52 protein-coding genes, 1 tRNA gene and 1 pseudogene (1 of these 54 cut by a window edge) are annotated in these 56,137 nt (G+C 67.1%); 26 read left to right on the top strand and 28 right to left on the bottom strand.

Annotated features, from left to right (window positions below; all coding sequences use genetic code 11):
* Together FHW97_RS15850 and FHW97_RS15845 are read left to right on the top strand one after the other, a co-directional pair.
* A protein-coding gene (locus FHW97_RS15850) for an MgtC/SapB family protein (protein ID WP_168352385.1) crosses the window boundary here: on the top strand, positions 1 to 695 show its 3' portion. It extends 61 nt beyond the left edge of the window; 695 of the gene's 756 nt are visible here — the last part of the coding sequence; its start codon lies beyond the left edge, outside the window; its stop codon occupies positions 693 to 695.
* A gap of 105 nt (positions 696 to 800) precedes the next feature.
* The gene (locus FHW97_RS15845) at positions 801 to 1,448 is read left to right on the top strand and encodes a GntR family transcriptional regulator (RefSeq protein WP_168352384.1); all 648 of its coding nucleotides are present in this window, start codon (positions 801 to 803) and stop codon (positions 1,446 to 1,448) included.
* A 27-nt stretch (positions 1,449 to 1,475) separates the two neighbouring features.
* Here FHW97_RS15845 and FHW97_RS15840 read toward each other — a convergent pair whose 3' ends face one another.
* Complete coding sequence (locus FHW97_RS15840; protein WP_168352383.1) at positions 1,476 to 2,261, bottom strand: enoyl-CoA hydratase/isomerase family protein; 786 nt, start codon at positions 2,259 to 2,261, stop codon at positions 1,476 to 1,478.
* Positions 2,262 to 2,354: 93 nt separating this feature from the next.
* Between FHW97_RS15840 and serS the strand changes: the two genes are divergently transcribed.
* Entirely contained in the window at positions 2,355 to 3,635 is a 1,281-nt protein-coding gene (gene serS, locus FHW97_RS15835) for a serine--tRNA ligase (protein WP_168352382.1), read from the top strand.
* Between the two features lie 5 nt (positions 3,636 to 3,640).
* Positions 3,641 to 4,447 carry a M23 family metallopeptidase gene (locus FHW97_RS15830; protein ID WP_168352381.1) on the top strand — a complete coding sequence of 269 codons (807 nt, stop codon included), beginning with the start codon at positions 3,641 to 3,643 and terminating at the stop codon, positions 4,445 to 4,447.
* Positions 4,448 to 4,585: 138 nt separating this feature from the next.
* On the opposite strand, the gene FHW97_RS15825 is transcribed toward FHW97_RS15830, so the two are convergent.
* Positions 4,586 to 4,978, bottom strand: coding sequence for a DUF1761 domain-containing protein (locus tag FHW97_RS15825; RefSeq protein WP_054132076.1), 393 nt, complete (start codon positions 4,976 to 4,978; stop codon positions 4,586 to 4,588).
* Positions 4,979 to 5,199: 221 nt separating this feature from the next.
* Here FHW97_RS15825 and rimO point away from each other — a divergent pair, with 221 nt between their 5' ends.
* Positions 5,200 to 6,606, top strand: a complete 1,407-nt coding sequence (rimO, locus tag FHW97_RS15820) for a 30S ribosomal protein S12 methylthiotransferase RimO (RefSeq protein ID WP_168352380.1) — start codon at positions 5,200 to 5,202, stop codon at positions 6,604 to 6,606.
* 20 nt (positions 6,607 to 6,626) lie between these two features.
* On the opposite strand, the gene FHW97_RS15815 is transcribed toward rimO, so the two are convergent.
* From FHW97_RS15815 to FHW97_RS15805, 3 genes are all read right to left on the bottom strand, one after another.
* A complete protein-coding gene (locus tag FHW97_RS15815) occupies positions 6,627 to 7,547 on the bottom strand; it encodes a cation diffusion facilitator family transporter (RefSeq protein WP_022675036.1) in 921 nt (306 codons plus the stop codon).
* 87 nt (positions 7,548 to 7,634) lie between these two features.
* A complete protein-coding gene (locus FHW97_RS15810) occupies positions 7,635 to 9,413 on the bottom strand; it encodes a methyl-accepting chemotaxis protein (protein WP_168352379.1) in 1,779 nt (592 codons plus the stop codon).
* A gap of 152 nt (positions 9,414 to 9,565) precedes the next feature.
* Positions 9,566 to 10,555 (bottom strand): magnesium and cobalt transport protein CorA, encoded by a 990-nt coding sequence (locus tag FHW97_RS15805; RefSeq protein WP_168352378.1) that lies wholly within the window; start codon positions 10,553 to 10,555, stop codon positions 9,566 to 9,568.
* 77 nt (positions 10,556 to 10,632) lie between these two features.
* Here FHW97_RS15805 and FHW97_RS15800 point away from each other — a divergent pair, with 77 nt between their 5' ends.
* The 4 genes from FHW97_RS15800 to FHW97_RS15785 all read left to right on the top strand — a co-directional run bounded on the left by FHW97_RS15800 (position 10,633) and on the right by FHW97_RS15785 (position 15,657).
* Positions 10,633 to 12,141, top strand: a complete 1,509-nt coding sequence (locus tag FHW97_RS15800; protein ID WP_168352377.1) for an NAD(P)/FAD-dependent oxidoreductase — start codon at positions 10,633 to 10,635, stop codon at positions 12,139 to 12,141.
* The gene (locus tag FHW97_RS15795) at positions 12,138 to 12,914 is read left to right on the top strand and encodes a molybdopterin-binding protein (protein ID WP_168352376.1); all 777 of its coding nucleotides are present in this window, start codon (positions 12,138 to 12,140) and stop codon (positions 12,912 to 12,914) included. Before FHW97_RS15800 ends, FHW97_RS15795 begins: the two co-directional genes overlap by 4 nt.
* Before the next feature lie 149 nt (positions 12,915 to 13,063).
* On the top strand, positions 13,064 to 15,091 hold the full coding sequence (locus FHW97_RS15790; protein WP_168352375.1) for a DUF3857 domain-containing protein: 2,028 nt from the start codon (positions 13,064 to 13,066) through the stop codon (positions 15,089 to 15,091).
* Positions 15,076 to 15,657 (top strand): hypothetical protein, encoded by a 582-nt coding sequence (locus tag FHW97_RS15785; RefSeq protein ID WP_168352374.1) that lies wholly within the window; start codon positions 15,076 to 15,078, stop codon positions 15,655 to 15,657. Before FHW97_RS15790 ends, FHW97_RS15785 begins: the two co-directional genes overlap by 16 nt.
* Here the strand turns inward: FHW97_RS15785 and FHW97_RS15780 are convergent.
* From FHW97_RS15780 to secE, 5 genes are all read right to left on the bottom strand, one after another.
* Positions 15,630 to 16,754 (bottom strand): FUSC family protein, encoded by a 1,125-nt coding sequence (locus tag FHW97_RS15780; protein WP_107718086.1) that lies wholly within the window; start codon positions 16,752 to 16,754, stop codon positions 15,630 to 15,632. The two genes, FHW97_RS15785 and FHW97_RS15780, sit on opposite strands and share 28 nt — an antisense overlap.
* Before the next feature lie 218 nt (positions 16,755 to 16,972).
* Entirely contained in the window at positions 16,973 to 17,674 is a 702-nt protein-coding gene (gene rplA, locus FHW97_RS15775; RefSeq protein ID WP_022675307.1) for a 50S ribosomal protein L1, read from the bottom strand.
* Positions 17,675 to 17,678: 4 nt separating this feature from the next.
* The gene (gene rplK, locus FHW97_RS15770) at positions 17,679 to 18,110 is read right to left on the bottom strand and encodes a 50S ribosomal protein L11 (RefSeq protein ID WP_022675306.1); all 432 of its coding nucleotides are present in this window, start codon (positions 18,108 to 18,110) and stop codon (positions 17,679 to 17,681) included.
* Between the two features lie 181 nt (positions 18,111 to 18,291).
* Complete coding sequence (nusG, locus tag FHW97_RS15765) at positions 18,292 to 18,828, bottom strand: transcription termination/antitermination protein NusG (RefSeq protein WP_022675305.1); 537 nt, start codon at positions 18,826 to 18,828, stop codon at positions 18,292 to 18,294.
* A gap of 30 nt (positions 18,829 to 18,858) precedes the next feature.
* Positions 18,859 to 19,053, bottom strand: a complete 195-nt coding sequence (gene secE, locus FHW97_RS15760) for a preprotein translocase subunit SecE (protein ID WP_022675304.1) — start codon at positions 19,051 to 19,053, stop codon at positions 18,859 to 18,861.
* A gap of 227 nt (positions 19,054 to 19,280) precedes the next feature.
* Between secE and FHW97_RS15755 the strand changes: the two genes are divergently transcribed.
* Complete coding sequence (locus FHW97_RS15755; RefSeq protein WP_168352373.1) at positions 19,281 to 19,835, top strand: hypothetical protein; 555 nt, start codon at positions 19,281 to 19,283, stop codon at positions 19,833 to 19,835.
* 81 nt (positions 19,836 to 19,916) lie between these two features.
* On the opposite strand, the gene FHW97_RS15750 is transcribed toward FHW97_RS15755, so the two are convergent.
* A tRNA-Trp gene (locus FHW97_RS15750) sits at positions 19,917 to 19,992 on the bottom strand.
* A gap of 69 nt (positions 19,993 to 20,061) precedes the next feature.
* Here FHW97_RS15750 and aat point away from each other — a divergent pair.
* Entirely contained in the window at positions 20,062 to 20,868 is an 807-nt protein-coding gene (gene aat, locus FHW97_RS15745) for a leucyl/phenylalanyl-tRNA--protein transferase (RefSeq protein ID WP_171794976.1), read from the top strand.
* Between the two features lie 35 nt (positions 20,869 to 20,903).
* Here the strand turns inward: aat and FHW97_RS22115 are convergent.
* From FHW97_RS22115 to FHW97_RS15725, 4 genes and pseudogenes are all read right to left on the bottom strand, one after another.
* Positions 20,904 to 21,197: pseudogene (locus tag FHW97_RS22115) on the bottom strand (DUF2155 domain-containing protein); the annotation flags it as partial.
* 125 nt (positions 21,198 to 21,322) lie between these two features.
* On the bottom strand, positions 21,323 to 21,736 hold the full coding sequence (locus FHW97_RS15735; RefSeq protein ID WP_168352372.1) for an NADH:ubiquinone oxidoreductase subunit NDUFA12: 414 nt from the start codon (positions 21,734 to 21,736) through the stop codon (positions 21,323 to 21,325).
* A 116-nt stretch (positions 21,737 to 21,852) separates the two neighbouring features.
* On the bottom strand, positions 21,853 to 22,374 hold the full coding sequence (locus FHW97_RS15730) for a DUF192 domain-containing protein (protein WP_028657556.1): 522 nt from the start codon (positions 22,372 to 22,374) through the stop codon (positions 21,853 to 21,855).
* Positions 22,358 to 22,936, bottom strand: a complete 579-nt coding sequence (locus FHW97_RS15725) for a RecX family transcriptional regulator (protein ID WP_168352371.1) — start codon at positions 22,934 to 22,936, stop codon at positions 22,358 to 22,360. Before FHW97_RS15725 ends, FHW97_RS15730 begins: the two co-directional genes overlap by 17 nt.
* 193 nt (positions 22,937 to 23,129) lie before the next feature.
* On the opposite strand from FHW97_RS15725, the gene FHW97_RS15720 reads away from it, so the two are divergent.
* Positions 23,130 to 24,887: a fatty acyl-AMP ligase gene (locus tag FHW97_RS15720; protein WP_168352370.1), complete on the top strand. Its 1,758-nt coding sequence runs from the start codon at positions 23,130 to 23,132 to the stop codon at positions 24,885 to 24,887.
* A gap of 115 nt (positions 24,888 to 25,002) precedes the next feature.
* On the opposite strand, the gene FHW97_RS15715 is transcribed toward FHW97_RS15720, so the two are convergent.
* A complete protein-coding gene (locus tag FHW97_RS15715; RefSeq protein WP_168352369.1) occupies positions 25,003 to 25,746 on the bottom strand; it encodes an SDR family NAD(P)-dependent oxidoreductase in 744 nt (247 codons plus the stop codon).
* Between the two features lie 182 nt (positions 25,747 to 25,928).
* Here FHW97_RS15715 and FHW97_RS15710 point away from each other — a divergent pair, with 182 nt between their 5' ends.
* The 3 genes from FHW97_RS15710 (at position 25,929) to FHW97_RS15700 (ending at position 28,412) form a co-directional block, all read left to right on the top strand.
* Entirely contained in the window at positions 25,929 to 27,143 is a 1,215-nt protein-coding gene (locus tag FHW97_RS15710; protein ID WP_168352368.1) for a toxic anion resistance protein, read from the top strand.
* Positions 27,144 to 27,327: 184 nt separating this feature from the next.
* The gene (locus FHW97_RS15705) at positions 27,328 to 28,107 is read left to right on the top strand and encodes a hypothetical protein (protein WP_245652735.1); all 780 of its coding nucleotides are present in this window, start codon (positions 27,328 to 27,330) and stop codon (positions 28,105 to 28,107) included.
* Entirely contained in the window at positions 28,104 to 28,412 is a 309-nt protein-coding gene (locus tag FHW97_RS15700) for a polyhydroxyalkanoic acid system family protein (RefSeq protein WP_022677478.1), read from the top strand. The genes FHW97_RS15705 and FHW97_RS15700 overlap by 4 nt, the downstream gene beginning before the upstream one ends.
* Positions 28,413 to 28,459: 47 nt before the next feature.
* Here FHW97_RS15700 and FHW97_RS15695 read toward each other — a convergent pair whose 3' ends face one another.
* From FHW97_RS15695 to FHW97_RS15680, 4 genes are all read right to left on the bottom strand, one after another.
* Positions 28,460 to 28,906, bottom strand: a complete 447-nt coding sequence (locus FHW97_RS15695) for a DUF2721 domain-containing protein (protein WP_022677479.1) — start codon at positions 28,904 to 28,906, stop codon at positions 28,460 to 28,462.
* 43 nt (positions 28,907 to 28,949) lie between these two features.
* Positions 28,950 to 30,260 carry a glycoside hydrolase family 130 protein gene (locus FHW97_RS15690; RefSeq protein WP_370525434.1) on the bottom strand — a complete coding sequence of 437 codons (1,311 nt, stop codon included), beginning with the start codon at positions 30,258 to 30,260 and terminating at the stop codon, positions 28,950 to 28,952.
* A gap of 19 nt (positions 30,261 to 30,279) precedes the next feature.
* Positions 30,280 to 32,613: a glycosyltransferase family 4 protein gene (locus FHW97_RS15685; protein ID WP_370525433.1), complete on the bottom strand. Its 2,334-nt coding sequence runs from the start codon at positions 32,611 to 32,613 to the stop codon at positions 30,280 to 30,282.
* Positions 32,614 to 32,894: 281 nt separating this feature from the next.
* On the bottom strand, positions 32,895 to 33,653 hold the full coding sequence (locus FHW97_RS15680; RefSeq protein ID WP_253941840.1) for a TonB family protein: 759 nt from the start codon (positions 33,651 to 33,653) through the stop codon (positions 32,895 to 32,897).
* A 223-nt stretch (positions 33,654 to 33,876) separates the two neighbouring features.
* Here FHW97_RS15680 and FHW97_RS15675 point away from each other — a divergent pair, with 223 nt between their 5' ends.
* Complete coding sequence (locus FHW97_RS15675; protein ID WP_158271983.1) at positions 33,877 to 34,227, top strand: response regulator; 351 nt, start codon at positions 33,877 to 33,879, stop codon at positions 34,225 to 34,227.
* 46 nt (positions 34,228 to 34,273) lie between these two features.
* Here the strand turns inward: FHW97_RS15675 and fdhD are convergent, their stop codons facing one another.
* From fdhD to FHW97_RS15640, 7 genes are all read right to left on the bottom strand, one after another.
* A complete protein-coding gene (gene fdhD, locus FHW97_RS15670; RefSeq protein WP_253941827.1) occupies positions 34,274 to 35,077 on the bottom strand; it encodes a formate dehydrogenase accessory sulfurtransferase FdhD in 804 nt (267 codons plus the stop codon).
* The gene (locus tag FHW97_RS15665) at positions 35,058 to 35,336 is read right to left on the bottom strand and encodes a formate dehydrogenase subunit delta (RefSeq protein WP_084391101.1); all 279 of its coding nucleotides are present in this window, start codon (positions 35,334 to 35,336) and stop codon (positions 35,058 to 35,060) included. The genes fdhD and FHW97_RS15665 overlap by 20 nt, the downstream gene beginning before the upstream one ends.
* The gene (gene fdhF / locus FHW97_RS15660) at positions 35,333 to 38,185 is read right to left on the bottom strand and encodes a formate dehydrogenase subunit alpha (protein WP_168352365.1); all 2,853 of its coding nucleotides are present in this window, start codon (positions 38,183 to 38,185) and stop codon (positions 35,333 to 35,335) included. The genes FHW97_RS15665 and fdhF overlap by 4 nt, the downstream gene beginning before the upstream one ends.
* Entirely contained in the window at positions 38,175 to 38,708 is a 534-nt protein-coding gene (locus FHW97_RS15655; RefSeq protein WP_168352364.1) for a molybdenum cofactor guanylyltransferase, read from the bottom strand. The genes fdhF and FHW97_RS15655 overlap by 11 nt, the downstream gene beginning before the upstream one ends.
* Before the next feature lie 124 nt (positions 38,709 to 38,832).
* A complete protein-coding gene (locus tag FHW97_RS15650) occupies positions 38,833 to 40,377 on the bottom strand; it encodes an NADH-ubiquinone oxidoreductase-F iron-sulfur binding region domain-containing protein (RefSeq protein ID WP_168352363.1) in 1,545 nt (514 codons plus the stop codon).
* Positions 40,378 to 40,388: 11 nt separating this feature from the next.
* Positions 40,389 to 40,811 (bottom strand): NAD(P)H-dependent oxidoreductase subunit E, encoded by a 423-nt coding sequence (locus FHW97_RS15645; protein ID WP_022677489.1) that lies wholly within the window; start codon positions 40,809 to 40,811, stop codon positions 40,389 to 40,391.
* A 70-nt stretch (positions 40,812 to 40,881) separates the two neighbouring features.
* Entirely contained in the window at positions 40,882 to 41,766 is an 885-nt protein-coding gene (locus FHW97_RS15640) for a LysR family transcriptional regulator (RefSeq protein ID WP_168352362.1), read from the bottom strand.
* A gap of 248 nt (positions 41,767 to 42,014) precedes the next feature.
* Between FHW97_RS15640 and FHW97_RS15635 the strand changes: the two genes are divergently transcribed.
* Genes FHW97_RS15635 through FHW97_RS15610 form a run of 6 tightly spaced genes read left to right on the top strand, consistent with a single transcriptional unit; the run spans position 42,015 to position 49,915 of the window.
* On the top strand, positions 42,015 to 43,118 hold the full coding sequence (locus FHW97_RS15635) for an SIS domain-containing protein (protein ID WP_253941826.1): 1,104 nt from the start codon (positions 42,015 to 42,017) through the stop codon (positions 43,116 to 43,118).
* A gap of 5 nt (positions 43,119 to 43,123) precedes the next feature.
* Positions 43,124 to 43,954, top strand: a complete 831-nt coding sequence (locus FHW97_RS15630; RefSeq protein WP_168352361.1) for an ABC transporter permease — start codon at positions 43,124 to 43,126, stop codon at positions 43,952 to 43,954.
* Entirely contained in the window at positions 43,951 to 44,616 is a 666-nt protein-coding gene (locus FHW97_RS15625; RefSeq protein WP_062787802.1) for an ABC transporter ATP-binding protein, read from the top strand. The genes FHW97_RS15630 and FHW97_RS15625 overlap by 4 nt, the downstream gene beginning before the upstream one ends.
* The gene (locus tag FHW97_RS15620) at positions 44,613 to 45,914 is read left to right on the top strand and encodes a chain-length determining protein (RefSeq protein ID WP_168352360.1); all 1,302 of its coding nucleotides are present in this window, start codon (positions 44,613 to 44,615) and stop codon (positions 45,912 to 45,914) included. The genes FHW97_RS15625 and FHW97_RS15620 overlap by 4 nt, the downstream gene beginning before the upstream one ends.
* Positions 45,915 to 45,955: 41 nt before the next feature.
* A complete protein-coding gene (locus FHW97_RS15615) occupies positions 45,956 to 47,782 on the top strand; it encodes a polysaccharide biosynthesis/export family protein (RefSeq protein ID WP_210426921.1) in 1,827 nt (608 codons plus the stop codon).
* A 51-nt stretch (positions 47,783 to 47,833) separates the two neighbouring features.
* Positions 47,834 to 49,915 carry a TonB-dependent receptor domain-containing protein gene (locus FHW97_RS15610; RefSeq protein WP_168352359.1) on the top strand — a complete coding sequence of 694 codons (2,082 nt, stop codon included), beginning with the start codon at positions 47,834 to 47,836 and terminating at the stop codon, positions 49,913 to 49,915.
* 12 nt (positions 49,916 to 49,927) lie between these two features.
* Here the strand turns inward: FHW97_RS15610 and FHW97_RS15605 are convergent, their stop codons facing one another.
* Positions 49,928 to 51,592 carry a family 43 glycosylhydrolase gene (locus FHW97_RS15605; protein WP_168352358.1) on the bottom strand — a complete coding sequence of 555 codons (1,665 nt, stop codon included), beginning with the start codon at positions 51,590 to 51,592 and terminating at the stop codon, positions 49,928 to 49,930.
* Positions 51,593 to 51,754: 162 nt separating this feature from the next.
* Here FHW97_RS15605 and FHW97_RS15600 point away from each other — a divergent pair, with 162 nt between their 5' ends.
* The 4 genes from FHW97_RS15600 to FHW97_RS15585 all read left to right on the top strand — a co-directional run.
* The gene (locus tag FHW97_RS15600; protein WP_028657447.1) at positions 51,755 to 51,991 is read left to right on the top strand and encodes a hypothetical protein; all 237 of its coding nucleotides are present in this window, start codon (positions 51,755 to 51,757) and stop codon (positions 51,989 to 51,991) included.
* Positions 51,988 to 53,166, top strand: coding sequence for a DUF2252 family protein (locus FHW97_RS15595; protein WP_255476519.1), 1,179 nt, complete (start codon positions 51,988 to 51,990; stop codon positions 53,164 to 53,166). The genes FHW97_RS15600 and FHW97_RS15595 overlap by 4 nt, the downstream gene beginning before the upstream one ends.
* Positions 53,167 to 53,664: 498 nt before the next feature.
* A complete protein-coding gene (gene wecC / locus FHW97_RS15590) occupies positions 53,665 to 54,948 on the top strand; it encodes a UDP-N-acetyl-D-mannosamine dehydrogenase (RefSeq protein ID WP_210426920.1) in 1,284 nt (427 codons plus the stop codon).
* A gap of 151 nt (positions 54,949 to 55,099) precedes the next feature.
* The coding region (locus FHW97_RS15585) for a hypothetical protein (RefSeq protein WP_168352357.1) at positions 55,100 to 56,137 on the top strand (1,038 nt) is incomplete at its 3' end.

The following is a 56,137-nucleotide window of genomic DNA, read 5'->3' as shown; positions in this document are numbered from 1 at the left end:
ATCTGGTCGGGCTGATCACCAGCCTGATCTGCCTGTCGACCGCGTTCGTGCTGGGCACGCTGATCGGGCTGGAGAGGCAATGGCGCCAGCGCACCGCCGGGCTGCGCACCAATGTGCTGGTGGCGGTGGGCGCGGCCGCGTTCACCGATCTCGGCCTGCGGGTTGCCGGGGTGGATGGCGGGGTGCGGGTTATTTCCTATGTCGTATCGGGCATCGGCTTTCTCGGCGCCGGTGTGATCATGAAGGAAGGCACGCAGGTGCGCGGGCTGAACACGGCGGCCACGCTCTGGGCCAGTGCGGCGGTGGGCAGCTTTGCCGGCGCGCGCAAACCAGCGGAAGCCGTGCTGGTTGCGATCTTCGTGCTGGCCGGCAACACGCTGCTGCGCCCGCTGGTCGATGCCGTCAACCGCCGCCCGCTGACGCCGGGCGAGACGGAGGCGCTCTATCGCGTGCACGTGGTCTGCGCGGCGGAAAACGTCGCCACCGCGCGCGATCTGCTGTTCGAGGAACTCGACATGCACCACTATCCGATCCGCGAGATCGAGACGCTGACCGATGGCGACACGCAGGTCGAACTTGGCGCGATCCTGGTGCCGACCACCGCCAACCCGGCGGATCTCGATGCGATCACCGCCCACATCGGCCGCCACGCTGCCATTACCAGCGCCACCTGGACGGTCAGCACCACGCATTGATCGGGCGCCGGCAGGCATTGCGGTTACCGGCGCGTGGCATATATGGTCGCGCCCGGCCGGAACAGGAATTGCCCCCCGTCGCTGCGGCTGCTGGAGTAAGCGGGAATGAGCCTTGTTGTGCGCACGCTGGCCGATCGGATTTTCGATCTCGTGCGCGAGAAAGTCGTCTCTGGCGAGTTGGCGCAAGATCAGCCGATCCGGCAGGATGCGCTGGCCGCCGAATTTGGCGTGAGCAAGATCCCGCTGCGCGAGGCGCTGGCCCGGCTGGAGCAGGAGAACCTGCTGGTTTCCCATGCCAACCGTGGCTACTTCGTCCGCGCGATGAGCGCTGACGAGGCCGAGGAAATCTATGCCCTGCGCCTGGCGATCGAACCGGCGGCGGTTGGCCTGGCGGCACTGGCCGCCACCGACGCCGAACGCGCCGCCGCCACCGCCGCGATGGACGCGCTGGACAAGGCCGCTGCCGGCCAGGCCGAGCAGGTGGCCATGCGCAACCGCGAGTTCCACGTTGCGCTGGCCCGGCCCTGCCGCCGCGTGCTGACCGTGCAACTGATCGAGCGGCTGCAGTTCCTGTCGGAACGCTATACCGTGGCCCATCTCGCCCCGGCCGGACGCGGCGACCGCGCCCATGACGAACACAACGGCCTGCTGCAGGCCTGGCTGGCGCGCGATGCCGCCCGTGCCGAGGCACTGGCCGCCGCGCACATCACCGGCACGCTGCAGGACCTGCGCCAGCAATTGCACCAGGCCTGATCCCGCTTGGGCAGCGCAGCCGCAGCATCAGGCCCCGGTAAAGCGCGCCGGCCGCCGCTCGAACACGGCTGCCACGCCTTCGGCATAATCGGCGGTTTCGCGCAAGAGTGCCTGCCGCGCCAGTTCGTGGTCGAGCGTGGCCGCCACCTCCTGCGCCAGGCCGCGCGCCAGAGTGGCCCGCACCTCGACCAGGGCCAGTGGCCCGTTGGCGGCCACGGCGCCGGCCATGGCCAGCGCCGCTGCGTCAAGTTCCTCTGCCGGCACGAGGCGATCGACCAGGCCCCATTGCAGCGCCTGCTCTCCCTTTACTCGTTCGGCCGAGAGCATCATCCACGCCGCGCGCTGTTCCCCCACCACGCGCGGCAGGGTGTGGCTGATGGCAAAGCCGGGGTGAAAGCCCAGCGCCACGAAATTGGCGCAAAACCGCGCTGCCGGGCTGGCAATGCGGAAATCGGCGGCCAGGGCCAGGCCCAGCCCTGCCCCCACCGCCGCGCCGCCCACTGCCGCGATCATCGGCTTGCGCCGGCCAAACAGGCGCAGCGCCTGGTCATAGAGCCGGCGGATCGCGGCCAGCCCATCGGGCCCGCTTTCCCCGGCCGCGCCGCCAACCAGGTCTGCTCCGGCGCAAAAGGTCTTGCCTTGCGCGCGCAGCACGATCGCGCGCACCTGCGGATCGGCATCGCAGGCCTCCACCGCATCGGCGATCTCGCCCAGCAATTCCACCGACAGGAAATTGAGCGGCGGATGCGCGAGGGTGATGATGCCAAGATGATCGGCAACCTGAAGGGCGAGGCGGTGCGGGGTCTGCGTCATGCGCGCCTTGTTCCTGATCTGCCCTTTTCCGGCAAGTCTCATCGCATCGGGCCGATTGCATCCGCGCAGCCTTGCGGGCATAGCCCGGCAACCATGCATGATATCCGCCTGATCCGCGAAAACCCGCAAGCCTTCGACGCCGCCCTCGCCCGCCGTGGCGTGGCCCCCGTCTCTGCCGACATCCTGGCGCTCGACGCCCGCCGCCGCGAGGTGGCCACGCGGATGCAGGAGGCGCAGGGCCGCCGCAACGAAGCCTCGAAGCTGATCGGCGCGGCCATGGCCAAGGGTGACAAGGACACCGCCGAAGCGCTCAAGGCCGAAGTCGCCACGCTGAAGACCACGCTGCCCGCGCTGGAAGAGGAAGAACGCCAGCTTTCCGCGCAAAGCCTGGCCGCGCTGGCCGCCCTGCCCAACCTGCCCGCCGATGCCGTGCCCGAGGGGGAAGACGAAGCCGGTAACGTGGAAGTGGCCCGCTGGGGCACCCCGCGCAGCTTTGCCTTTGCGCCCAAGGAACACGCCGATCTGGGGCCGGCGCTCGGCCTGGACTTTGAAACCGGCGCGCTGATTTCCGGCGCGCGCTTTACCTTCCTGCGCGGCCAGATGGCCCGCCTGCAACGCGCGCTGGCGCAGTTCATGCTCGATCACCAGACCGGCGTGAACGGCCATGTCGAATGCGCCCCGCCGCTGCTGGTCAAGGACGAGGCGGTGTTCGGCACGGGCCAGTTGCCCAAGTTTGCCGAAGACCTGTTCCGCACTACCGACGGGCGCTGGCTGATCCCCACAGCCGAAGTCTCGCTGACCAATGCCGTGCGCGAACAGATCCTGGCCGAAAGCGCGCTGCCGCTGCGCATGACCGCGCTGACCCCGTGCTTCCGCAGCGAAGCCGGTGCCGCCGGGCGCGACACGCGCGGCTATATCCGCCAGCACCAGTTCGACAAGGTGGAACTGGTCACGATCTGCAAGCCCGAGGATTCGGCTGCCGAGCACGAGCGGATGACGGCGGCGGCGGAATCGGTGCTCCAGGCGCTGGACCTGCCCTATCGCAAGATGCTGCTGTGCGCCGGTGACATGGGGGCGACTGCCCGCATCACCTATGACCTGGAAGTGTGGCTGCCGGGGCAGGATGCCTATCGCGAGATTTCCTCGTGCTCCAACTGCGGCGATTTCCAGGCGCGGCGGATGAACGCGCGCTATCGGCCGGACAATGCCAAGGGCACCGAATTCGTCCATACGCTCAATGGTTCGGGCCTGGCCGTGGGCCGCACGCTGGTGGCCGTGCTGGAAAACTACCAGCAGGAAGACGGCTCGGTAGAGGTGCCAGCAGCGCTGGCGCCTTACATGGCCGGGCTCACCCGCCTGGTGCCGCAGGGCTGAGCGCCATGGGGCGGATGCAACGGCGCGGCCTGGGCTTCCTGCTCGCGCTGCTGCCGTCGGCATCGCTGGCTGCGCCGCCCGCCCCGCCCGCACCGCCGCCGCCGCCGCCCTATGAAAGCCCGATCATCGCCTGGACCTATGTGGTTCAGCCGGGCGATACCTTTGCCGCGATTGCCCGCCGCATGGGCGTTTCGATGGCGGCGCTCGCGGCGGAAAACCGTGTGCCATTGCCCTATCTGATTACCCAGGGGCAAGTGCTGCGCCGGCCATCGCCAGCAGGTGACGCCGTGCCGCCCGCACCCCGCCCTGCTTCACGCCCGGCGCCAGTGCCTCGGCCGGCACCCCGCCCGGCGCCTGTCGCACGCCCCGCGCCACCGCTGCGCCCGGCCCCCGAAACGGCCCCGGCACACCAGCGTGAGACTGGCGCCCCGCGCCTGTCCTGGCCCACATCAGGCACGATCGTGGCGCGCTTTGGCGTGCGCCAGGCGCAGGGGCGGGCCAACAACGGCATCGATCTGGCCGCGTTTACCGGTATGTCGGTCCATGCCGCAGCCGCTGGTCGCGTACTGTTCGCCGGCACGGAGCCACAGCGCTTTGGCCAGTTGATCGTGATCGACCACGGCGGTGGCTGGGTCACCGCCTATGCCTATCTCGGCCGGGTTGACGTGGTGGAGGGCCAGCGCGTGACCGCCCGCCAGCCGATCGCGCGCATCGGCCGCAGCGGCGAAGCGCAAAAGCCGACACTGCATTTCGAACTGCGCCGCGACAATGTGCCGCGCGATCCGGCGCCCTATCTGCCGGTGCGGTTGTAGGTTTGTTCATGGCCCCAGCACCACCCCCAACCCCCTCCTCTGAAGAGGAGGGGGAGTTAAGGTGCTAAAAATAAAGCCCCATCCTCTTTAGAGGAGGGGGTTGGGGGTGGTGCGAGGCCTTACGCCGACTCTAGAATATCAGAACCGGCCCAGCAGCCAGAACACCGTGCCCATGGCCAGATAGCACAGCATGACGCAGCCGGCATCGATCATCGCCAGGCGCGTCGAGGTGCGCTGCTGGGTATAGCCGATCCACAGGCCGGGAATGACAAAGGCACCGGCCAGGCCGCCCGACATCATGAAGAAGAGCCAGGGCTTTGCCGCCAGAGTGGCCGCGCCGACGCGGGCGAACATGTGGCCCATCATTGTGGAACTGACCAGCAGCAGGCCCGCGGTGATCGCCAGCGTGCGCCAAGGCGCCATGCGCAGGCCCAGCCCGCCCGGCCCCACTTCGGCCAGGCGTGCCCGGCCAAAGAGCGGGCCATACCACAGGCCCTGCACCGCCAGCGCCGCCAGAACGGCCAAAATCACTGCAAACCAGTTTACCGGACCCATTGCACCTCTTTCCCGTGCCACGCCCCCGTGTGAGCCAGTGCGTAGACCCAGCGCACGCAAAGCGCAAACATGTGACAGGAAATCATCGTTTTCCTTCCACGCTCCGTCGCAGCGATCGGCGCCCAAGCCCAGCAAGGCCGGGGAAAAGCCATGATGAGGTGACGCGCGCGCCTTTTGCGCGTATGGGCGCGCGCACAATGGCCACATTTCCCCCCGATTCCCGCGACACCACCCCCGCCCCCGAGCCCAAGCGCATCGGCATGGTCAGCCTGGGCTGCCCCAAGGCGCTGGTCGATTCCGAACGCATCCTTACCCGCCTGCGCGCCGATGGCTATGCCATGAGCGCGGACTATGCCGGGGCCGATGTCGTGCTCGTCAACACCTGCGGGTTTCTAGATTCGGCCAAGGAGGAAAGCCTGGCCGCGATCGGCGAGGCGATTGCCGAAAACGGCCGCGTGATCGTGACCGGCTGCATGGGCAACGAGGCCGAGGTAATCCGCGCCCGGTTCCCCGATGTGCTGGCCGTGACCGGCGCGCATCAGTACGAAGCCGTGGTGGAAGCGGTGCACGAAGCCGCGCCGCCGGCGATGGGCCCCTATTTCGACCTGATCCCCCAGGCGCTGGATGACATGGGCGGGGTCAAGCTCACCCCGCGCCATTACAGCTATCTCAAGATTTCAGAGGGCTGCAACCACGCCTGCTCGTTCTGCATCATTCCCGACCTGCGCGGCAAGCTGGCCAGCCGGCGGATCGATGCCGTGCTGCGCGAGGCGGAAAAGCTGGTGGCCGCCGGCACCCGCGAACTGCTGGTAATCAGCCAGGATACCTCGGCCTATGGCGTGGACGTGCGCCACGAGACACGGACCTGGAAAGGCCGCGAGGTGCGCACCCACATGACCGACCTGGCGCGCGAGCTGGGCCAGCTGCGCACGCCCGATGGCCAGGTGCCGTGGGTGCGGCTGCACTATGTCTATCCCTATCCGCACGTCGACCAGGTCATCCCGCTGATGGCGGAAGGGCTGCTCACGCCTTATCTGGATATCCCATTCCAGCACGCCAGCCCCAAGGTGCTGCGCGCGATGAAGCGCCCGGCCAACGAAGCCAAGGTGCTCGACCGTATCAAGGCCTGGCGCGCAATCTGCCCCGACCTGGCGATCCGCTCCAGCTTCGTCGTCGGCTTCCCCGGCGAGACCGAAGAGGATTTCCAGTACCTGCTCGACTGGCTCGATGAAGCCCAGCTCGATCGCGTCGGCGCCTTCCGGTTCGAACCGGTCGAAGGCGCGGCGGCCAACAGCCTGCCCGATGCCGTGCCCGACGCGGTCAAGGAAGAGCGCTATGCCCGGATCATGGCCAAGACCGAGGCGATCAGCGCCGCGCGCCTCGCCGCCAAGGTGGGCCGCACGATCCGCGTAATCATTGATGACGTCGGCGAGCCGGACGAAGACGGCGATATCGGCGCCACCGGCCGCAGCCAGGCCGATGCCCCGGAAATCGATGGCGCGGTCTATCTGCGCAACGTGCCCGCCAGCCTCAAGGCCGGCGATTTCGTGAGCGTGGTGGTGGAAGAGGCCGATGCCCACGACCTCTATGGCGTGATCGCCTGACCACCTGAACGCCCCGCTGCTCAGCCGTCGAGAGCCTCGGTCGCGCTGTCGCGCGGGCGAACATAGACGCGCGCCACCAGGGGAAAGCGGCTCGATACCTCGGTCTCGATCGCCAGCACGATGCGCTCCACGTCGCGCGCGGTGATCGTATCGTCGAAATCGGCGCTGATGATCACGGTCACCATCGTTGGCGCACTGTGCACGGTCAGCACTTCGTGCACGCGCACCACCCCGGTGTGGGCAGCTGCGGTGGCGCGGATCGCCGCGACCAGCTGGGGATCGGCGCTTTCGCCGATCAGCAGGCCCTTGGCTTCATAGAGCAGGATCAGCGCGAGCGCGCCCAGTACCAGCCCGATCACCACCGAGGCCATCCCATCCCACAGCGGATTGCCGGTCAGCAGGCTGAGGCCAAGGCCCAGCGCGGCGACGACCAGGCCGACCAGCGCGCCGGAATCCTCCAGCAGGATGACCAGCGTGGGCGCATCCTTGGTATCGCGGATCGCAGCCCAGACCGTGCCGCGCCGCCCGCGGTTGAAATCGCCCAGCGCCGCCAGGATCGACCAGCCTTCCAGGCCAAAGGCCACGCCCAGCACGGCAAAGGCGATCAGCGGGCTTTCCGCCGGCTCGGGATGCAGGATGTGCATCACCCCTTCGAAAACCGAAACCCCCGCGCCCAGAGCAAAGACCAGGATCGCGACGATGAAGCTCCAGAAATAGAGCTCGCGGCCATAGCCGAAGGGATGCAGCGCATCGGCCGGCTTCACCGCGCGCGAGCGGCCGTGCAGCAGCAACAGCTGGTTGGTCGAATCGACCATGCTGTGCACGCCTTCGGTGAGCATCGCAGAAGAGCCGGTAAACGCGGCGGCCACGAACTTGGCCACGGCAATGCCGAGATTTGCCCCCAGGGCAATCAGAATGGTGCGTGTCGATCCACCGGCCATGCGCGGTCAGGTCCCCTGTTGTCGTGACGAAGCACGGGGCTAACGCGCAAGGACGGTGAATGTCACCCGATTAGTTGCGCCGGTCGCTCAGGCCGCCAGGCGGGTATGGCCGGCGGGCGCATGGCCGGTGCCCAGGTCGAACTGGCCAACCAGCTGGCCCAGGGCATTGGCTTCGTTCGACAGGCTGCGCGAGGCGGCCGTGGCTTCTTCCACCAGCGCGGCGTTGGCTTGGGTGATGCGGTCCATGTCGGATACCACGGTATCGACCTGGCCGATCGCGCCGGCCTGCTCTTCGGCCGAGCGGGCGATCGCCTCGATCATTTCCGACAGGCGCGAGGTGCGCTCCACGATCTGGCCAAGCGCGCTTTGCGTTTCGCCGATCATCTGCACGCCATTGCCCACGTCGCGATCGCTCTCGCGGATGATCGCGGTGATTTCCTTGGCCGCTTCGGACGAGCGCTGCGCCAGGCTGCGCACTTCGCTGGCGACCACGGCAAAGCCCTTGCCAGCGTCCCCGGCGCGCGCCGCTTCCACCCCGGCATTGAGCGCGAGCAGGTTGGTCTGGAACGCGATGCCTTCGATCAGCGCGACGATTTCCTGCATGCGGTTGCTCGACTTGGCGATGTCTTCCATGGCCGAGACGGCCTGGGTCATCGTCTCGCCGCTGGCACGCGCCTCATGGCGGGTCTGCCGCGCGGTGTCGCTGGCGTCCTTGGCGGTCTGCGCGGTCTGCGCCACGGTGGTGCTCAGCTGACGCACGGCGGCGGCGGATTCTTCCAGCGCGGCGGCCTGGTTTTCAGTGCGGCTCGACAGGTCATGGCTGGCCGATGCGATCTCGCTGGCACCTACGCGCACGCCCTGCGCGGCCTGGGTGACCTGGCCCAAGGCATCGGCCAGCGTCGCCATCGACTGGTTGAAATCGACGCGCAGCTGCTCGTAATCGCCTGGAAACGTCTCGGTGATGCGGTGCTGCAGGCGCCCTTCGCGCAGCGAGGCCAGCCCCGCGCCCAACGCGCCCACCACCTGCTGCTGCACGGCCATGCGCTCTTCACCGGCACGCGCAGCCCGCCGCGCCACGAAATCCTTGATCCCTTCCAGCGCGCGGGCAATGTCGCCCACTTCGTCGGTCAGCTCATGCCCCGGGATGCTGCGATCGATCTGCCCCGATGCCATGTCCTGCATCGCCTCGGACAGGCGCATCAGCGGGTTCGACACGCGCAGGCGGAACAGCAGGGCGACGCCCAGAGCAACGATCACGGCCAGCACACCCGCCCCCACGGCCATGGACCGCAGATGGTCTGCCTGGGCCACGCCCGCTGCGGTGTCTGCCTTGGCCAGCGTGGCATTCCGCGTGGCCAGGCCAGCAATGCGCTTGCCCATGGTCAATCCCAGGGGATTCATCCGGTCGCGAAACTGGTTATAGGCTTCGTCGTTGCGGTTTTGCAGCGAATAGTCGCGCACCGGGCGGGCTTCCTTGACCCAGGTGTGGAAGATCTGCTGCAGTTCACCCACGGCGTTCAGTTCGTCCTGATCGCCGGTCGGCGCTTGCAAGGCGCGATAGTCGTTCAGGGCCTTGTCGAAATCCGCCACGCGCTGGTCGAACTCGGCATCGAGGCGGCGGGTTTCGGTCAGTTCGTTCGACAGGATGTGCTTGGCGATGGTCAGCCGCAGATCGCCCAGCATGCCACGCAACTGAGTCAGCGCGGTGAGCGTGGGAACCGTGTCGGTTGACATCGCGGTCAACCGCCCACCAAGGCTGCTGGTCGCCGAAATGGCCATGGCCGCACTGCCCACGGCCGCCAGGGCCAGTAGCAGCGTGCCCAGCAGGGAAATGGTGCGAATTCGCAAAGACCCGAAAACAGACATGTGAGAGCCACCCTTGCCTTGCATCATCCCGCGCGACAGATGGCGCGGCCTTTCGCAGTGCATGGACCATGGCGCGTTAAGCCTGCGCCGATGCCGGCATAGGGGATTATGCGAGAGGGGGGCGATGCGCGATGCCGGCCGGAATCAGCCGGTCACAGCCAGCCGATCCGGCGAAAACGCCAATAGAGCCCGCCGCATATCGTCAGGATCACGCCCCAGACGAAGAAATAGCCGTAGTGCCATTTGAGTTCAGGAATGTACTCGAAGTTCATCCCATAGATGCCGGCAACGGCGGTGGGCACGGCGAGCAGGCCCGCCCATGCGGCCAGTTGGCGAGTCATTTCCCCCTGGCGATGCTGTTCGAGCAGGCTGGCGGTTTCGACGATCGCGGCCAGCGTCTCTTTCAGTCCGCGCAGGCGCGCCATGGCGCGGCGCACATGGTCGAGCACGTCGCGAAACCAGATGCGCGCGGTGGGATCGATCAGCGCCACGTGGGATTCGGCCAGGCGCTGGCACACTTCCTCCATCGGGCCGATGATCCGCTCGAACCGGCGCAATTGCCGGCGCAGGCGGAAGATGCGGCGGATCGTCTGCTGTTCGGGAAAGACGTCGATCGCCGATTCTTCCATGGCGTGGGCCACGGCTTCCAGGCGCTCCATGATCGGCAGATAGCCATCGACGATGAAATCGAGCACGGCATGCAGCACATAGTCGGCGCCTTCGGCCAGGCGCTCGGGATCAGCCTCGAGCTTGTCCCGCAGGCCCAGATGCGCCCGGCTGGAGCCGAACCGGACCGAGATGATGAAATCGGCGCCCAGGAAAAACGCCGTCTGGCCATAAGCCAGCGTCTCACCCGGCTCCAGCGTGGCGGTGCGCGCCACCACGAACAGGTGCTTCTGGTACTGGTCCAGCTTGGGCATCTGCTGGGGGTTGAGGGCGTCTTCCACCGCCAGGGGATGCAGGCCATAGTGGCTGGCCACCTGCGCCATCTCCTCGTGCGAGGGCTCGCACAGGCCAATCCAGTCGAATGCCCCATCGGGCACGGCGGAGAACCTGTCGTCCAGGGCAAGCGGGCCGGGAATGCGGACGGCCGAGCGGCCAGTGGGATCGGGCACATAGCGGCGCGCGGCAATGATCGTCATGGCGGCCTATGTGGCAATGGCACGGGAAAAGCGCAATCGTGCTGGCAAAAGCCGGGCAAAGCCTTACGTCCATGGCCATGACGATACACACGCCCGACCTGGATGTGGCGATCATCGGCGCAGGCATCAGCGGCATCAGCATGGCCGCCCACATCGCCCGCGATTGCCCCGGCCACCGCTTTGCCCTGCTGGAGCGGCGCGCCAGCCTGGGCGGCACCTGGGACCTGTTCCGCTATCCCGGCGTGCGATCGGATAGCGACATGCACACCCTGGGCTTCGGCTTTGCCCCGTGGCGCGGCGCCGATGCCATTGCCGATGGCGCGGCGATCCGCGATTATCTGAACGAAACCGTTTCATTGTTCGATCTGGACCGGCACATCCGCCGCAACACCCGCGTGACGGCGGCCGATTGGGACAGTGCCGCCGCCTGCTGGCGCCTGGTATTGATCGATGCGGCGGGGACGGAGCAGCGCCTGACGGCGCGCTTCCTGGTGCTGGCCGCGGGCTATTACGATCACGATGCCGCGCACGATCCGCCGCTCGCTGGCGAGCAGGACTTTGCCGGGCCGATCGTGCTGCCGCAGTTCTGGCCGCAGGATCTGGACGTGGCGAGCCGGCAGGTGGTGGTAATCGGCTCTGGCGCGACGGCCGCCACACTGGTGCCGGCGCTGGCGCAGCGCGGGGCGCAGGTCACCATGCTGCAACGCACGCCCACCTGGTTCATTGCCAGCCCACGGCAAGACCGGCTCGCACAGCTTCTGCACCGCGTGCTCCCGGCCCGCCTCGCCGCGCGGCTGGTGCGGGCGCGCAACATCCGCCTGGGTGCCTGGTTCTACAACCGCGCCCGCCGCGCGCCCGACAAGGTGGGCGCCTGGCTCAAGCGGCGGGCAGCCCGCGCGCTCGGCCCGGCCTGGAACGAAGCGGCGTTCACCCCGCCCTATGGCCCGTGGCAGCAGCGGCTGTGCCTGGTGCCCGATGGCGATCTGTTTGCCGCGATCCGCGCCGGACAAGCCAGAGTGGTCACTGGCCACATCGCCCGGATCGAGGCCGGCGGCGTGGTGCTGGCCGATGGGCAGCGCCTGCCGGCCGACGTGATCGTCAAGGCCACCGGCCTGAAATTGGCCGTGGCCGGCAAGATCGCGCTCAGCCGCGATGGCGTGGCGGTGAACCTGGCCGATCACGTCAACTACAAGGATTGCATGCTGTCGAACCTGCCCAACCTGGTGCAGGTGTTCGGCTATCTCAACGCCTCGTGGACGCTGCGTGCCGATCTGGTGGCCGCGTTCACTACGCGGGTGCTGGCCCACATGGCGCACACCGGCACGCACGTGGCGACGCCTGTGCTGGTGGCAGACCACGGCCTGGAAATGGACGATACGCCCGCGTTTTCCTCCGGCTATCTGCTGCGTGGGCAAGCCATGCTGCCGCGCAGCAGCACCGACCGGCGCTGGCGGCTCAATCACGATTACCTCGCCGATCGCGCGTTTCTGGCCAAAGACCCCCTGGAGGATGGCGTACTGCGCTTTGACCGCGCGCCCCAGCCGCTTGCGCCCGCGCCCGATTGCGTTATCGATACGCCCCGATGAGCGACGCATCCCGCATAGACCCCGCCCGCATCTGGACCGCAGCCCTGCTGGTGATCGGCGATGAAATTCTCTCTGGCCGCACCCACGACAAGAACATCGCCCAGGTTGCCACCTGGCTCAACGTCCAGGGCATCCGCCTCAAAGAAGTGCGCGTGGTGGCCGATGACATGGCCGCGATCGTCGAGGCGGTGAACGCGCTGCGCGCACGCAACGACTACCTGTTCACCACCGGCGGCATCGGCCCCACCCATGATGACATCACCGTGGACGCGGTGGCCGCCGCGTTGGGGGTGGAGGTGGTGATCCACCCGGCCGCCCGCGCGATGCTGGAAGACTATTACGGCCCGCGCGGCGGCGTGAACGAGGCGCGGCTGCGCATGGCGCGGGTGCCAGCGGGCGCCACGCTGATCGAAAACGCGCTGTCGGGCGCGCCGGGCATTGCCGTGGCCAATATCCACCTGCTGGCTGGCGTGCCGCACATTGCGGCAGAGATGCTGGCGGCACTGACCGGCACGCTGCAAGGCGGGCTGCCGGTGCTGTCTGGCACGATCGGCTGCTGGGTGACCGAAAGCGAAGTGGCCGATCTGCTGCGCGAAACCGAGCAGGCCCACCAAGGCTGCCAGATCGGTTCCTACCCGTTTTTCCGCGAAGGCAAGGTGGGCGCCAATTTCGTCATCCGCGCCACCGACCAGGGCATTATCGATGCCTGCATGGCCGATCTCATGACTGGCCTTGCCGCGCTGGGCCGGCAGGGCGTGACCGGCGGGATCTGACCGCAAGCGACGGAAATCTCTCTAGACTTGGCTGGCGCTTGGGGCATTATTCCCGCCGATGGGCGGCGCATGGCGCGCCGCATGGGGGGAACGGCGTGAACATATCCAGGGGCTTGGTCATTGCGGCCGGGCTGTCAACGGCGTCTGCCATGGTCCTGGCAGCAAGCCCCGCCTGCGCAGCCGCGCGCAGCACCACGCGCGAGGTGATCGTGGCCGATCCGGCACCCTGGGTCTTGCCCCCGCCACAGCCGGCCACCGCCACGCCGCCTGCCACCGATGCCGCGCTCGCCGCGATCTATAGCGACACGCAATACATGGCCGGCCCCGATGGCCTGCAGGTCTACAACGCGATGCGCTATCGCATCGTCAAGCCGCAAGGGTTGGCCGCCGGCAACCTTACGCTGACCTGGTCACCCGATGCCGGGCGCATGGTGCTGCACCGCCTGCGCGTGTTCCACGCCGGGGCGATGCGCGATCTGACGCATACCGCCACCTTTTCGGTGATGCAGCGCGAGCAGAACCTGGAACTGGCCACGCTGGATGGCCGGCTGACCGCCGCCTATCAGATCCCCGGACTGGAAGTGGGGGACGAGGTGGAACTGGCCACCACGCTGACCGCGCGCGACCCGACGCTGAGCGATGCGCGCGGCGATCTTTATATCATGCCGCAGGCCAGTGCCACGGGCACGTTCCGCCTGCGCGTGTCGTGGCCGCAGGGCCAGGCGATACGCTGGCAGACAACGCCCGATCTTGCCCCCACCCCGCTGCCCAGCGGCGGCAAGCTGGACGGCATCGCGCTGGAACTGCACGATCCTGATCCGCCGGCCGACGTGCCGCAGGGCGCGCCGGCACGCTATGGCTGGCGCCGCCTGGTGGAATTCACCAACTATGCCAGCTGGCCCGATTTTTCACGCCGGTTGTTCCCTCTCTATGACAAGGCGGCGCGGCTCGCCGCCAATAGCCCGCTCAAGGCCGAAGTGGCGCGGATCGCGGCCGCATCGCCCGACCCCGCCCGCCGCGCCGAGGCCGCGCTGCGCCTGGTGGAAGAGCAGGTGCGCTATGTCTATGTCGGCATGGATGGCGCCAACCTGACCCCGGCCGATGCCGATACCACGTGGCAGCGCCGCTATGGCGATTGCAAGGGCAAGACCGCCCTGCTGCTGGCGCTGCTGCGCGAACTGGATATCGAGGCGCAGCCGCTGCTGATCCAGACCAAGGGGGGCGATGGCCTGGCCGATCGCCTGCCCAATGCCGCGCTGTTCGATCACGTCGTGGTGCGCGCGACCATCGCCGGCAAGCCCATGCTGCTCGACGGCACGCGGCTGGGCGATCGCTCGCTGGCGATGATCCTGCCTCCGCCGTGGCGCCAGGGCTTGCCGATCACGGCCGAAGGCGCGCCGATCCTGTCGCTGCCCACGCCGCCACCGGTGCTGCCGCGCATGGTGGCGGTGCTCGATATCGATGCCAGCGCGGGGCTGTCTGCCCGTGCCAAAGTGCGCGCGCGCCATATCCTGCGCGGTGACGAAGCGCTGGTGATCCGCAGCTATCTGAGCAGCCTGCCCGCCGTGGACGCCGAACGGGCGCTGCGCAAGTATTGGGAAGCGCAGGAAAACTGGCTGGTTGCCGACAAGGTTTCGTGGGAAGCAGACGAAGCGCATGGCGCCGTGGTGCTCAGCGCGCAAGGCCTGGGCGACATGGATTGGGAAGACATGGGCGATGGCGCGCATCGCTATTACCTGCCGGGCGCCGGCTTCAGTCCGCCTGATCGCCTGCGCCGCCGCGCCGACCAGGACCAGACGCTGCCCTATGCCACCGATTACCCGGCGTTTCGCTGCTGGGCCACGACGGTGCGCCTGCCCGCACCGGCCGCCGCGCACGACTGGACCTATTACGCCAAGCCGGTGGACCGTTCGCTGGGCGGTGTCGCCTATTGGCGCAAGGCCGGGCTCACCGGCACGGTGATGCGCACGGTGATGAGCCGGCGCGTGCTGCTGCCGGAAATCAGCGCGGCCCAGGCGGCCGAACTCAACCGCCAGATTCCCAAGTTCGACAACGACATGTCATCAGTGTTCGAACAGACTGCGGTGAAAGGCGTGGCCCCGGCCAACCACGATGCCGCGCCGTTTGCCGACGATAACGACTGGCTGGCCGCCAAGACGCCATGCACCGCGCCATGATCGTCGGTCGCACCCTGGCGGGAGCCGCTCTACTGGGCACCACGCTGGCGGGCTGCGTGCCAGCGCGCCTGCCGGCGCTGGAAGCGACGCTCGCCGCCCAGCCCAGCGCCACGGCGGCCCTGGCGCAATGGTGCGCGGTGCAGCACCTGGCTGATCCGGCCACGATCCATGCCGCGGCCGATCGCACGCCGCGCGCGGCGCCTGCGGCCGTGCGCGCTGCGCTGGGTGTGAGGGCGGATGCGCCGCTGGGCTATCGCCATGTGCGCCTGTCGTGCGGCAATGTCGTGCTGTCCGACGCGCAGAACTGGTTCGTGCCAGCGCGGCTAACCCCGGCGATGAACCAGACCCTGGCCAGCACCGACACGCCGTTCGGCACCGTGGTGGCGCCGCTGCATTTCACGCGCCAGCGCCTGGCCGCGCAGCGCGGCCGCATGGCCGAATGCCCGGCCGGCACCGTGCTGTCACACCGCGCCGTGCTGCGCCGCCCCGATGGCGCAGCGATCAGCCTGGTGGTGGAATGCTATACCCGCGCCAGCGTTCAGACCCCGCCTGCCTCGCTGCGCTGATTGGCCGGAACGACCGCCGTGCGCACCCGCGAAAGCGCTGCGCCCAGCAGCAGCACCGGTTCGAGCACGGCCATGCCCACCAGAATGCCGACCAGGCGATCAAAACCGGGGGCGATATGCGCCGCTTCCCAGCTATCGGGCACCAGTACGACCAGCACCGCCAGGGTGAACTGCGTGCCGACATAGCCGCGCCCGTGGTTGCCGTTTTCCAGATGGCGGCCCAGCGCCACGCCCATCGCGGTGCCTGCCAGCATCAGCGCGGCCCGCGCCGGGCCATGCAGCAGCGCGGCCAGCCCCAGCACCAGCGCCGCCAGGGCGCCACCCGCCAGGCAGCCGAGCAGGCGATACCACAGCCGCCGGCTGACCTGGCGCAGGCCATTGGGGCCGTCCACCGCCGTCACGGGAATCAGCATCACCGCCATGATCGTGATCGCGCCCGATACCAGCGAGGGCAGATCCCACAGCGTGGCCAGGCCGAGCAGCAGGGCCAGGGCCAGGCCGCCCCGCGCGCCGTGGAGCAGCGCATCGGGACGCCAGCCCACGCCCTGCGGCTTGGGCGCGCGGATCGCCGGCCAGCGGCGGCGCAGCGTCCATGCCGACGCTAGGCTCACCGCCATGCAGGCGGCCGTGCCGGCCAGGGTTTCGATCATGCGCATCACCGCAAAGGCCCGCGGATCGGCCAGCGGCATGGCCACGCGATCGTAGAGCATCATGGCAAAGGTCAGGCCCAGGAACAGCCAGGCATAGGCATGGCGCCCGGTGATCGCGCCATAGAGGCTGACCGTGCCGGCCAGCGCCATCGCCATGGCCAGCACCACCATGTTGCCGCCGAGCGGGCTTTCCAGCACGGCAAGGCACGCCAGCGCGCCCAGCGCCGTGCCGATGATGCGCAGCAGCGCACGGCGCAGCGTTTCCAGCGGATAGCCGCGCATGACCATGTAGCCGGTGAAAGCCGCCCAAGAGACATGAGTGGCACCGATATGGTGCGCCACCAGGATCGCCAGCAGGACCGAGGCGACGCACTCCGCCTCGTCCACCAGGCGCGGGGCCAAAGGATCGGCATCGGGATCTGGCGCTGCGAGAGAGGCAGAAGACACGGTCACAGCCCTGTGATTAGGCGAGCCAGGCACGCGCGCCTAGAGCATTTTCAAGGCAGGTGGAATCACCTGCCGACTCGGAAAATGCGGAAAATCAAAAGGCTAGAGCGCCGGCTTTGACGCAGTCAAAGTCGATCGCGCTCTAGCCCCAACGGAAAGGGGCCGGGAAGGCAAACCCTCCCGGCCCCGAAATCCTGTTTGCCTTGACGGCGTGCGGCTTAGCTGCCGTGCACCTGGGCAACGTCGATCTTCAGGCCGGGACCCATCGACGAGGACAGGCCGACCTTGCGGACATACTTGCCCTTGGCGCCCGACGGCTTGGCCTTGACGATTGCATCGACGAAAGCGTCGAAGTTGGCGCGCAGCGCTTCGTTCGAGAACGAGAGCTTGCCGATGCCGCCGTGGATGATCCCGGCCTTTTCGACGCGGAATTCGATCTGGCCGCTCTTGGCCGACTTCACGGCGTCAGCGACGTTCGGCGTCACGGTGCCCAGCTTCGGGTTCGGCATCAGGCCCTTGGGGCCCAGCACCTTGCCGAGGCGGCCAACCAGACCCATCATGTCGGGCGTGGCGATCACGCGACCGTAGTCGAGGTTGCCGGCCTGCATGTCTTCCAGCAGGTCTTCGGCGCCCACGCGGTCAGCGCCGGCGGCCAGAGCCGCTTCGGCCTTGTCGCCACGGGCGAACACGGCAACCTTGACGTCCTTGCCGGTGCCCGACGGCAGGCTGACCATGCCACGGACCATCTGGTCGGCATGGCGCGGGTCGACGCCGAGGTTCAGCGACACTTCGAGCGATTCGTCGAACTTGGCGCTCTTCAGATCCTTGAGCAGCTGGATGGCTTCATCCACGCCGTAGATCTTCTGGTTGTCGCCGAGCTTTTCGACGAGGGCCTTCTGCTTCTTGGTCTGCTTTGCCATGGTATCAGCCCTCCACAACCTGCAGGCCCATCGAACGGGCCGAGCCCTCGATGATCTTGGCGGCCTGTTCGATGCTGTTCGCGTTCAGGTCCTTCATCTTGGCCTGGGCGATTTCTTCCAGCTGCGAGCGCTTGATGGTACCGGCCGAAGCCTTGCCCGGGGTCTTCGAACCCGACTTGATACCCACGGCCTGCTTGATGAAGAAGGTGGCGGGCGGAGTCTTGGTCACGAAGGTGAACGAGCGGTCCGCATAGACCGTGATCACGGTCGGCAGCGGCGTGCCCTTTTCCACTTCCTGGGTGGCGGCGTTGAATTCCTTGCAGAAACCCATGATGTTGACGCCGCGCTGACCCAGCGCGGGCCCGATCGGCGGCGAAGGCTTTGCTTCGCCGGCCTTGATCTGCAGCTTGATATAGCCTTCGATCTTCTTGGCCATGATGGCCTCCTTTCATCCTGTTGGGGCATGTGCCCCGCAGAGTAAGCGGTGATAACGAGCGGCCGAAACTGCTCTACCGCGCGGAATCGGGCGGGCACGAAACCCGCCGCGAAGTGGGCGCCCTTAGCAGGCAAGGCCGGAAACGCAACCAGAAACGGCCGCGCCCGGCAAAAGCTGGTGCTTACTTGACCAGTTCGACTTCGTCGAAGCCGAGCTCCACCGGGGTGGCACGGCCGAAGATCGACACCGAGACCTTGACGCGGTGCTTGTCGAAATCGAGCTCTTCCACCACGCCGTTGAACGTGGCGAAGGGACCGGCGTTGACCTTGACCGAATCGCCGATTTCGTAATCGACGGCAACCTGGCGGGCCGGCTGGGCAGCGGCCTGTTCGCGCGCGCCGAAATAGCGTGCGGCTTCCTTTTCGGAAATCGGCTGCGGCTTGCCATTGTGGCCGAGGAAGCCGGTCACCTTGGGCGTGTTCTTGACCAGGTGATAGATGTCGTCGTTCATCGCCAGCTTAGCGAGAACGTAACCGGGCATGAACTTGCGCTCGACCGAGATCTTCTTGCCGCGCTTCACTTCGGTCACGGTTTCGGTGGGCACTTCCACCGCTTCGACCAGCTGCGACAGGCCGATGCGCTCGGCTTCGGAGATGATCGATTCGCGGACCTTGCTTTCAAAGCCGGAATAGGCGTGAATGATGTACCAGCGGGCCATAAGTGGGTCTCTTGTACGAAGGTTTGTGGATCAGGCCAGCTTGAGCAGCCACTGCACGATCATGCCGAACACGCTGTCGATGCCCAGGAAGAACACCGCCAGGATCAGCATCATGATGCCCACGAAAATCGCGGTGGTGGTGGTTTCCTGGCGCGTGGGCCACACCACCTTGCGCGCCTCTGCCTTCACCTGATTGAAGAATTCGCCGGGGCTGGTCTTGGCCATAGCCGTGCTGCCTTCGCTGCCTGAATGAATCTCGTCCCTTCCGCCTAGGGGCCATCGCCGCCCCGGACAGGTCCGGGAGGGGCAGGTCAGGGCTCCGATGTCGGAAAGTTTGCCGTATCTAGGGCCAAGCGCGCCGCTTGGCAAGGGTGCAGGCTGCCAAGCCCCCAAGGCGCCTGCTGCGCGCCAGCGTAAAAGACTCGGATACGAGCGGGCATTGATCCGTTAAGGTGAGCAAACGCATCCTCAAGGAGTGCCCGACCATGCGCGCCATTGCCGCAACCGCTGCCCTGATCCTGGGCACCGCCATCAGCCTGCCAGCCATGGGCCAGCAGGCCACCACCGACACCACCTCGCGCACGCCGCTGCCGGGCACCCCGCCGGGCGTCAGCAGCCGGGCCACGATCGGCGCCGGCATCGGCCCGATGACCGGGGTGAGCCCCGCCATCGGCCCGGTGCGTTCTCCCGGCGGCGACGGCACGGGCCGGCCCCAGCCGGGCACGCCTGCCGATCCGGCAGCCACCAGCCTCAACAGCACGGGCATGGCCGGCGGCTTTGGCGCCAGCCGCCGCACCACGATCGGCCAGGGCAGCGCAACCGGAACAGCGCAAAGCGCGCTGGGCAGCACGCTGCGCAGCCCGGTCGATCCGATGGGCCGGGCGATGACCGGCGCCACCGGGGGATCGACCCTGGGCGGCGGCGCGGCGGGTAGCACGGGAAGCCGGGCCGGCCACGCTGGCACCACCACGGGTGGCGCTGCCAGCGGAACCACGGGCGGGCTGTGAAACGGCGGTGAGCCAATGAAAAAGGCCGCATCCCAAACGGGTTGCGGCCTTTTTCAACACATGGCCATCACGCGGTGGTGATGGCAGGAGCGGGGGGACTCGAACCCACGGCCCTCGGTTTTGGAGACCGATGCTCTACCAACTGAGCTACGCTCCTGTGCTCGTGACGGCCCCTTAATGGGTTGACGCGGGCAGCGCAACCGGCGGATGAAGATTTTCAACGATCATGTTGCAACCTGTGAATTCCATCATTCCGCCCGATCTGCTGCTCAGGGCCTATCGCGCCGGGATCTTTCCCATGGCCGATAGCCGCGACGATCCCGATGTCTATTGGGTGGAGCCGCGCCTGCGCGCGATCCTGCCGCTCGATGGCTTTCATTGCTCGCACTCGCTGGCACGCACGCTGCGCCGGGGGCGCTTTACCGTCACCTGCAACGCCGCGTTCGATGCCGTGATCGATTCGTGCGCGGCCCCGCGCGATGGCGCGCAGGACAGCTGGATTTCGCAGCGTATCCGCGAAAGCTATCGCACGCTCCACACCCTGGGCCATGCCCATTCGATCGAAACCTGGGCAACCGGGCCAGATGGCCGGCGCACTTTGGTGGGCGGGCTTTATGGCGTGGGCTTTGCCCGCGTATTCTGCGGCGAAAGCATGTTCAGCCGGCAAAGCGATGCGTCGAAAGTGGCGCTGGCCTGGCTGGTCGCGGCGCTGCGCCATGCCGGCGTGGTCTTGCTCGATTGCCAGTTTTCCACCCCGCACCTGGCCTCGCTGGGGGCGGTGGAAATCCCGCAGGCCGATTATCTTGCCCGGCTGGACGACGCGGGGCGTTACTGCGTGGGCGAATCGGCAGGCGTGCCGCCGTCTTCCATCACCGGGGCATCATCGGCCGGGGCGTTGTCATCGGGCTCTTCCGCAGGGGCGGCGGCGGGCTTGCCGGCAGGCTTTGCCGCGCTCTTGGCCGCAGCGGCCGAGGCTGGGCTGTCTTCCTCGCCGGGGAACTTCATCGCGCAGTTCTTGACCCAGACATCATAGACCGGATGCTCGACGACGTTGAGCGACGGCGAATTCTTGAACAGCCAGCCGGAAAAGACCTTGTGCCAGGTCAGCTTCTGTTCGGTGGTGGCGCGTTCTTCGACAAACAGCTGAACGAAAGCGCCGGTTTCGGCCGGGTCTTCCCACGGCGCGGTGCGCTCGCACGTGCCCAGGCGCACGATGGCATTGCCGATGCGCCGCGCCTCGCCCGAACGCAGCACGATGTCCTGCGTGATGTTGTTGCGCTTGTTGAGGAAGCCCAGCGTGGCGACGCGGTCCTTGACCGGGGTGCCGTAATCGCTTTCGGCCGCGCCGCTGGCCGCCGGCATCGGCGCGGCGGCTGTCGCCTCGCCCGGAGGGGCGGTTTCGGCCGGCTCGCGGTGGTTGCAGCCGGCCAGCAACAGCGTGCCGCCGGCCAGCAGGACCGCAACCGACAGCGCGCGGCGGGCAGGCATCAGCCTTCGGGCGACCAGGCTTCGTAATCGCCGGTGGCAGCGGCGCGATGGCCACCGCGTTCCAGCGCGCCCTGCGGGCGATAGGCCGCGGCCGTGCCCGTGGCGTTGGGGGTGAATTCCACTTCCCAGATGCGCGGCGGCGGCAGGTTGCTTTCCGGCACGCCGTCGAGCGAGCCGTGCAGCCAGCCATGCCATTCGGCCGGCACGCGGCTGGCGTCGTTGGCACCGTTGTAGATCACCCAGCGACGCTCGCGCCCCTGGAACGGATGTCCCTTGGGATACGGCTTCTTGGCCCGGTAATACTTGTTACCCTGGGCATCGTGGCCCACGAGTTCGCCATTGCGGGCGCTGTCGAGCAGGGTGCCGAAGGTGGCGCCGTCCCACCAGGTGAAGATCTTGCCGAGAATGCTCATGAAGCTCTTGTTCCAGTTGCCGCCCGCCGCAGCGGGTTTCCTTGCCCCTAGCCCCTGCAAGGGGGAGTCGGCAAGGGTGCTGTTGCACCTGCGTCGCCGACGATCCCTCGAGGCGTTTACCAGGCGATCTTGTCGCCGGGCTTGAGCCCGATCTGCGCCGCGCGCCCGCCATTGAGTTCGAGCACGGCCGCTGCCGGCCCGGTGGAGGGCAGCGGGCTCAGGTCATAGGGCACGGCGTTGGCCGCCACGTTGAGCACGCGGTGGTTGGGGCCGATGAAGATGATGTCGAGCGGGATCACCGTGTTCTTCATCCAGAACGCGGCCATGCGCGGCGGGTCCATCGGAAAGATCATGCCTTCGTCTGCGCCCATCGCGGTGCGGAACATCAGGCCCTTTTCCTGTTCCTCGCCGGTTACGGCCACTTCCACGCGAAACTGGTGGGTGCCGCCCTTGGTGGCGATCGCCAGGGGAATGACCTTGAGGCCCGAGATCGGATGGACGCCGACCGCGCCGGTGGGCGCGGGCATCGCATCGGACTTGTGATGGCCGGCGTCGGCCGTGGCCGGGGAACAGGCCATGATGCCCAGTGCCAGGGCGAGTGCCGCGCCCATCATCCCGGTCTTAATCGTCTGCGTCATAAACCCAATCTTCCGCTTCGCGTTCGCCCGCTGCATTCACCAGCGCGCGCGCCATGGCAAGGGGGTGCCCTGCCCTGAGGAACACGGCCACCTGCTTTTCCCGCACGGCCGGGTCGATCCGCCCATCGTCATCGCGCGGGCCGAACGGGCCCAGCCGCCGCTTGCGCGCCAGGGCGAGCGCGGCGGCGCGGGCCTGCTGGGCCGAACCCATCGCCTCTTCGCGCAGATCGGGCGCGATGCCGGCCTGGCCCAGATCCTGGGCAATGCGCCGCGCCCCCAGCCCGCGCCGGCGCAAGCTGGCGCCGCGCATGCGCGCATAGCCTTCATCGCTGACATAGCCAGCCTCAGCCATGCGCGTGATGATCGCGGCCACATCGGGCGGGCTGGGCGCATCTTCATCCCAGCCGCGTTCGCGCAGCTTGCGGTTGAGATAGGCCGACAGCTTGCCGGTACTGGTGGCAAAGCGGGCGACGTAACCCAGTGCCAGTTCATCGAGCAGCGCCGCATCGAGCGGACGAGGAGGCCGCCGTGTGCGACGATCTGGTACATCAGGGCGGTTCACGCCATATTCGTGCCACACTCCGGACTAAATGAGAACCTCGGGTTACGGTTTCTTGACCATGGGGGCTTGCGCCAAGGCGCTGCCCACGCAAGGAGCCGCAGCCAGTCAGCCACCATTCACTGCCTTGGGCGGAAGTGGCGGCACAGACCGACTGTTTTAAGACCGATATCTTGTTCCATACCTGGGGTACCGCATGACCGTTACGGCCGCCGTCGCAGAGAAGATGGCTCTTGTTCCAACGCCAAACGACGATGCGCAGCCGCGCCGTTATGCGGATTTTGCCACGTTCTGTGATGCGCTGGACTATGCCGCCCAGGGCGAGCGCGGGTTCAACTTCCACGATCCGCGCGGCACGCTCACGCAGGTCTATCCGTTTTCCCAGCTGCGCACCGATGCCCTGGCAGCCGCACGCCGGCTGGTGGCGCGCGGAATCAAGGCCGGTGACCGGCTGGCGCTGATCGCCGAAACCGGCCCGGAATTTGCCGCGCTGTTCTGCGGCGCGGTCTATGCCGGTGCCTGGCCAGTGCCGCTGCCCCTGCCCACCAGCTTTGGCGGCAAGGAAAACTATATCGACCAGCTCGCCGTGCAGCTGGCCAGCTCGGACCCGTGCCTGCTGGTCTATCCCGGCGAACTGGCAGAGATGTGCGGACAGGCCGCCGCACGCCAGGGTTGCCCGGGGCTGAGCTGGGCCGAGTTCGACGAGGGCGCGCTGGCCGATGGCGACCTGCCCACCGCCGATCCCGATGCGATCTGCTATCTGCAATATTCCAGCGGCTCGACCCGCTTTCCCCATGGCGTGGCCGTTACGCACCGCGCGCTGCTCGCCAACCTGGCCGGCCATTCGCATGGCATGGACATTGGCGACGGCGATCGCTGCGTCAGCTGGCTGCCGTGGTATCACGACATGGGCCTGGTCGGCTGCTTCCTCTCGCCGATCGCCAACCAGGTTTCGGTCGATTACCTCAAGACCGAGGATTTCGCGCGCCGCCCGCTCGCCTGGCTCGACCTGATCAGCCGCAACCAGGGCACCACGCTGTCGTATTCGCCGACCTTTGGCTATGACATCTGCGCCCGCCGCATTTCCAGCCAGACCAGCGTGGCCGACCGGTTCGACCTGTCGCGCTGGCGCGTGGCCGGCAACGGCGCCGACATGATCCGCCCCGACGTGATGCAGGGCTTCGTCAATGCCTTTGCTGATGCCGGGTTCAAGGCCAGCGCCTTCCTGCCCAGCTATGGCCTGGCCGAAGCGACGCTCGCCGTCACGGTCATGCCGCCGGGCGAAGGCATCCGCGTGGAACTGGTGGAGGAAGAGCGCCTGTCGGGCAGCCCGCGCGACCTGTCGCGCCCGGCCCGTTATCGCGCCATCGTCAACTGCGGCGTGCCCGTGCTGGGCATGGAAGTGGCGATTCGCGGCGAGAATGGCGAAGAACTGGCCCACCACCACATCGGCAAGGTGTGGTGCCGCGGCTCCTCGGTCATGCACTCCTATTTCCGCGATCCCGAATCGACCGCGGCCTGCATGGTCGACGGCTGGCTCGACACCGGCGACATGGGTTACGTCAACGCGCAGGGCTACCTGTTCATCGTTGGCCGCGCCAAGGACATGATCATCATCAATGGCAAGAACCACTGGCCGCAGGATATCGAATGGGCAGTGGAACAGCTGCCCGGCTTCCACCAGGGTGACATTGCCGCGTTCTCGGTGGAAACCGAAAATGGCGAGGAAACCCCGGCCGTGCTGGTGCACTGCCGCGTCTCGGACCCGGAAGAACGGGTGAAGCTGCGCGACCAGATCCGCGACAAGGTGCGCTCGATCACCGGCATGAACTGCGTGGTCGAACTCGTGCCGCCGCGCACCCTGCCGCGCACCAGTTCGGGCAAGCTGAGCCGCGCCAAAGCCAAGAAGCTGTACCTGTCGGGCGAGATCGAGCCCTATAGCCTGGCAGCCTGATCGTTTTTTTGGGGGGAACAAGCCCTCCCCCAGCCCCTCCCGCAGGCGGGAGGGGAGCTAAACCTTCTCCCCCTCCCGCTTGCGGGAGGGGCTGGGGGAGGGCTTGTAGCTCAGCTCAAAACGGAATCTCCGCCCCATCCCGAGCCCACAGCTTGCCGCTGTCGGCCGGCTGCAACCGTTCCAGCACATCCAGCAGGGCACCGGCTGAATAAGCTGGGCTAAACAGCTTTTCAGGCTTTACCCCGCGCTGGAACGGGGCAGACAGCGCCGTGTCTACCGTGCCGGGATGAAGCGCGGCAGCCACGGCCTGCGGATGGCTGCGGGCCAGTTCGATCGCCAGCCCGCGCAGCAGCATGTTGAGCGCCGCCTTGGCCGCGCGATAGCCGTGCCAGCCGCCCAGGCGATTGTCGGAGATCGAGCCGACCCGCGCCGAAAGCACGCCAAACACGCCGCGCCGATCGCGGGGCAGCAGGGCCGGGACATGGGCCATGATCAGCGCCGGACCGATGGCATTGACGGCAAACTGCTGGGCCAGCGCCGCCTGGCCCAGAGACCGCACGCTTTTCTCGGGCGGTGTGCCATCGGGCAGCGTCAATTGCCCGGTGGCGACCAGCACCATGTCGAGCGGGCCTTGCTGCGCCAGCGCGGTGCAAGCCTGCGCCACGCTGGCTTCATCATCATAGTCGAAGGTGAAGGGCCGCACCTTGGCAGTGGCGGCAACGGGGCGGCGGGCGCCGGCATGGACCACGGCCACATCGTCTTGCCCGGCCAGCGCCGCCACCAGCGCGGCGCCGATGCCACCCGATGCACCGAACACTGCCACATGGCGGCCCCGCGCTTGCTCATCGTGTACTGTCATGGGCAAAGCCTGCGCGGCATGGCTCTGGCTGTCGAGCGGGCAGAAAGGGCACGCCGGCGCCGCCGGGCGAAACCCATCGGCCGTTCATCGGAATAGCGCCTTGCGCAGCGCGCGGGCCGGGGCCATCTTCCACGCGCGGAGGGCAAGCTCCCGATCCGCAGAGGAAAAGACAGGACCGCGTCATGGCATCGACCCCTTCGACCACCACCGCAGAGCAGGCGCCCGGTATCACGCTGACCCCGCCCGATCCCGTGCCGGTGGTTGCCCCGCAGCAGGCCGCCGGGCTGGTTCCCGTGGCCGAGGAGACGCGCGGCAAGCTGGAAGCCAAGGCCGACGCCTTTGTCACCGAACTGTTGGCCCAGGACGCGGCCAGCCCCGAATTCGGCAAGCGGGTGGACCAGTTGACGGCCATGGGCCGCAAGGAAATCGCCCAGGCGGCGGGCATGTCCAACCGCTTCCTCGATCGCCCGATCCGCGCGATGGACAAGGATTCGGGCGTGGGCGCCGATCTGGCGCAGCTGCGCCGCACGATCGAAGAGCTTGATCCAGCGCGCAAGGGCAACCTGTCTTCGGGGCGCAAGATCCTGGGCATCATCCCCTTTGGCAACAGCATGAAGAAGTATTTCGACGGCTATGTCTCGGCCCAGGGGCACATCAAGGCGATCCTGGAACGCCTGGCCGCCGGCAAGGACGAGCTGTTGATGGACAATGCCGCCATCGATGTGGAGCGGCAGAAGCTGTGGGAGGGGATGGGCCAGCTGGAGCAGATGATCACCATCGCCCGCCTGCTCGATACCAAGCTGGAAGATGCCGCCGCCGATCTCGATCATACCGACCCGGCCAAGGCCAAGGCGATCCGCGAAAGCGCGCTGTTCTATACCCGCCAGCGCGCGCAGGATCTGCTGACGCAGATGGCGGTAACCGTGCAGGGCTACCTGGCGCTGGACCTGGTCAAGAAGAACAACGTGGAACTGGTCAAGGGCGTGGACCGCGCCAGCACCACCACGGTGGCCGCGCTGCGCACCGCCGTGACCGTGGCGCAGGCGATGACCAATCAGCGCCTGGTGCTGGAGCAGATCACCGCGCTCAACACCACCACGGCCAATATCATCGATTCCACCGGCAAGCTGCTGCGCGAGCAGACCGGGCGTATCCACGAAATGGCGGCGTCCAGCACGATCCCCCTGGAAACCCTGCAGCGCGCGTTCCAGAACATCTATGACACGATGGACACGATCGACACCTTCAAGCTCAAGGCGCTCGACGCCATGAAGCAGACGGTGGACACACTTTCGGGCGAAGTGGAAAAGTCCAAGGGCTATATCGCCCGGGCCGAAGGCGCGGCCAAGAACACCCCCCAGGCCAGCGCACCCTCGCTGTTGAGCCTGGAGGGGTGATGCCGGCGTCAGGTTTCCACCACCCCCAACCCCCTCCTCTGAAGAGGAGGGGGCTTTTGCGTCCCTTCTCCCCGTCTTCGTCAGAGGAAGGGCTTTTACCGTTCTTCTCCCCCTCCTCTTCAGAGGAGGGGGTCGGGGGGTGGTGGAAACCCAGAACCGACACTTCCTCAACACAGGCCAAACCATGACTGCATCGCAATCCGACCAAATCCTGCGCGCCGCGCGCGCCAGCCTGGCGCATCAGCGCGCCGGCGGACGGCGGCGGTCGATCGGCTTGCGCTCGGCCGAACTCAAGCGGCAGCATGTGGCCAAGAAGGCCGCGCGCATCGCGATGGCGGTGGGCGTGGTGCTGGTCGCGGCCATGGCGCTGGGCCTGGTGATCGACGGGATCGGCCTGGTCGGGCTGTTGCTGACAGTGCTGGCGGTGATCGGCGTGGTGGGTTTCTTTGCCACTTATCCCCGGCTCAAGGTGCCGGACCTCGCGACGATCAACCGGGGCGACGTGCGCACCATGGTGGGCCGCACCCAGCTCTGGCTGGAAGCGCAGGCACCTGCCCTGCCCGCCCCGGCGGTGCGGCTGGTGGATCAAATCGGCGCGCAGCTTGATGGGCTGGGTGCGCAGCTGGAAGGGATCGATGCCAGCCAGCCAGCGGTGGCCGAAGTGCGCAGCCTGGTGGGCGAACACTTGCCCGGCATGGTCGAAAGCTGGCGGCGCATCCCGACCCATTTGCGCCAGGAAGAACGCGGCGGCCGCAATGCCGATCAGCAACTGGCCGATGGCCTGGCCCGCATCAGTGGCGAGATCGACCAGATTACCCGCCAGCTTGCCGCCGGAGACATCGATGCGCTGGCCGTGCGCGGCCGCTATCTTGACTATCGCTATGGCGATGCGCTGGAAGGCGATGCTTTGGCCGACAACGGCGCGCTCCCCGTGCGCCTTGTTCCGCCAGTGGAGAAGACATGATGCAAATTGCCCTGCCCCATTCCCTTGGCAAGGACGAGGTCCGCGCGCGCATGCAGGCCCGCCTGGGCGATGCCTCGGGCAAGGCCAGCGAATTGATCGGCGGCATGGCCCAGGTCGAAACGCAGTGGAACGATGCCGATCACCTGACCATGACGGTATCGGCCATGGGCTTTACCATCCCCAGCCAGGTGACGCTGGAAGATACCCAGGTGCTGTTTGACGTGGACATTCCCGCCGGGCTTGGCTTTGCCCGTGGCATGATCGAGGGGATGATCCGCGAAAAGGGCGAAAAGCTGCTGGCCTGATACGGGGCCAGATCGCTGCCGAACCTCGCGCGTTCGGCAGCGATTGTTCACAGGTCCTTGCGTTCCAGTTCGAGAAACTCGGGCGGCAGGCGCAGGGTGCTGGCGACCAGCCGCGTTTCCAGCAGCAGATAGATCAGCGCCACCATCAACAGCGCAATGGCGATGAAGAACGTGGTCGCCGTGACATCGCCCAGATGCGCGATGCCGGTGATCTGGTTGAAGAACAGCGACCCCACCGTCACCCCGATGCCCAGGCCCGAGAGCACCAGCAGCAGGAGCGCGCGGCCGATGAGCTGGATGCGCCGATCAACATAGCGCATTTCCACCACCACGGCATCGTGCGCCACGCCGGTGGTTTCGGCATGCAGCTGCTGCAAGTGGCGTGACCGATCGACGATGCGTCCCAGCCGGGTGGTCAGGATGTTCATGATATTGCCGATCGCCACCAGCACGAAGACTGGGGCGAGCGACAGCTGGATGGTTTGCGCGATCATGCCGTCCCTCTTGCGGCCAAGAACGCGGCACTGGCAAGCACGGTCATTCCATCAGATCGAGGATATCATCCACGCCGATCGTGGCAAAACCCACCGCGCTATCGGAAATACCGTAGGGCACCAACAGGTTGTCCTCCACCATCAGCGCACCGCAGGTATAGACCACGTTGGGCACGTAGCCGTAGCGATCGGCATCGATGGCGGTAAGCAGCGGCACCTTGCTGCGGGCAATGACGCGGGAAGGATCATCGCGATCGAGCAGGGCGCAGCCCAGGGCATACTTGCGCATCGCGCCCACCCCGTGGGTGAGCAGAAGCCAGCCCTGATCGGTCAGGATCGGGCTGCCGCAATTGCCGATCTGCACGAATTCCCACGGGAATTTCGGCTCCATCAGCAAGACGCCATCATCGTCCCAGCAATCCAGCCGGTCTGAGCGCAGCAGGAACAGGTTCTTGCCATCCTGGCGCCCGACCATGGCATAGCGCCCGTCGATCGCCTGGGGAAACAGGGCCATGCCCTTGTTGCGCCCGGCGCGGCCCTGGATCGGCTCAAGCCCGAAGCGGCGGAAATCGCGCGTACGCAGCAGTTCCGAGCGGATCGAGCTGCCCGAATAGGCGGTGTAGGTGCCGATCCATTCGTAATCGCCGCCGCCGTGATCGAACCGCACCAGCCGCAGGTCTTCCAGCCCGCCGCGCTGCTGCTCGGTCACGGGGAAGATCACGCTGTTCGACAGGGTGCTTTCTGCATGGCGATGCAAGGCCACGATCTGGTCACCGGCGGGCGGAGTGCTGGCGTCGGGCAGCATGGCCGTGGCAAACGCGCTTTGCGGCCACAGCTGGAACGTGCCGTCGGCATTGGCCACGCCCTCACGGAACACGATCGAGCTGATATGCCCTTCGCCCACCGCGCGCAGACTCATGACAAAGCGCACCGCGCCATCGAGCATGCCCGATTGATCGGGATGGGGCACGATCGACGGGTTCATCAAGGCTGCCGCAGCATAAGTATATTCGTGGCAGAAATAGGCTCCGATCAGGCGCCGGCGCACGGGCGGGATGGCGCCATCGTCGAGGTCGAGCGCCTGGCGCACTTCGGCATAGCGTTCCTCGAACAGCTGCTCCGTCTGCCAGTGGCGTTCCTCGAAATCGTGGAGGACGCGGGCATATTCCTCGGCCGCCTCGACTTCGCCCAGCGACAGGACATCCTCTACCAGGCGCGCCGCACGCGAGCCGCCGCCCGCGCCGCCCTGCCAGCCCAGATGAAAGGGCCGCAGCACGACGCGTGACGGATCGGCATGAAGCCGTTGCTCGAGAATGCGCAGGCCATTGCCCACCCCGTCGGGGCGCGTTCCCACAGGGTTGGCCGCCACCGTGTCAGCTGGCGTGAGACTGGGATTTGTAGGCTCGGTCGCCAAGGACACTCCTTACCTTGCTGGATGGGCCAAACGATTGGCCAAGGGCTGCGGTTTCGCTGCCAACGCGCGGGCCGCTGGCCCGTTCCAACTCGGCAAGCGCATAATGTGCCAGCTGGAATGCCAGGATTGATTCGGCGCCGCAATTGGCATTGATGCCGCGCGGGGTAATGCCATCGCGACACCGCCCGCTAGCCAGATCGCCGAGCGGCTGGCCACGGTCGTTTGCACCCAGGAACCAGCGATAGGCGGCCTGGGCATGGCTGCGCCACAGCGCTTGCGACGCGCCGCGCGCGCCGTGCTCGTCCCAGCTGGCTTCTGCCTGCCAGGCTGCCGCGCATGCTTCCACCGCGGCCCAGGCTTCCAGCGGCTGCTGGTCGAATGGCTTGGCTTCATAAGATACGGCATGAGGCGGGGTGAAGGTTTCCGAACCAATCGCACGAAACTGACCTGTGGCAGTGGTCTGTTGCGCCACGATGAACCGCAAGGCTTCCAGCCCGCTTTCCAGCCAGTCTGCCCGGTTCATGAGATGGCCTGCACGAATCAGCGCTTCGGGCAGGCGCGGGTTGTCATAGCCCAGCATGGCTTCGAACCACGCCCAATCGGGGCGCCGCCCTTCGGCCAGCAAGGCATGAAGCACCGCGCCGCCGCGTTCGACCAACTCCCGGCTGGGACGGTGATCGGGCTCCACCGCCAGAACCTGCGCCGCGCCCAGCACGGCAAAGGCGATGCTGCGCGGATATTCCACACTGCCCAGCGGATCGAGCACAATGTCATACCACTGCCGCGCCCAGGCGCGCAGGCCGGCGTCCGGCGCGTGGGCCACGGCATGGCCCAAGGCCCACAGGGCGCGGCCATTGCTGTCTTCCGAGCCGACGTCTTCGCACCACGAGCGATCGAACGCCATGAAGTTGCGGAAGCGGCCAGCCTCGGGATTCCAGGCGTGCTGGACGAACGAGGCGAAGACCGTGGCCCAGCGCTGGCGCTCGGCCAGGGGAATGCTATCAGCCACACCCATCAGCATCAGCGCGCGGACATTGTCATCCAGGCAGTAGCCATGGCGGCGATCGGGCACCACGCCGATTGCATGTTGCAACATGCCGGTGCTGTCACACATCGCCCAGACCCCGCTGGTGCCCGGCGTGGCGGTCAACGGCGGCAGCTGCGGCGCGGTGGCGGCCACGGTGTTGACCAACTGGGCGCAGCTTTCGGCAAAGCGCGGCCAGATCGTTTCGCGGCCACGCGCATAGGCGCGGCGCTGCATGGCATCGAGCGCGGCAGGATCACCGAGCAACGCGTTGACGGCATCCGCCAGCGCCTGCGCCGAGCGCGGCGGCACCAGCGCGCCGACGCCATCGGCGAGAAGTTCACGCGCGTGAAGATAAGGGGTGGAAACCACCGCCTTGCCCAACGCCACGGCATAGCTGAGCGTACCCGAGGTGGACTGCTGCAGGTTGGGATAGGGCGTGAGGTAGATGTCGCATGCTTCCAGCTGATCGAGCAGTTCGCCAGTTTCGAGGAAGCGGTTTTCCCACAACACATGATCGGCCACGCCCAACTTGCGCGCCAGGTCCATCAGGCTGTCGCGATAGGCTTCGCCTTCTGCGGCAACCAGGTTGGGATGCGTCGCGCCGACAATGCGATAGACCGTATCGGGATGGGTCGCGACGATCGCCGGCAGTGCCTCGATCGCGGTTTCCAGGCCCTTGCCCTGGCCCAGAAGGCCAAAGGTCATGATTACATTCTTGCCTTCAAGGCCAGCGCGGGCCTTGAACTGGGCATGGCGCCCGAACGGGCGATCGGGTGCGCCGTGGGCAATCACGGTAACCCGCTTGGGATCGACGCCATAGACCGCGGCCAGGACATCGCGGCCATGTTCGCTCATGACCATGACGCCGCTGGCGCGATCGAGGATATGATCGAGCACCGCGCGCTGCTCGGCAGAAGGGCTGGCCAGCACGGTGTGCAGCGTAACGATCAGGGGGGCAGCGACGCGATCGAGCAGTTCGAGCACCATGGCGCCAGCTTCGCCGCCAAAGATGCCGTATTCGTGCTGGAGCCACACCGCATCGACGGCATCTTCGTTGATGCGTCGCGCGGCAATGCGATAGTCTTCGGGCTGATCGGCCCGGATCACGCTGCGCGCATCGGGATAGGGCAGCGGCTCGGTCGGGCTGTCGATGACATGCAGGTCGACCGACAGCTCGGGGTGATGCAGCCCCAGCTGCTCGAACACGTCGGTGGTAAACGTGGCAATGCCGCACTTGCGCGGCGCGAAGCCCCCAATCAGCGCCACGCGGCGGGCGGGTGCACGGGAAGCTGCATCGGTACCGAAGAAATCAAGCACGGCCCCTGCAACAGGGGTGGCGCGCCGCAAGGAAGTGGAAAGGTCACGTGTCATCTGGCTGGCTCGCCCCGAATATGTCTGTTCGATGAACCAACGATGGAACCGGGATAAAGTTGCATTGCGCCGCAACGTCATCGTCACGTTACGTGCTGATTTTGTCGCTGAAAAAAGGCGACTCACAGGTGCGGCGCTGCAAAAACAACAAGGTTTCCGCGCCACGCTAACACATGTTAGGGCGCCCACCAGCGTTGGCGCCAGCCATATTCGGCTTCTATCGCCTGGCCTTGCGCGTCGCGCGCCGGGCGAAAGCGGAAGCGCTGCATAGCCAGGCGGCAGGTGATGGCATCAGCTTCGTCGTTGCCGCTGGCCTGTTGCACGCGGCACCCCACCGGATTGCCCTGCGTATCCACCCGCAGCACGATCACCACCTGGCGGCCGGCACGATCGGCGCGGCCTGCGGCGGGATAATCGCGCGCGGCGGTGATGTCTCCGGCGATCTTGGCCACGCGCTGTGCCCCGCCACCACCATCGCCATTTCCTGCAGCGCCGCTACCGGTTCCCGAGCCCGCGACGGCGCCGCCGTTGCCCGTGCCAGTGGGGCCGGCGCCCGACCGTGCCGCGTCGCCAGTCCCCGCCACCGGGGCGGCCGGCAAGGCCGGGATAATGATGCGCGGCGGTGGGGCCATGATTTCTTTGGGCCGCGCCTTGCGCCCCATCGCCCCGGCAGCCCCCGAAGCGGCATGGCTTGGCCGCATGCTGCTGCTGGGCGGGGTGGGCGTGGGTGTGGGTGTGGGTTCGGGCGGAGTGTAGAGCACGAATGCCGGATCGGGCAGGCGCAGCGCGACAATGCCCCCAGCCAGGCCGTGCACCAGCGCCAGAATCAGGCCGACATGGAGCAGCGCAACCACACCGCCGATCAACAGCTGGCGCTGCCAGCGGACATCCAGACCGGGGGTCTCGTAAGGAAAACGAATCGCGCGCGGGGCCATGGCCAAGCCATAATCCCTGGCGCATCGCGCTGGTTCCCAAGGGCATGATCCGGGCGAAAAACGGGCCAAAGCGTTGCAATCAGGGGATAGACCCCCTGGATGCAACCCTATTCGTATCATCGGCAGTTTCGCGTATGCCGCAGATGGGGTAGGGTTTTGTGGAATTGGCGTTGTGCCGCGCCTTCGCGCCCGGCACCAACAAACGCCACCAAGGATTGCAATGATGAGAATTCTGGTTGTCGAGGACGAGCCCCTGCTCGCAATGCTGCTGGAGGAAAACCTGGCAGACCTCGGCCATGACAAGGTAACGGCAGTGGCCACGGTGGACCAGGCGCTATCGGCGCTGGACGAAGGCCCGGTCGATGCCGCCCTGCTCGATTTTTCACTGGGCAGCGACACCACCTCGGTGCCAGTAGCGCTGCGCCTGCGCGAGGAAGGCACGCCGTTCTTTTATCTGTCGGGGCATGCCTCGTTCGATCCCGATGCCGGCGCGCCCGAAGCGCCGATGCTGCCCAAGCCAGTCAGCCTCGAAGCGCTGCGCGAGGCGCTGTCCACGCTGGCTGACGCGCGCTGAGCCGCCCATTCCCGGCGGACAGGCCAACTTTCCCGGGCCGGGTCGCTCAACTTTCCAGGAAACTGTCGTCCCTCGCCAAGCTGACCAGCCGCAGCCCGTGGGCCTGCGCGCGCTCTGCCGCGAGGGTCGAGGCCGCTGACACAGTGACCAGCAGCGGCACGCCGGCGATCACGGCCTTCTGCACCAGTTCATAGCTGCACCGCGCCGTCAGGACGACAAAGCCGCTGGCCGGGTCAATTCCCGTCCGCGCCAGCGCGCCGACCAGCTTGTCGAAGGCGTTGTGGCGGCCAACATCCTCGCGCAGCGCCAGAATCGCGCCATCGCCCGTGCAGAATGCGGCGGCATGGGCGGCGCGGGTGGCACGGCCCAGCGTCTGGTGATCGCCCATGGCTGCGGTGGCGCGAAAGATTGCCGCATCGCTGACGGCCAGTGCCGCGCCCACCTGCGGCAAGGGGCGCAAGACCTGCTCCAGGCTTTCGATCCCGCACAGGCCACACGATCCTTCGGACAGGCGCAGCCGCGCGCGTTCCATCAGCGGCGCCGCATCGGCCATGGCCAACGTGATACGCAAGATCCAGCCGCGCCCCTCGATCTGCGCCGCCTGCGCCGCCACGAACCCGGAAGGATCGGCGATCAACTGTTCCGACAGGCAAAAGCCCAGCGCATAGTCTTCAAGATCGGTGGGCGTGGCCATCATCACGGCATAACCCAGGCCATTGATCTCGATCGCCACGGGCGCTTCCTGCGCCAGCGCGCGGGCACGCGGCACGGGCGCGCGGCCATCGGCAAAATGTTCGACAAAGGCGTGGTCGACCGCGCCGGGCGGCAGGTCAGCCGGCATCGGCGCCATGGTGCGCGGGGTCGGTCGCCTTGGTTTGCGGTGGCGGGGCATGACCCGCGGCCAGTTCGGCCAAGGCCGTGCGGGCGATCGGATCGAGCCCGTCCTCGCCATGGGCGGCAAGGTGAGCAAAGATCTGGCGCAGCATCGCCGGCGTCCAGAACGCGTGCAGGTGATCGGCCAGAGCCGCCGCCGGGTGCGGTTCGTGCACCAGGTTGCGGGCGATCTGGTTGGCCATGTAGACCAGCTTGGCTTCGGTCTGCCCGCTCATTCGGCCGGCTCCAGCGCGCTGCCGGCGATGCGCCGCGCCTGGCGGCTTTGCGCGGCATAGTCTTCCTGCCATTCGCTCGGCCCGTTGGACGGGGTGATCTGCACTGCGGTCACCTTGTATTCCGGGCAATTGGTGGCCCAGTCGGAATAGTCGGTGGTCACCACGTTGGCCTGCGTGGCGGGATGGTGGAACGTGGTATAGACCACGCCGGGCGCCACCCGATCGGTCACCGTGGCGCGCAGCGTGGTTTCGCCCGACCGGCTGGCCAGGCGCACCCAGTCGCCGCTGTTGATGCCGCGGTTTTCCGCGTCGGTCGGGTGGATTTCCAGCACGTCTTCGGCGTGCCACACGCTGTTTTCGGTGCGCCGGGTCTGCGCGCCGACATTGTATTGCGAGAGGATGCGCCCCGTCGTCAGCAGCAGCGGGAAACGCGGCCCGGTGCGCTCGTCAGTGGGCACATAGTCGGTCACCACGAATTTGCCCTTGCCGCGCACGAAGCCATCGACGTGCATGATCGGCGAACCATCGGGCGCGGTGTCGTTGACCGGCCACTGCAACGACCCTTCGGCATCGAGGCGGGCATAGTTTACCCCGGCAAAGCTGGGGGTGAGCCGCGCGATCTCGTCCATGATCTCGCTGGGATGGGTGTAGTTCCAATCGAGGCCCATGGCGCGCGCCAGTTCCTGCGTCACTTCCCAGTCCTGATAGCCATTGAGCGGCTCCATCACCTTGCGCACCGGCTGGATGCGGCGTTCGGCATTGGTGAAAGTGCCGTCCTTTTCCAGGAACGAGGAGCCCGGCAGGAAGACATGGGCATAGTTGGCGGTTTCGTTGAGGAACAGGTCATGCACGATGACGCAGTCCATCGCCGCCAGGCCCGCCGCAACGTGCTTGGTATCCGGGTCTGACTGAAGAATGTCTTCACCCTGGATGTAGAGGCCCTTGAACAGGCCGTCAGTGGCGGCATCGAGCATGTTGGGAATGCGCAGGCCCGGTTCGGGATCGATCCTGACACCCCATTCCGCCTCGAACAGCGCGCGCGTGGCGGCATCAGACACATGGCGATAGCCCGAAAGCTCATGCGGGAAGCTGCCCATGTCGCAGGCGCCCTGCACGTTGTTCTGCCCGCGCAAGGGGTTAACCCCCACGCCGCGCCGGCCGATGTTGCCGGTCGCCATGGCGAGGTTGGCAATCGCCATCACGGTGGAGGAACCCTGGCTGTGTTCGGTCACGCCCAGGCCATAATAGATCGCACCGTTGCCGCCCGTGGCATAGAGCCGCGCCGCCCCGCGCACGAGATCGGCGGGAACGCCGGTGACGGGTTCGAGGAATTCGGGGCTGTTGCGCTCTTGCGCCACGAATTCGGCCCAGTGCTGGAACTCGTCCCAATCGCAGCGTTCGCGCACGAACGCCTCATTGACTAGGCCTTCGGTCACGATCACGTGCGCCAGCGCGGAGAGCACCGCGACATTGGTGCCGGGGCGCAGCGGCAGGTGATAGTCTGCCTCCACATGCGGGCTGCGCACCAGATCGGTGCGGCGCGGATCGATCACGATCAGCCTGGCGCCCTGGCGCAGGCGGCGCTTCATCCGGCTGCCAAACACCGGATGGCCATCGGTGGGATTGGCGCCGATCACCAGGATCACGTCGCTGTCTTCGACCGAATCAAAATCCTGCGTGCCGGCAGACGTGCCGAACGTGGTCTTGAGGCCATAGCCGGTGGGCGAATGGCAGACGCGGGCGCAGGTATCGACGTTGTTGGTGCCAAAGCCGGCGCGCACCAGCTTCTGCACCAGGAAGCCTTCCTCGTTGGTGCAGCGGCTCGATACGATGCCGCCCAGCGCATTGTTGCCATGGCTGGCGGCGATCGCCTTGAAGCGGCTGGCGGCAAAGCCCAGCGCCTCGTCCCAGCTGACCTCGCGCCAGGGCTGATCGATGCTGTCGCGCACCATGGGTTTCAGGATGCGGTCCTGGTGCTGGGCATAGCCCCAGGCAAAGCGGCCCTTGACGCAGGAATGGCCACGGTTGGCCTTGCCGTCTTTCCACGGCACCATGCGCACCAGCTGCTCGCCGCGCATTTCGGCGCGAAACGTGCAGCCCACGCCGCAATAGGCGCAGGTGGTGACGACGGCCCGCTCGGGCTTGCCGATTTCGGTCACCGCCTTTTCCATCAGCGCCGACGTCGGGCAGGCCTGCACGCAGGCGCCGCACGATACGCATTCCGACGAGAGGAAATCGTCAGACTTCACGCCCGCCGAAATCTGCGAGCCGAAGCCGCGGCTTTCCACCGTCAGCGCCAGGGTGCCCTGCACTTCATCGCACGCCCGCACGCAGCGCGAGCAGACGATGCACTTGGTCGCGTCAAAATCGAAATAGGGATTGCTGGCGTCGGTCTGCGCCTCCAGGTGATTGGCCCCCTCATAGCCATAGCGCACATCGCGCAGGCCCACTGCAGCGGCCTGGTCCTGCAACTCGCAATCGTTGTTGGCGCTGCAGGTAAGGCAATCGAGCGGGTGGTCGGAGATATAAAGCTCCATCACTCCGCGCCGCAGCCTGGCCAGCTTTTCGCTTTGGGTATGAACCTTCATGCCATCGGCCACCGGCGTGGTGCACGACGCCGGTGTGCCGCGCATGCCGTCGATTTCAACCAGGCACAGGCGGCACGAGCCGAACTGCTTGAGGTTGTCGGTGGCGCACAGCTTGGGGATCGACCCACCCGAAACCGCCGCCGCGCGCATGACGGTGGTGCCGGCCGGCACGGTTACGGCGCGGCCATCGATTTCCAGCGTCACCTGGCTGTCGGAACGAACCTCGGGGGTGCCGAAATCGGCCTGGCGTTCATAGCCCATGGGCATGCTCCTGCACGGCGGCAAGATCCGCCGGGGTGTTGATATTGTGAGGAATAGTGGTGAGCGCAACCGGGCGCGCGCCTATCGCTTGGGCAAACGCGCGCAAGCTGTGCTTGGCCGGGCTGGCCAGCAAGGCATCGAGCGCAGGCGCGGCACTGGCCGGCCACAGGCCGATCACCGGCTGGCTTTCGCAAAAGGCGGGTGCGGGGGAAAGCTGGGCGGCCGTATCGGCGGCAAGGCCAAAACTGTCGACCGGGACCGTGAGCACCGTATCAAACCCGTGGCCAGCGGCATGGTGGAGCGCGGCGGCGATGCCACCCAGCGGCCCCATGCCGGCACGCGGGCGATCGGGCAGACAGGGCGCCGGCGCATCGTCCCGCCCCACAACCACGACCGTGTCGCACTGCTGCTGCAGGGTATTCACGGCATGGGCGAGGAGGCTTTGCCCTGCCAGTTCGGCTACAGCCTTGTCACTGCCAAAGCGGGTGGATTGGCCCCCAGCAAGGACGGCGCCCAGGATCATGGGCGCACCATTGCGCTGGTGCCAACGCCCTTCGACAGGCTCAGGGCGAACCGGATTTGGGTTTTCACACCGTTGAAACCCGTTCGGACTGAGCTTGTCGAAGCCCCCTGGCGGCAAGGCGCCATCACTCGGCTGCCTCCGCGTCAGCCGGCACCGCACCGAAATCCTCGGGGAACCGGCGCAGGGCGGAAAGCACGGGATAGGGCGTGAAGCCGCCCAGCGCGCAAAGCGAGCCGAACTTCATCGTTTCGCACAGGTCTTCAAGCAGGGCGATCTCGTCGGCCAGGCTGCGCGCGCGCTTCTTGGCGTTGTGGATTTGCGGCAGGCTCTCCACCGCATCGGCACTGCGGCCCTGGCGGGCGCGGATGCGGTCGATCACTTCGACGCCGCGCGTGGAGCCCAGGCGGCACGGCGTGCACTTGCCGCAGGATTCAGCGGCGCAGAACTGCATGGCAAAGCGCGCCTGCGCGCTCATGTCCACGCTATCGTCAAACACGGTCAGCCCGGCGTGGCCGATCAGGCCATCGGCAGCGGCAAAGCTTTCATAATCGAACGGCAGGTGGAAATCGGCCGGCGGGTGATAGGCGCCCAATGGCCCGCCCACCTGTACCGCGCGCACTGGCCGGCCCGAGGCCGTGCCACCACCCACAACCTCGACCAGTTCGCCCAGCGTGATGCCAAAGCCGACCTCGTACAGCCCGCCATATTTCACGTTGCCGGCGATCTGGATCGGCATCGTGCCCTTGGACCGGCCAAAGCCGACATCGGCATAGGCCGCACCGCCGTTCGCCAGGATCCACGGCACCGCCGCCAGGGTCAGCACGTTGTTGACCACGGTGGGCTGGCCAAACAGCCCTTCGAGCGCGGGCAGTGGCGGCTTGGCCCGCACTTCGCCACGCTTGCCCTCCAGGCTGTTGAGCAGCGAGGTTTCCTCGCCACAGACATAGGCGCCCGCGCCCACGCGCACTTCCACCTCGAACGGGGCGATGTGCGGACGTGCCGCCTGGGCCGCTGCCTGCATCTTGGCGATGGCATGGGGATATTCGCTGCGGATATAGACATAGCCCTTCGCCGCGCCGACGGCATGGGCGGCAATCGCCATGCCTTCGATCAGCATGAAGGGATCGCCTTCCATCACCATGCGATCGGCAAAGGTGCCGCTGTCGCCCTCGTCGGCGTTGCAGACGATATATTTGGGCGTGGCCGGCGCCTTGGCCACAGTGGTCCACTTGATCGCGGCGGGAAAGCCCGCCCCGCCCCGGCCGCGCAGGCCCGAGGCCATGACTTCCGCAATCGTCGCTTCCGGCCCCATTTCGCGCGAACGGGCAAGGCCCGCCCAGCCGCCATGCGCCGCGTAATCCTCAAGGCTCAATGGCCGCGTCTTGCCGGCGCGGGCAAAGGTAAAGCGCTGCTGGCTGGCGATGAAGGGGTGATCGGCGATCGGGCCGATGCCCTTGTCGCTGGTGCCGGCCAGCACGGCAGGCACGTCGGCCACATCAAGCGGCCCGAACCCGGCGCCGTCGACCTCGGCCAGGGGTTCGAGCCAGTGCATGCCCCAGCTCGATACGCGCTCCACCGTGCAGCCCGCCGCTGCGAAGGCGGCAGCCACGGCATCGGCGCAACAGGCGAGGGCCAGTGCGTCGTCGGAAATGCGCACGGTCGTGCTCATGCCCACGTCCTTCATGCCAGGCCTCCTACCAGAACATCGAGCTTTTCAGGCGTAAGCCGGGCGTGGAGCGTGTCGCCCACCATCGCGTTCGGCCCCACGCTGCAAAGCCCCAGGCAATAGACCGTTTCCACCTTCACCGGCCCATCGGCGCGAAGGCGCGCGGCCAGTGCCTCCACGCCGCGTGCCTGGCAGCTTTCCGCGCGGCACAGCTTGACCACCGGGCGCGATTCGGGCGCGGTGCGGAAATCGTGATAGAAGCTGACCACACCGTGCACTTCGGCGCGGCTGAGATTGAGCGCATGGGCAATCGCCCGCTCGGCTGCTTCGCTCACATGGCCAAAGACAGCCTGCACATCATGCAGGATCGGCAGCAGGGATCCCTCGCGCCCGGCGTGCGCGGCAAGGATCCGGTCCAGTTCGGCAGGTTCGGTCATGGCGCGAAATGTCGCCCCGTCGGCGCGCGCGGTCAAATCGAATTGCGCAAAGTTTGATAGAATTTCTCTATCACGCCGCCAGAGCGCGCGCCACGTCGAGCGCAGCCAGCGCCAATGGCCCCATCGGCTGGCGATCGAGCACGACCAGCCCCAGCCGTCGCGCGGTTTCAGCGCCCTCCATCGGCTGGATCGCCGCCCAGTCCAGCCCGGTCAACAGCGCGGCATAGCTATCGGGGATGATCGTGGCAAAGCGGCCCGACTGCACCAGCGACAGCAGCGCGACATAGCTGTCTGCCACGGCACGCGGCGCCAGGGCCAGGCCGCGTGCGGCAAACTGCGCGTCGAGAATGCGGCGATACTGCATGCCCTGGTGCAGCAGGCACAGCGGCATGGCAGCCGCCTCTGCCCAATCCATCGCCGCGCCGCTTTCGCGCGCGGCATCGCCATGGGTTACAAAGAGATAGCGTTCCTGCGCCAACGGCACGGCGATGACGTTGGCGGGTGGCTCGTGATCGAGATAGGTCAACCCGGCATCGCACGACAACGCCTGAAGATCCTGTTCGATCACCCGGCTGGTGGCTTGGTGGACGGCGAGATGCAGCCCGGGATAACGGCCCAGCAGCGCATCGCCAAAGCGGCCGACGAGCGGCAGCGCGGCGGGAATGGCGGCAAGGCGGAACCGCCCCGCCAATGGTGCGGCGGTGGCTGCCACGGCCTGGGCCATGCTGCCCATTGCGCCCAGAATCTGTTCGGCCCAGGGCAGCATGGCCTGGCCCTGCGCCGTCAGGTCGATGAAGCGCCGATCACGCTCTACCAGGCGCTTGCCCAGATCCTGTTCCAGCGCCACCAGCCCGGCCGACAGCGTGGGCTGCGACACGCCGCATTCCGCCGCAGCGCGTGCGAAGTGGCGCAGACGCGCCAGGGCCACGAAATAGCGCAAGTGGCGCAGTTGCATGAGTGGGGCAAACTCCCTCGAAAATTGAGAGGCTGTTTCTATCACGAAACGCACGGGCAGGCATGGCCCAAAGCCGCCGCCAGGGCCAGCGGCGACGCGGTTATCGCTTCATTTCCGTGGGAACAGGCGCCGCATGGCGATCCAGTAGGGATTACTAAGGGCCATCCCGATGGGCGGCGGCACGGATCGCGCTGACGCCCGCACATGGGGCAGGCATTCGGGACCGGCGCAAGGGGGACGGTGATTTCATGAAGCCAGAGGGCCAGATCGTTGCACAACCCGCACCGGGCGCGATGCCGGCGGTAGACCTGCTGGCGCGCGGGCGCCGGGTGATCCAGACGGAAGCCGACGCGCTCGATCGCCTGGCGCGCACGCTCGATGCCCGATTTGCCGATGCGGTGAACCTGCTCCTGGCCACCAAGTCACGCGTGGTGGTGAGCGGCATGGGCAAATCGGGGCATGTCGGGCGCAAGCTGGCCGCGACCCTGGCCGCCACCGGCACGCCGGCCTTCTTCGTACACCCGGCAGAGGCGGCGCATGGCGACCTGGGCATGCTCACGCCTGACGATCTGCTGCTGGTGCTGTCCAATTCGGGCAATACCCCCGAACTCCGCCCGATCCTGGCCCATGCCGCACGGCTGGGTTGCCCGCTGATCGGCATCAGCGCGCAGGCGAATTCGATCCTGCTGCGCAGCGCGGATATCGGCCTGGTCCTACCCCCGGCGCGCGAGGCGTGCCCGGCCCATGTCGCGCCCACTACCTCGTCCACGCTGATGCTGGCGCTGGGCGATGCGCTGGCGATTGCCACCATGGCGGCGCGGGGCACGACGCATGCACAGCTGCGCCAGCTTCATCCAGGCGGCGCCATCGGCACCAGCCTGGCCACGGTGGCCGACATCATGCATCGCGGCGATGCCGTGCCCCTAGTGCCCATGGCCATGCCGATGCGCGACGTGCTGCTGGAAATGACCGAAAAGAGCCTGGGCATCGCCGGCGTGGTCGATCGTGCCGGCTGCCTGGTGGGGGCGATCAGCGATGGCGATCTGCGCCGCCATGTCCATGGCCTGCTGACTTCCTGCGCCGAAGACGTGATGACCCATGCCCCGCGCACGGTGCGCGCCGATGCCCGCGCCGCAGACGCGCTGGCCGTGATGAGGCAAGCCAACGTCACCGCGCTGTTCGTGGTGGAAGGCGCAGGCGCCCCGCTGCCCGTCGGCGTGGTGCGCATGGCAGACTGCGCCACGCTCGCCGCTGGCCCGGCGCCCGAAAGCGCGGCAGCGGTGCCTCCGCCCCCTCGGAACCCTCAGGCGCTGTTTGCCTGGGATCGTCCGGCCCAGGCGGCGTCGGCGTAACGGCGATGCCCTTCCCCGCTTCGCCGCCTTCTCCTGATCTCGCCGGCCCGGCTGCTCCTGCGCGCTCCTCGCTCTCGGTCACCTGGTCGGTCTGGCGCGCGCTGATGCTGCGTGAGGCACTCACCCGACTGTTCGCCACACGCATTTCCTGGGCCTGGGTGCTGTTCGAGCCGGTGTTCCACGTCGCCTACCTGCTCGTGCTCTATTCCGCCGTGCGGGTGCACAGCGTGGGCAACCTCGACACACCGGTGTGGATCATGGTCGGCATCCAGACCTTCTTCCTGTTCCGCAAGACCGCCGACCACGTGGCCGGCGCCCCGGCCGATAATTCCGCCCTGTTTGCCTATCGCCAGGTCAAGCCGGTGGACACGCTGGTGGCGCGCGGGCTTCTGGAAGGAGCAAGCTGGCTGGTGATCACCCTGCTGCTGATCGCGCTCCTGGCGCTATGGGGCCACCCTTTTGCCCCGCAGTTCCCATTGGCGATGATGGGGGCCTGCGCAGCGATGTGGCTGCTGGGCGTGGCGTTCGGCATGGTGGTTTCGGCCTGCACCACCTTGATGCGCGAAACGCGCCAGGTGCTGCACATCGTGCTGCGGCCGCTCTACATGATTTCGGGCGTGATGTTTCCGCTCGGCTCGCTACCGGCTGATTGGCGCGCCCTGCTGATGCTCAATCCCCTGGCCCATGGCGTGGAGCTGGTGCGCATGGCCTTGTCAGACAGCTATCAGGCCGTGCCCGAAACCGATGCCGGCTATTTGTTTGCCTGGGTGCTGGGACTGCTGCTGCTCGGCCTCGCGCTGCAACTGCGCCTGGCGCACAAGGTGGGTGCGCGATGATCGTCGGGCGCGGCCTGTCCAAGCGCTATATGACCGCACACGGCGCCGGTCCCTGGGTGCTCGACAATGTCAATTTCGTCATTCCGCCGCGCGTTAGCGTGGGTATCCTGGGCGCCAATGGCGCTGGCAAATCCACGCTGCTGCGCATTCTGGCGGGGGTGGACAAGCCGACGCGCGGCGCGGTGGAGCGGCATTGCCGCGTATCGTGGCCACTGGGCTTTGGCGGCGGGTTGCAAGGCACGCTGACCGGGCGCCAGAACGCCCGCTTCGTCTGCCGCATCCACGGGCACGAGGATGACATTCCCGAACGCCTTGCGCGCATTGCCGAATTTGCCGCGCTGGGCGACCGCTTCGACCAGCCGATCCGCACCTATTCCACCGGCATGGCCGCGCGCCTGCGCTTTGCCATTTCGCTCGCTTTCGATTTCGATGTCTACATTTCCGATGAGGCGACCTCTGCCGGCGATGCCAGCTTTCGCGCGCGCGCGGCCGAGGAATTCCGCCGCCGCGCCAACCAGGCCAGCGTGATCATGGTCAGCCACGATCCCGGCACGCTCAAGCGGTTCTGCACTGCCGGCATGCTGCTGCACCAGGGCAGGCTGACCTGGTTTGACCGGCTGGGAGACGCCATCGCGGCCTACAAGGACACCCTGCCCGCATGAGCACCGATCTTGCCTATCCGCCTGCCTCCCCGGCCCCTGCCGCGCCGATCGCGCGCAGGCGGCGCCCCCCGGCCGATCTGCCCGAACAGGGCGACGGGCAAGACGCCGGGCCGGGAGAAGCGCCAGCCCTGCCACTGTCAGGCCCGCGCGAAGCGCCTGGCGCCACCACGCTGCCGGCCGCCGGGCGCCCGCGCTGGCGCGCGGCGCGGATTCGCCATCTGGTGCTGGGCCTGGCCGGCGCGGCCAGCCTTGTCGCCAGCGCCTATTGGTGCCTGATCGCCTCTGACCTCTATGTTTCCGAAACCGACGTGGTCGTGCAGCGGGCTGACATGGGCGCGATCGATCCGGGCGGGCTGGGTGGCCTGCTGTCGGGCCTGGCCGGCGCGGGCGGCGGCAATCGCAATGACCAGATGCTGCTGCGCAACCACCTGCTTTCGCAAGACATGCTCGCCCGGCTCGACGCCCGGCTGCATTTGCGCGCGCACTATGCCGATCATCGCCACGACTGGCTGTCGCGCCTGGGTGCCGCCAACGCGCCGATGGCCCGCTTTCGCGATTACATGAAAGCGCGCGTCCGCGTCGATTATGACGACAATGCCGGCGTACTTCATGTGGAAGCGAGCGCCTACGATCCGGCCACGGCGCAGGCAATCGTGGCGGCCATGCTGCACGAAGGCGCCGCTTTCATGAACGCCAACGATCACCGCCTGGCCCAGACCCAGGTGGATTTCCTGGCCAGCGAAGCGGCGCAGATGGGCAAGCGCAACCAGCAGGCCCGCCAGGCCGTGCTCGATTTTCAGAGCCGGGAAGGCATGGTGTCGCCCGATGGCACGCTCGATGCCGTGGCCGGCACGATTGCCCAGCTTGAAGCGCGCAAAAGCGCCTTGCAGACGCAATTGGGCACGTTGGAAGCCTACCTGGTTTCGGCCCATCCCGACGTGGTGGCCGTGCGCCAGCAGATCGGTGCGATCGATGCCGAACTGGCGCGCGAACGCGCCCGCGCCGCCGCGCCCGAGCCGGGCGCGCTCAACCGCCGGGCTGATGCGTTCCGCCAATTGCAGCAGGAAGCGCAGTTCAGCCAGTCGCTCTACCAGACGACGCTGGCCGCGCTGGAAAAGGGGCGGATCACCGCGATGCAGGCGATGAAGCAAATCTCGGTGGTCCAGGCGCCAACCCTGCCCGAATATCCCGCGCGCCCGCGCCGGCTCTACAACGCCCTGGTCTTCACGCTCGCCGCGTTTCTTGCTGCGGCCATCGCACTGCTGCTGGTGTCGGTGGTGCGCGACCACGTCGACTGATCTTTCCCACCCTTCGGTTTGCCAAAAAGGAGCGCCTACCCATGCGCCGCACCTGCCGCCCCATGCCCAGCCCTGGTCGGCTGGCGCTGGGCCTTTCGCTCGCCTTCACCGCCCTGGCCGCGCCTTTGCCAGCCCTGGCGCAGGGATTGCCGCCTGGCGTGATGGGCCAGATGCTGCAAAGCGCCGATCCGGCCACGCTGGCTGCCATCGCCAATGCCATGGGCAATACCGGCGGTAGCGGCACCAGCCTGCCCGCCATGCCGCTTGCCGTGCCGACCGCCAGCCCCAATCCTGCCCAGCCGGTGCCCGTGGATGGCGCGGCCCCTTCCGTGGCGCCGGGCAATACGGCCGCTTCCGGGCAGTATGTTGCCAACGCGGTCAGCCCGGTGTTTGGCGCTCAGCTGTTCACCGGCGCGTTTGCCCGCGCGGGCGCAGCGCATTTCAACCCGGATTACGTGATCATCCCGGGCGATCAGGTCGTGCTGCGGCTGTGGGGCGCATTCCAATATGCCCAGGTCCAGACCGTGGACCCGCAAGGCAACGTGTTCCTGCCCAACATCGGCCCGATCCATCTGGCCGGGGTGCGCAATCAGGATCTCCAGCGCGTGATCACCGGGGCGGCGGCGGGCACGTTTCGCAGCAATGTCTATGTCTATGCTTCGCTGGCAGAGGCGCAGCCGGTGCGGGTGTTCGTCGGCGGCTTCGTGCGGCGACCGGGGCTCTATGACGGGACGAGCATGGACGGGCTGCTGCATTATCTCGATGCGGCCGGCGGCATCGATCCCGATCGCGGCACCTTCATCGATGTGGAGGTCAAGCGCGGGGAGCAGGTGCGCGCGCACGTGAACCTTTACCAGTTCCTGTTTCGCGGGGTGATGCCGCCCTTGCCGCTGGCCGATGGCGACGTGATCTTTGTCGGCCCGCGCCAGCAGACGGTGACGGTGCTGGGCCTGGCCAACAATGCCAATGTCTTTGAATTTCCGCGCAATGCCCATCCCACCACGGCCGATGTCGCCCTGCTCGCCGGGCCGCAGCCGGTTGCCACCCACATGCGCATCACCCGCGCCACCGGGCCGATCCGCAATGTCGACTATCGCCCGCTGGGCGAGGCCGGCGCTTTGCCAGTGGGCAATGGCGATACCATCGAGTTCACCTCCGACCAGAAGAACGGCACGATCACCGTGCGGATCGAGGGAGAGCACGAAAGCCGGCAGGAATATGTGCTGCCCTATGGCGCGCACCTGGGCGACTTGTTGCGCCAGATCCGCTTTTCCGAGCGATCGGATGCCACCAGCATCCAGCTGTTCCGGCAAAGCGTGAAGGACCGCCAGAAGACCATGCTCGACGCCAGCCTGCACAGCCTGGAGCAGGCGGCGCTGACCGCGCGATCGGGCACCAACGACGAAAGCCAGCTGCGCCACAACGAGGCGGACCTGATCCTGCAATGGATCGACCGCGCGCGCAAAGTGCAGCCGCTGGGCCAGGTGGTGATCGGGCAAGGCCCCGCGCGCGATGACCTGCTGCTGGAAAACGGCGATCTGCTGCGCGTGCCGACGCGCGATGGGCTGGTGCTGGTGAGCGGGGAAGTGCTGTTCCCCAATGCCGTGGCCTGGCAAGCCGGGCTCGACGCCACCAGCTATGTCGAGCGGGCAGGCGGCTTTACCCAGAAAAGCGCCGCCCGCCGGATCGTGGTGGCCCATGCCGATGGCAGTTTCGAGGAAGTGGCCGCGCAAAGCCGCGCGGTGCGCAGCGGCGATGATCTGCTCGTGCTGCCACGCATCGACACCAAGTCGCGCCAGATCCTCAAGGACATGACTCAGATCCTCTATCAGATCGCGGTTAGCGCCAAAGTGGTGCTAGGGCTTTGATCCTCGCTGTGTTTTTTGCTGTTCATGACTGGCGCGCGGCCCCTATGCTGGGTGCCTCAGCCCGCCGGAGACCGCATGATCGCCGCATTGCCACCGACGATCGAACCGGCCGTTCCGGCAGTATCGGCCACGACGCCAGTGCCGGTGCCGCCAGCGGCCGACGTGATCGAGGTGACCGCCGCGCGCACGCCCGCCACCCTGCATATCGACCGGCGCACCTACCAGGTGCAGCAAACCCCGCAATCGGCACAGAAGGATACGCTGCAATTGCTGCGCGGGCTGCCGGCGGTCACGATCACACCCGACGACCAGATTCTGTTGCTGGGCGCGGGGAATGCCAGAATCTATGTCGATGGGCATCCCTACGCCGGCGATGCGCGGCAATATCTGCGCACGCTGCACGGCAGCGATATTGCGCGGATCGAAGTGATCAACAACCCTTCGGCGCAGTTTTCCGCCGAAGGCACGGGCGGCGTGATCAATCTGGTGCTGCGCCAGGCACGGCACGCGGGCTGGTCGGGCAATGCCAGCGTGGAAACCTCCAGCTATGGCCATGGCCTGATCGATACGACGCTGCATTACCGACGCGGGCGGTGGAGCTATGAACTCAAGGCCGGCGGCAACATCGGCACGATGGCACGCGCACACGATTTCATCAGCCGCCGGGTGGAGCCCGATGGTGATGGCGCTGCCACCGCCTATACGCGATCGGGGCAGACCGATACCGGCGGCACGGACGGCCGGCTGAGCGGCAAGGCAACCTATGAGATCGACGCCAAGACCACCGTGTCGCTGGGCCTGGGCGGTGGAGGCGGCCACGATATCACCCACACCCGCGCCAGCTATCAGGGCCTCACCCCCGATTTCAGCAGCTTTGCCGAAACCCGGCGGTTGAGCAGCGTGGCCAGTTTCCTGACCGGCGAACTCGATGTCGATCATCGCGGCACGCGCGAGGGGGAAACGCTGACCGCCAGCGTGCAGGTCTATACCAACCCCGTGGTGCGCGATGAGACCCTGGCCCGGTTCAGCAACGGCGGTGGCTTTGCCACGGTCTTGCGCAATCCCACCACCACGATCGACGGGCAGGTGGACTGGAAGCACCCGATCGCCGCGCACCAGTTGCTTTCGCTGGGCACCAGTTGGCACCGCGACAGCACATCGCAGGCCTATTCCCTGAGCAGCGAGGCAAGCGACGGCGCACTGGCAACCCTTGCGAACGATCGCTTTGCCGGGCGCAGCACCACGCTGGCGGCCTATGCTACGCTGCAGCAGACTCTGGGCAAGCTGACCATCGCCCCGGGCCTGCGCGCCGAACGCAGCGTGCGGCGGATCGACAGCACGGGTGAAGACCGCCTGGTGCTTGGCCGCACCGCCGTTTTTCCCAGCCTGCATATCCAGTTCGCGAGCAGCAAGATGCTGACTCTGGCGGCCAGCTACAGCCAGCGGATCGAGCGGGCACCGCTCGACTATCTGCGCCCCTATACCGTGGTCGAAGACCCGCTCACCCTGTTCCAGGGCAACCCTGCGTTGCAGGACCAGACCACCGCATCGTGGGAAGGCAGCCTGCAATACCGGCGCGGTGCGATCGAAACCAATCTCACTGCCTATTGGCGCACGACCAGCAATGTGTGGAGCACGACCTATGCCGCCACCGCGGCAGGGGCGAGCATCTATGGCTATGTCAATGCCGGCCGCAGCCGCAGCGCCGGCGCGCAGTTCGATCTGAGCGCGCCACTGCTGCGCCATGTCAAGCTCAGCGCCAGCGCCAACTTGTTCGACCAGTGCAACCCGATCGATGTGCCGGGCGGGCAGCAGTTGCTGCACACCATGCGCGCCAGCACCAACGGCACGCTGGAATGGAGCGGCACCGCCCGGGGCGACGTGCCGGCTGACGTGGCGCAGGTGCAATGGTCCTACAACAGCCCGTCGCGCGCCTGGCAGGTGCGCGACGCTGCCTGGGGCGAAGCGAGCATGATCATGACGCACAGCTTTGATCGCACGCTGTCGCTGTCGGCCACGCTGCGCGTGCCGGGCCGCACGCGCCAGGAACTCTCCGCGCCGTTGATCCAGGGATCATCCTGGCGCCAGCGCACCACGGAATTTCAGCTCAAGCTGCTCAAGACATTGGGCTGAACCGTGCCGGCGTCAGGCCAGGTCAGGCAGGGCGCGATAGCGGAACGCGCGGAACACCACCTGCCCCTTGCCGGCGGCAAACAGCGCGGGACGCAGGCTGAGCAGATTGTCGAGCGTGTTGGCGTTATACCCCTCGACATAGCTGCGCACGCCATGGCGCGTCCAAGCCTGGCCATCGAGGCTGTAGTAGAAGGTCACCACCTGCCGTTCGTTGGTAATGCGCATGTGCAGGCGGCGCGTGGGCGGCGCCGGTTCCTGCCAATAGGTCGGCTTGCCACCGCGATAGCTGATCATGCGCCGTCCATCGATGCCCATGCCCAGGAACAGCCGGTCATCGAAGAACAGCAGCAGGCCACCCTGCGTTTCGCCTTGCAGTTCGACGTCCACCTCGATCGCATAGGCGCGGTCCCCCACTTGCTGGGTCAGCACCGTGGCATCCTGCGGACTGCTGCCCTTGGCAGCCAGCGCCAGGCTGTTGCCAGACACCTGCACGCGCGCGCTGTCCGAGGGCGCGCTGGCATAGAGCGACCACAGGCGACCGAGTCCATCGGCGGCAAAGTCGTCGGAATGCGCAAGGCCATGAGGCAACGCCTGGCCGCCAGGCTTGGCCAGCGGCTGTGAAAGGTCACCCCCGGTGGCGCGGAACCAGCCATCGGCGGTCCATTCGATGGGCTCCAACAAGGTTTGCCGGCCCAACGTGAGATAGCCGTTTTCATAACCGTGATAGACCATGAACCAGCGCCCGCCCGGCCCTTCCACGACGGTGGCATGGCCGCGCGACCACCACGGGTCGGCATCCGATGCGGCGCGCACGATCGGGTTGTGCGGGCAATTCTCCCAGGGTCCGTTGATCGATCGCGACCGTGCGACCGCAACCATGTGCCCTGTCGCCGGGCCACTGGTGCCACCCACCGCGTTGACGAGGTAGAACCACGGCCCACGGCGAAACAGCTTGGGGCCTTCGGGAGACCACGCCTCGGTGATCCAGTCATCGGGATAATGCCATGCCTGGTAGGCGGTTTCGACCGGGCCAGCGGTGGCCAAGCCATCGGCAGTCAGGCGCACCCGCTTGCCACCATTGAAGAACAGGTAGCGGTGGCCATCCTCGCCCACGACATGGCCAGGATCGATCAGTTCGCCGATCCCAAGATCGATGGGATCGCTCCACGGCCCTTCCATCGACGGCGCGTGGATGACGTAGATATTGGCAAAACTGGCGAGCGGCGGTGACCACGGCGCCTTCATGAACGGGATGTAGATGAAATAGCGATCGCCATGCTTGGCAATATCGACCGCGAACACGGTGCCTAGCGGCTTGGCCAGGGCGGGGCCCAGCGGGCGCCAATTCACCAGATCGCACGAATGCCAGATCAGCAGCCCGGGCGCCGCATCGAACGACGAATGCGTCATGTAATAATCATCGCCGTCCTTCAGCACCGAAGGATCGGGATAATCGCCGGCGAGGATGGGGTTGAGATAGCGCCCATCGCCCATGTCGGCCTTGCGCTGGCCCTCGATTCCGTGGGGCCACGCAGGCCGGAACGACTGGCCAAGCGCGGTACAGGCGCGGCGGTCGTCGCTTGCCGGCGCCTGCCCCGACGCCGCGCCCGCCCCGACGCCCGAGCCTGCCACGGCACTGGCGAGCGCGAGCTTGATGGTTGCGCGGCGGGTTTGCATTGGCCTCTCCAAATTAGAATTATCATACCTGTATGAACTGGGCGCTGGCGCATGGCAAGGTGGCATCAGGCGTGGCGGGCCGGGCCGGGGGGCGGCCATGACCAAATTGTCATGGAACACATCCTCCACCCCGCGCTTTATCGCCGCGAAGGAGATTTCTCGATGCGCAAGGCTCTGGTTCTGATCGCTGCGATGGCTGCCACTGCGACCGTTTCGGTCCAGCCGGCCATGGCCAAGGGATGCATCCGCGGCGCCATGGCCGGCGGCGTTGCCGGTCACTTCGTTGGCAAGGGCCATGCGCTGGCCGGTGCTGCGGCAGGTTGCATCGTTGCCCATCACCACTATGCCAAGAAGGCCCGTGAAGCCAAGGCCGCTGCGCACGCAGGCCATCCGGGTTGAAGATCACCCCGGATCGCCGGCATGCCGCGCTAGAGGCGCGCCGGGCGCTGAAAATGGCGCGCTCGGTGCACGCCTATGTGCGCGGCAATACGGCACAATTTTATGAATGGCTGGAAGCCTCGCCGGTTATGGCCCAAGTGCCGGTGGGGCCGAACGTGTGGATCTGTGGCGATTGCCATCTTGGCAATCTCGGGCCGCTGGCAGATCGGCACCACGATTTCGCCATCCAGATCCGTGATCTTGACCAGACGGTGATCGGCAATCCGGCGTTCGATCTTATTCGCCTGGGCCTTTCGCTGGAAACGGCGGCGCGCAGTTCAGACCTACCGGGCATTGTCACCGCGCAGATGCTGGCCGCCATGATCGACGGCTATTCCCGCGCGCTTTCCCCCGAACCGGAAGACGATCCCACCGAGCCAAAGGTGGTGCGCGCGGTGCGTCGCCGTGCGGCCGGGCGCAAATGGCGCCATCTTGCCAACGAGCGGATCGACGGCCCCACGCCCAGCCTGCCGCTGGGCAAGCGTTTCTGGCCCTTGGCGGCGGCCGAACGCGACGTCATTACCGCCCTTTTCGACGATCCAACCGTGCGCACCAAGGCGCTGGCCTTGGCCGGGCATGCCGGCGATGGGCGGGTGCGCGTGCTGGATGCGGCCTATTGGCGCAAGGGGTGCAGTTCGCTGGGCCGGCTGCGCTATGCCGTCGTGCTTGGCGTTGGCGCGCAGGACAAGGGCCCGGAATACCTGGCGCTGGTGGATATCAAGGAAGCGGTGCATTCCGTGGCGCCAGTTGCCGATGGGGTGGCGATGCCCAGCAACCCGGCCGCGCGCGTGGTTGCGGGGGCCTGTGCGCTGGCGCCCAATCTGGGGGAACGGATGATCCCGGCCCATCTCTTGGGCAAGCCCGTGGTGCTGCGCGAACTGGCGCCGCAGGACCTCAAGATCGAGGTGGAGCAGTTCTCGCGCCGCCAAGCCGTGTCGGCGGCATCCTATCTCGCCTATATCGTCGGCATGGCCCATGCCCGGCAGATGAGTGACGATGTGCGCCGCGCCTGGCAAGACGCATTGCAACCAGCCCCTGCCGACGACCAGGCACCATCGTGGCTGTGGCGCAGCGTGGTCGATCTCGCCGCCCGGCACGAGGCCGGCTATCTCGACCATTGCCGCCGCCTGGCATGATGCAGCCCCACTAACGGGCTCCAGGCGCCCTCCGGAAATCCGAATCTGCAGCGATTCCCGCCCTGTGGCGCGGGTGAAATCGTGCGCCAGCTTTGTGCATGCAGCGGGTCGCATCCGAAACGAAGTTAAATACTCAGTATTTGTGCGGATGGCGCTTTAGCCGCGTCCGCGATTGATTGCTTCCGGAGGTTTCTGGGCTCGCGAGGCGGGCGGAACTGGGGAATGATCCTTTCACCGGCAGCAACACGCCGCCGATCACTCGCAATACGGTCGCCCGCGCGGCGGTGGCTCCGGTCTGCCATCCACTGGCCGAACCACCGCCCGCCATGGCGGCCCACTGCGCACCGGTTTCGCGGCTTTGGCCGGGCGTGCCGCCATCGGCATCCCGTCCAAAGCCCGGGGCTCTGCAATCTTAAGGCTTTTGCCACGGGATATCACGTAGGAAAGGGGGCATGCGCCATGGCCACTGCGGCGCCTTTGAGGGATGAAACCGAAGAGATGATGACCCCAGCCCACCGCTTCAAGCGGGTTTCCGTGATCGGCCTTGGCTATATCGGCCTGCCGACGGCCGCCGTCTTCGCCTCGCGCGGGATCGAAGTGATCGGTGTGGACGTCAACGAAATCGCCGTGCAGACGATCAACAAGGGGCGCATCCACATCGTGGAGCCCGATCTTGACATGGTCGTCCACGCCGCTGCCCGCGAAGGTCGCCTGCGCGCAACCTTGCGGCCAGAGCCGGCCGACGCTTTCCTCATCGCCGTGCCCACGCCGTTCCGCGATGGGCACGAGCCGGACCTTTCCTATATCGAGGCGGCTGCCAACGCGATCGCCCCGGTTTTGGCCAAGGGCAACCTGGTGGTGCTCGAATCCACCTCGCCGGTCGGCACGACCGAGCAGATCGCCGCGTGGCTGGCGCAGGCACGGCCCGACCTGACTTTCCCGCAAGATGCGGGCGAGGCCGCAGACATCGCCGTGGCCTATTGCCCCGAACGCGTGCTGCCCGGGCATGTCCTGCGCGAACTGGTGGAGAATGACCGCGTGATCGGCGGCCTCACCCCGCGCTGCTCGGCCGAGGCGGTCTCGCTCTACAGCACGTTCGTGAAGGGCGAATGCGTGGTGACCACAGCGCGCACGGCGGAAATGTGCAAGCTGACCGAAAACGCCTTTCGCGATGTGAACATCGCTTTTGCCAACGAACTATCGATCATCTGCGACAAGCTGGACATCAGCGTGTGGGAGCTGATCCGGCTGGCCAACCGCCATCCGCGCGTCAACATCCTGCAGCCCGGCCCGGGCGTGGGCGGACACTGCATCGCGGTGGACCCGTGGTTCATCGTCAACCGCAGCCCGGAAGAGGCGCGGCTGATCCACACAGCGCGCCAGGTTAACGACAGCAAGCCACACTGGGTGGTTGAAAAGGTGCTGGCCGCCGCCCGCGCCGTCGCCGCGCGCAAGGGCTGCACGGCCGATCAGGTGCGCGTCGCCACCTTCGGCCTCGCCTTCAAGCCCGATATCGACGATCTGCGCGAAAGCCCGGCGGTGGATATCGTGAAGGAACTGGCCACCCATTTCACCCGGCCCTTGCTGGTCGTGGAACCGAACATTGCCGTGCTGCCGCCCGCGCTGGCGGCCTGCGGCGTGGAACTGATCGATGGCTTTGCCGCCCTCGATCAGGCCGATGTCTGGACCCTGCTGGTTGACCATCGCCCGTTCAAGACCGTTTCGCCCAAGCGGCGCGACGGGGTGGAGATCGTCGACGCGCGCGGGATCTGGACGGACTGAGCACCCGATCCGCCAGGCCTGCTGTCTTATACGCAGCCGGGCCGGCGGATGACGCGGCCGAGGTGGCGCATTGCCACCGGCGATGCGTTTCGGATCGGGTGTTCGCCACAGCTATGCTCGCCCCGCCTGGCCGGGGCGCCGTGGGGAGCCGATGACCGACACGCAAACCCTTGCCCATGCGCTGCCCGCGCCATCATTCCCTGCGCCCGCGCTGGCAACTGCATCGGCACTGGCCCTGTCACCAGCGCTGGGCCAGGAAAGCGGGGTCATGCAAGGCGGCAATGACGGCGCCCGTATCTCCCCCGGCGATGACGACCACAGCGACGCTGCCGCAGATGCCGCCGCCGCTCCGTGCGTCAACCGTGGCGACAGCGCGGCACTGCTCGCAGCCGATCTCGCCGCCCATGCCGCAGAGGCGGCAGCGTGGCGCGCCGCCGCCCAGCACGCGCGCCTGGCCGCGGCGCAGCAGGCCGAGCGGCACGAACGCGCCTTGGCCAGCTACGAAACACGCGTGGCGGCGCTGGAAGATTCGCCGGCCTATCGCCTGGGAGACGCGCTGTTGCAGCGCTGGCGCAAACCGCAGCGCTGGCTCGGCATGCCTGCCGCGCTGCTTGCGCTGCGCCGTCCGGCAACGCGTCTCGCCCCCGCCATCCCCACCCTGACTGACGCTGCACCTGCGCACGATGCTGCACTCGAACAGGTCCCGCCGCTTGCCGCCCTCCCGCCTCTGCCACGCCTGTCACCCACCGCCCTGTCACGGGCAGAGGCCCAAGCCGCGCGCAAGGCAGCGCAACACGAACGCCGCGCGCAGATCGCGCGGGCCGACGCCCACGCGGCACGGGCGCGCGCGCTGCGCCAGTCTGATCCCGTGGCGGCCGCGCAGGCCGCGCAGGAGGCCCATGCCGCCGATCCGCAACCGTGGCGGGCGAAATGGCTGGCATTCCGGCTCTATGACGCCGGCGAACTGACCCGGCCCGCTGCACTGCTTGCCGGCCTGCCGGCCGATACCGCGCTAAGCGGATCGGAAAGCAGCCGCGCGCAGCAGATCCAGGCCCTGGCCGCCATGGCGCAGGCCCTGCCCGACCTGCCGCCCATGGCCGCCCCGGCCTATGATCCGCGGCCGCAAAGCCTGCTCTATTGCGCCGCCAGCGCCCTGCCCTGGCACACCAGCGGCTATACCACCCGCACC

This window comes from Novosphingobium sp. SG754, from assembly GCF_013149315.1.
In the GTDB taxonomy this organism is placed as follows: domain Bacteria; phylum Pseudomonadota; class Alphaproteobacteria; order Sphingomonadales; family Sphingomonadaceae; genus Novosphingobium; species Novosphingobium capsulatum.
The sequence above is the reverse complement of the archived record's forward strand: the minus strand, read 5'-3'. Positions and strand labels throughout refer to the sequence as shown.

What these genes read in the sequence shown, in the direction of transcription:
- FHW97_RS15845 (WP_168352384.1), top strand. Translation starts at nt 801, where the DNA reads ATGAGCCTTGTTGTGCGCACGCTGGCCGATCGGATTTTCGATCTCGTG.
- FHW97_RS15840 (WP_168352383.1), bottom strand. Translation starts at nt 2,261, where the DNA reads ATGACGCAGACCCCGCACCGCCTCGCCCTTCAGGTTGCCGATCATCTT.
- serS (WP_168352382.1), top strand. Translation starts at nt 2,355, where the DNA reads ATGCATGATATCCGCCTGATCCGCGAAAACCCGCAAGCCTTCGACGCC.
- FHW97_RS15830 (WP_168352381.1), top strand. Translation starts at nt 3,641, where the DNA reads ATGGGGCGGATGCAACGGCGCGGCCTGGGCTTCCTGCTCGCGCTGCTG.
- rimO (WP_168352380.1), top strand. Translation starts at nt 5,200, where the DNA reads ATGGCCACATTTCCCCCCGATTCCCGCGACACCACCCCCGCCCCCGAG.
- FHW97_RS15815 (WP_022675036.1), bottom strand. Translation starts at nt 7,547, where the DNA reads ATGGCCGGTGGATCGACACGCACCATTCTGATTGCCCTGGGGGCAAAT.
- FHW97_RS15810 (WP_168352379.1), bottom strand. Translation starts at nt 9,413, where the DNA reads ATGTCTGTTTTCGGGTCTTTGCGAATTCGCACCATTTCCCTGCTGGGC.
- FHW97_RS15805 (WP_168352378.1), bottom strand. Translation starts at nt 10,555, where the DNA reads ATGACGATCATTGCCGCGCGCCGCTATGTGCCCGATCCCACTGGCCGC.
- FHW97_RS15800 (WP_168352377.1), top strand. Translation starts at nt 10,633, where the DNA reads ATGACGATACACACGCCCGACCTGGATGTGGCGATCATCGGCGCAGGC.
- FHW97_RS15795 (WP_168352376.1), top strand. Translation starts at nt 12,138, where the DNA reads ATGAGCGACGCATCCCGCATAGACCCCGCCCGCATCTGGACCGCAGCC.
- FHW97_RS15790 (WP_168352375.1), top strand. Translation starts at nt 13,064, where the DNA reads ATGGTCCTGGCAGCAAGCCCCGCCTGCGCAGCCGCGCGCAGCACCACG.
- FHW97_RS15785 (WP_168352374.1), top strand. Translation starts at nt 15,076, where the DNA reads ATGCACCGCGCCATGATCGTCGGTCGCACCCTGGCGGGAGCCGCTCTA.
- rplA (WP_022675307.1), bottom strand. Translation starts at nt 17,674, where the DNA reads ATGGCAAAGCAGACCAAGAAGCAGAAGGCCCTCGTCGAAAAGCTCGGC.
- rplK (WP_022675306.1), bottom strand. Translation starts at nt 18,110, where the DNA reads ATGGCCAAGAAGATCGAAGGCTATATCAAGCTGCAGATCAAGGCCGGC.
- nusG (WP_022675305.1), bottom strand. Translation starts at nt 18,828, where the DNA reads ATGGCCCGCTGGTACATCATTCACGCCTATTCCGGCTTTGAAAGCAAG.
- secE (WP_022675304.1), bottom strand. Translation starts at nt 19,053, where the DNA reads ATGGCCAAGACCAGCCCCGGCGAATTCTTCAATCAGGTGAAGGCAGAG.
- aat (WP_171794976.1), top strand. Translation starts at nt 20,062, where the DNA reads ATGTTGCAACCTGTGAATTCCATCATTCCGCCCGATCTGCTGCTCAGG.
- FHW97_RS15735 (WP_168352372.1), bottom strand. Translation starts at nt 21,736, where the DNA reads ATGAGCATTCTCGGCAAGATCTTCACCTGGTGGGACGGCGCCACCTTC.
- FHW97_RS15730 (WP_028657556.1), bottom strand. Translation starts at nt 22,374, where the DNA reads ATGACGCAGACGATTAAGACCGGGATGATGGGCGCGGCACTCGCCCTG.
- FHW97_RS15720 (WP_168352370.1), top strand. Translation starts at nt 23,130, where the DNA reads ATGACCGTTACGGCCGCCGTCGCAGAGAAGATGGCTCTTGTTCCAACG.
- FHW97_RS15715 (WP_168352369.1), bottom strand. Translation starts at nt 25,746, where the DNA reads ATGACAGTACACGATGAGCAAGCGCGGGGCCGCCATGTGGCAGTGTTC.
- FHW97_RS15710 (WP_168352368.1), top strand. Translation starts at nt 25,929, where the DNA reads ATGGCATCGACCCCTTCGACCACCACCGCAGAGCAGGCGCCCGGTATC.
- FHW97_RS15705 (WP_245652735.1), top strand. Translation starts at nt 27,328, where the DNA reads ATGACTGCATCGCAATCCGACCAAATCCTGCGCGCCGCGCGCGCCAGC.
- FHW97_RS15700 (WP_022677478.1), top strand. Translation starts at nt 28,104, where the DNA reads ATGATGCAAATTGCCCTGCCCCATTCCCTTGGCAAGGACGAGGTCCGC.
- FHW97_RS15695 (WP_022677479.1), bottom strand. Translation starts at nt 28,906, where the DNA reads ATGATCGCGCAAACCATCCAGCTGTCGCTCGCCCCAGTCTTCGTGCTG.
- FHW97_RS15680 (WP_253941840.1), bottom strand. Translation starts at nt 33,653, where the DNA reads ATGGCCCCGCGCGCGATTCGTTTTCCTTACGAGACCCCCGGTCTGGAT.
- FHW97_RS15675 (WP_158271983.1), top strand. Translation starts at nt 33,877, where the DNA reads ATGAGAATTCTGGTTGTCGAGGACGAGCCCCTGCTCGCAATGCTGCTG.
- fdhD (WP_253941827.1), bottom strand. Translation starts at nt 35,077, where the DNA reads ATGGCGCCGATGCCGGCTGACCTGCCGCCCGGCGCGGTCGACCACGCC.
- FHW97_RS15665 (WP_084391101.1), bottom strand. Translation starts at nt 35,336, where the DNA reads ATGAGCGGGCAGACCGAAGCCAAGCTGGTCTACATGGCCAACCAGATC.
- fdhF (WP_168352365.1), bottom strand. Translation starts at nt 38,185, where the DNA reads ATGGGCTATGAACGCCAGGCCGATTTCGGCACCCCCGAGGTTCGTTCC.
- FHW97_RS15655 (WP_168352364.1), bottom strand. Translation starts at nt 38,708, where the DNA reads ATGATCCTGGGCGCCGTCCTTGCTGGGGGCCAATCCACCCGCTTTGGC.
- FHW97_RS15650 (WP_168352363.1), bottom strand. Translation starts at nt 40,377, where the DNA reads ATGAGCACGACCGTGCGCATTTCCGACGACGCACTGGCCCTCGCCTGT.
- FHW97_RS15645 (WP_022677489.1), bottom strand. Translation starts at nt 40,811, where the DNA reads ATGACCGAACCTGCCGAACTGGACCGGATCCTTGCCGCGCACGCCGGG.
- FHW97_RS15640 (WP_168352362.1), bottom strand. Translation starts at nt 41,766, where the DNA reads ATGCAACTGCGCCACTTGCGCTATTTCGTGGCCCTGGCGCGTCTGCGC.
- FHW97_RS15635 (WP_253941826.1), top strand. Translation starts at nt 42,015, where the DNA reads ATGAAGCCAGAGGGCCAGATCGTTGCACAACCCGCACCGGGCGCGATG.
- FHW97_RS15630 (WP_168352361.1), top strand. Translation starts at nt 43,124, where the DNA reads ATGCCCTTCCCCGCTTCGCCGCCTTCTCCTGATCTCGCCGGCCCGGCT.
- FHW97_RS15625 (WP_062787802.1), top strand. Translation starts at nt 43,951, where the DNA reads ATGATCGTCGGGCGCGGCCTGTCCAAGCGCTATATGACCGCACACGGC.
- FHW97_RS15620 (WP_168352360.1), top strand. Translation starts at nt 44,613, where the DNA reads ATGAGCACCGATCTTGCCTATCCGCCTGCCTCCCCGGCCCCTGCCGCG.
- FHW97_RS15615 (WP_210426921.1), top strand. Translation starts at nt 45,956, where the DNA reads ATGCGCCGCACCTGCCGCCCCATGCCCAGCCCTGGTCGGCTGGCGCTG.
- FHW97_RS15605 (WP_168352358.1), bottom strand. Translation starts at nt 51,592, where the DNA reads ATGCAAACCCGCCGCGCAACCATCAAGCTCGCGCTCGCCAGTGCCGTG.
- FHW97_RS15600 (WP_028657447.1), top strand. Translation starts at nt 51,755, where the DNA reads ATGCGCAAGGCTCTGGTTCTGATCGCTGCGATGGCTGCCACTGCGACC.
- wecC (WP_210426920.1), top strand. Translation starts at nt 53,665, where the DNA reads ATGATGACCCCAGCCCACCGCTTCAAGCGGGTTTCCGTGATCGGCCTT.